Below are 57,671 nucleotides of genomic sequence, written 5' to 3'. Positions count from 1 at the left end.
GTCGACGGCGCCGCGTATAGATTGCGAGCGGTCGTTCAGCATTTCCAGCGACGCCCCCGCTGGTAGCGACTGGCGGAAGGACGGCAGCATCGCCTTCACCTTGTCGACCACGGCCACCGTATTCGCGTCCGGCTGACGCTGGACGGCGAGGATGATCGCGCGCGAGCCGTCATGCCAGCTTGCGGTCTGAGTGTTCGCGACCGAATCGATGACCTTGGTCACGTCGCCGAGCCGAACGATCTTGCCACCCGCGCTCTTTATGATCAGCTTGGAAAAGGCGGCGGCATTGTCGAGTTGCGTGTCGGCGATGATCGTCATCTGCCGCCCGGTCGACTGGATAGTGCCGAGCGGCGAGTTGTCGTTTGCCGCCGCGACGGCCGCTTTCAGTGCGTTAAGCGAGATGCCGCGGGCGGCGAGCGCGTTCGGATCGATCTCGATGCGGACGGCAAATTGCTGGCTGCCGAAGATCGAGACTTCTGCGACGCCGTCGAGCGTCGACAGCGCCGGCGAGATCACCTGCTGCGCCAGCGCGTCGAGTTTGGTGAGAGGCACGGTATCGCTCTTCAATGCCAGAAGCAGCACTGGCGCATCGGCCGGATTGACTTTGCGGAAGCTTGGCGGCGAGGGCATGTCCTGCGGCAGCGTTCGCAACGTGCGGGTGATGGCTGCCTGGACGTCGGCGGCAGCGGCGTCGATATCGCGGCTAAGTTCGAACTGGATGGAGATCGAGGTGGAACCGAGGGCGTTCGTCGTCGAGATGCTGTCGATTCCCGCGATCGTGTTGAACTGCTTGATGAGCGGCGTCGCGACCGACGTCGCCATCGTCTCGGGGGAAGCGCCCGGCAAGGTGGCGGAGACGTTGATCACCGGAAAATCGGTCCGCGGCAGCGCCGCGACCGGGAGCACCGTATAAGCAAAGAAGCCTGCCGCCACGAGTGCCAGGGACATCAGCAGCGTGGCGACCGGGCGGCGAATGCAGAATTCGGAGATGGACATGACCGTTTTCCGTCTCTTGCCGGCGAAGCCTCGCTTCGACCGAGCCTTAAATCTCTGAAGCGGGCGGGGACGCCGCGGAGCCGCCTCCCCCATCCCGCTCCTGCCAATTCACCGCTTCCCGGCGATCCGCGCCTTGTCCCCGGCCTTCAGATTGTTCTGGCCTTCCGTCACCACCGTGTCGCCGGCCGCAAGACCGGAACTGATCGCAGCCTCCTGCCCGTCATTGGCCGCGACGACGACCGGGCGAACCTCGATGGTGTCTTCGGGGGTGATGCGGTAGACGAAGTCGCCTTTCTGGCTGGCCTGGATCGCAACGGCGGGAACGACCGTGGCCTGCGGCAGGGTCTCTTGCTCGATATCGACCTCGAGATATTGCCCGGGCCACAGCTTCTGGTCGCCATTGCCGAATTTGGCGCGCATCATCACCGTCCCCGTTGCCGTATCGACGGCGGAATCGATGAAGTCGAGCACGCCCGCGCCGATGACCTCGCCGCTACCGCTGAGCCGCGCCTTGACCTGCGGCGGGGAACCGGCATCGAGCCGCGCCTTGAAACTCTGCAGATATTCCTCCGGCAAATGGAAGGCGACTTCGATCGGATCGACGGAGGTGATGGTGACGAGGCTTGTCGGCGAGCCGCTGCCGGAAGTGCCGACGAGATCGCCGACCGTCACCTGGACGGCACCGAGCCGGCCGTTTATAGGGGCGCGGATGCTCGTATAGCTGAGCGCCACCTTGTCTGCCTCGACGGTCGCCTGGTCGGCGTCGACGGTCGCCTTGGCGGATTGCTGCGCGGCAAGCGCCGTATCATAGGCCTGCTGCGTGCCGCTCCTGTCGTCGCGCAGCGTTCGTGCCCGATCGAGTTCTATTCCGGCATCGGTCAAGAGGGCGGTGTCCTTCGCCAATATGGCTTGGTCACGGTCGCGCGCAGCCTTCAGGGCGCGGTCGTCGAGCGAAAACAGCAGATCGCCCGCCTTGACAACCTGTCCGTCCGTGACGTGGATCTCGGTGATTTGGCTCGAGACCCGCGCGTTTACCGTCACGGTCTCCGGAGCCTCGACATTGGCGAAGGTGCTGACGACGACGGGAAAGGCTTCCGTCTTGGCCTCGGCAACCTCGACAGCCGTTGCAGCACCTAGGGAGCCGCCGGCCCCTTTGCCCGCCGCGCCGTTGGGCCCGGCGGAGGGCTCGTCACTCGCATTGGCATGGACTTTCGACAGCGCAAATGCCGGCATTTTCGAAACGACCGGCGACACGACGACCCCCGCTAAGGTGCATCCAAGAGCGACTATGGCTGCGACAAACCCTCTATACATTACATGCACTCCGCTTTTCCGCGAGTGAGACGCGAGGCGAACATCTTCGCCGCTCTCGAGGAGCACCCGCCCATGGATTTGGAAACACGCGCCGATCCCGCAAAGCTGTGGACACCGCTCCATCCCAGAAGAACCGCGTGGTGCAGCCCGCATGTGGGGCGGGCTGCGCCTCCTGGAGTCCCTTCAATCCAGAACAACTAACGAGCGCCCTAGTTCGGCCCGTCATGAATGAGCTGGCCACTCGCTCACGCCTGGTCGAGTGGCAAGGCGATGAAATGGGTGGTACCGCCCGACTGAACGCGCACAAGCGCAGCAGACTTGCCTTCCTTGCGAAGCGACATCAGGTCGTGGCGGAAATCATTGGCACTTGACACTGCCTTGCCGCCGACGTCGAGAATGATGTCGCCGGCGGAGAGACCATGTTGTGCGGCCTCGCCATTCGGATCGACGGCGACGATGACCATGCCTTTCTGGCCGGGACCAGCGACCTTGCTTGCCGGAGCAATCAGAACACCAAGATTCTGCTCGCTCGGCGGTACGCTGCGGCTGTCGTTTGCTGCGACAACCTGGGGAGCACGCTCGGCGGGCATCGTTCCGAGGGTCAGCGAGATGTCCTGCGTCGCGCCATTGCGCAGCACGCTCAAGGTGGCTGAACTGCCCGGCGCCATCCTGGCGATCTGCTGCGCCAGCTCGCGCGGGTCATTGATCGCCGTGCCGTCGACGGCGGTGATGACATCGCCAGGCTTCAGACCAGCCTTCGCGGCCGGGCCATTCGGCTCGGCCTCGTCGACGAGCGCACCCTTGGCCTGCTTCAGGCCGAGACTGTCGGCGATGTCCGGGGTGATCTGCTGTTGCTGGATGCCGAGCCAGCCGCGCGTGACATGACCCTTGTCCTTCAACTCGGCGATCACGGCCTTCACGGTATCGGCAGGAATGTCGAAGCCGATTCCGACCGAGCCGCCGGAGGGCGAGAAGATCGCCGTATTGACGCCGATCACATCGCCATTGACGTCGAAGGCCGGCCCGCCCGAATTGCCTCGGTTGATCGGTGCGTCGATCTGGATGAAGTCATCATAGGGACCGGCGCCGATGTCGCGCCCCTCGGCGGAAACGATGCCGGCCGTCACGGTACCGCCCAGGCCGTAGGGATTGCCGATGGCGATCACCCAGTTGCCGACACGCGGGCGCTTGGCGGCAAAATTGACATGCGGAAAATCGTTGCCCTCCACCTTGATCAAGGCGAGGTCGGTCTTCGGATCGGTGCCGACGACCTTTGCGCTGTAATTCTGCCCGTCATTGGTCGTGACCTCGACCAGTTTCGCATGATCAACGACGTGGTTGTTGGTAATGGCGTAGCCGTTGGCCGAGATGAAGAAGCCGGAGCCCTGGCCGATCATTACCCCGCCACCGCCGCCGCTATCGGGAGAGCCGTCTTGACCCTCGTCGGCGGTCTGTTGCGTTCCGTCGAGCTCCACCCTTACGGAAATGACGGCAGGCTTTACCCGCGCGACAATATCGGCGAAATCGCCCGGCTCGGCCGCGGCCGGCGGTGTCGCCGCCTGCGCAGCAGCGTTCCAGCCGAACGCATTCGGATGCTGCAGCGCGACCGGTTCCATCACGATCGTCGCGAGACTCAGCACGGAGACGGAGGAAAGCGCGGCCAGGGCCGTCGCCAGGCGGCGGGCTCGTGAGTTCTGGGCTTTTTGAGATGTGGTCATAACGTGTTTCCTTCTCGTAAGTCGAAGTGGATGCGACTCCGCTGGACTGAGATCTACAAGGGCCAGAGGCAGCCTCTCAGCTGAAGTCCCTCGGGCCAGTGCGTCTACTCCTGATCCGTTCAACCGCTTCTTGCCGATCACGGTCATCAGGGGCTATGCACACCGCGTGCCAGGTACTAGATGATTGATTTTATTCGATGTTTTCCGACTTTTGAGCGATTAGCAGTGGATATCAACCACTCGATCAGGCTAATCCACCACTCGCGTGGCCTCGGCTCCCCTAAAATCGACAACGACCCGCGTGCCGCGGTCGCTTGCGTCGATCGTGACCACGGCTCCGAGCTTCACCGCCATCGCCTCGATGATGAGTTGTCCAAGCCCTGTGGAACTCTCTGCGGAATGCGATCGGCCTATTCCATCGTCCTCGACGCAAAGGCGAACGCCGCCTCCCGCCGGCGCATGCAGGGCAACGCGAACGGGACCCTCACCGGAAGGATATGCGTGTTTCATCGCATTGATGATCAATTCGGTGACGATAATGCCGACTGCCACGGCATGGTCCGGGTCTATCGCGGCCGGGTCGGCCGCAAGCGAAAGCCAGCCGTTCCCGTCGGGAGCGGAAGCGCCGATGTCTGCGATGAGCGCATGGAGATAGTTGTCGAGCGCGACCGTGCGCACATCGTCGGACGTGTAGAGGCGTTTGTGCACCTGGGCGATGGCAAGCACGCGGCCATAGGCGGAGGCGAGCGCCGCCTTTACATGGGGATCGTGGCTCATGTCGCTTTGCATCAGGAGGAAGGACGAGACGAGTTGTAGGCTGTTGCCGACCCGGTGGTTCACTTCGCGAAGCAGCACGGCTCTCTCGGCCGCAAGCGCCTCGAATCGGTCGCGCGCTGCTCGTACTTCGGCTTCCGCTTCCTCCTTCTCGCGCCGCAGCTTCGCTTGAGCCAGGGCGCCCTCGATCGCTACCCGTAACAGCGCGAGAAATTCGCCACCGACATCTTTGATGACGTAGTCTGCCGCGCCTGCCTTCAGTGCCGCAATCGCCACCCGACCCTCCTCCGAGCCGGTCACATAGACCACCGGCGGCGCATCGGGATCAGCGCGGATGGAAGCGAGCGTTTGAAGCCCATCCTGGCCCGGCATGTAATGGTCGAGCGCCACGACATCGATGTCGCCCGCGCGTAAGCTGTGAAGCCCCTCCTCCCCTGTGTTTGCAAGCCGGACAATGTAGCCGTGCCGCTCGAACTCCTTACTGACCAGGCGCCGAAGGGCAGGATCGTCGTCTATGTAAAGGAGCCGGATCAGCGTCATCAAGAATTCTCCGCCACTTGGATGACAGAGAAAAAGAGCCCCAATTGCCGTATGGAATGGGCGAAGCTTTCATATTCGACCGGCTTGGTGATGTAGACGTTGCAGCCAAGATCATAGCATCGCTTGATCTCATCTTGATCGTCCGTCGTCGTCAATATCACCACCGGCGAGCGCTTCAGATGCTCGTCTGCCTTGATGCGTTTCAAGATGTCGACGCCCGTCATGTCAGGCAGGTTGAGGTCGAGCAGTATCAGCAGTGCCCGGCCGGCATGCGGGTTACCCGCTTCATCCCCGCCGAACAGATAGGCAATCGCGCTCGTGCCGTCGCGGAACGCGACAATCTCGTTGCGTACACCGGCCCGCCTGATGTTTTTCTCGATGAGGCGCGCGTGGCCCTCATCATCCTCGATCATGACGATCGTGACGTGCGTGGTCATGGGTTTTTCTCCGGCAAAGCACCCGCCCTGCGGCGCGGCAGCGTCACCGTGAAGGTGCTGCCGCGGCCAGGATCGGAACGGACGGTAATGGCGCCGCCGAGGCGACGGACAAGAGTGCGTACATATGTGAGGCCAATCCCCTCCCCAGGACGGTCCTGAGGGCCCGAGCGTCGGAATATCTCGAAGATACGTTCTCGATCCTTGGCATCGATGCCCCGTCCGTTGTCATGCACTTCGTAGACGACATCCGACGTCGTCGCTCGACCGGTCACCCGAATCCGGCCGGGCGTGTCGTCGCGCAGGTACTTCAAGGCGTTCTCCAGGAGATTGGCGAAAACCTGCTCGAGAGCAAGGCGGTCGCCGATGCAGGGCGGCAGGGGCTCGATGGTGATTGAGGCACTGGCCTCCTGGGCCTGATAGCTAAAGCCGTCGGCCGCCGATCGGGCCAGTTCCCTCATGTCGATCAGTTCCAGGCGGAGCTCGCGGCGGCCCTCGCGGGTGAGCTTGAGAATGGCCTTGATCAGCCGATCCATGCGCGCGATCGAGTTCTTGATGAAGCCAAGCGCTTCATCAAATTCCTGCGCAAGCCGCTCATCCGGTTCCGGGTCGACTTCGAGGCGTGCCCTGAGCAGGGAAATGCGTCCGAAGAGCTCCTTGCGCAGCACTTCCAGCTCACCCGTAAAGCCCATGATGTTGACGAGCGGCGAGCGCAGGTCGTGACTGATGATATGGGCAAAGTGCTGGATTTCCTCGTTGGCTTCCCGTAGTTCGGCAGTGCGTTTCGCCACCGTGACTTCCAGGGACTCGTTTGCCTCTTCCAGCGCTCTCTGGGCGGTCTTCAGCCGGCTCGTCGAGTGACGCACCAGGGCCACCGACGTCGCCGCCAGGGCGATGATGAGCGATGCGCCGAAAAGGCTGGCGACCAGGAGCAAGTGCGCAGTGCTCTGCGAAGCGCCGATCACCTGTGACAGCAACTGCTGTTCGTGCCGGACAAGCTGCGCGATATTTATCCTAATATCATCAGCTCGCGACTGCACCAGCGCGTCACTTCCAACAGAGGGGGAACGGTCAATATCGCCGTCTTCCCGTTTGGCAACGGCCTCTTCGAGAAGAGCGAGCTCCGCCGTCACGGCCGCGTCGAGCTTTGCGACGAGCGGCAGGCGGCCCTCTTCGCCGACGGTACCAGATAGGGCCGCCTTGGCTTCAGCCAGCGCATTTTTTACGGCCTCCACGTCGGCGAGAAAGGCCTCCCGATAGCGCTCGGCTCCGGTGAGCAACAATCCGAGCTGATCGCTTTCGGCCCGCCAGACCTGCCCTTGCAGGTTAAGAAGTTTTTCCTTGGCATTGAGCGTCCAGATCACCTGCTTGGAATCGCCGCGCGCCTGGGCGACCAGCCATACGGACGTTCCGCTGATCATCACGAGAATCGCAAACCCGAGCGCCAGAAGAGAGGGCTGGCTGGCGGCGAGGAAACGCGAAAGCCTCGACATCAAGTTGGCACCCGCCCGGGCATTAGGCACAGCAAACATGTTCGTAACCGGCTCCACGATCAGGGCGATACAACGGGGTCTCTTTCCAGCCAGCCGCTATCCCCGCCTATATTATTATCCTGCGCCCTTCCGAATTCGACTCCTTTCGCCTCCACACCGAAGCCGGCCAGCAGCGCGACAGCCACGGCGACGACGCCGACGACGGCTGCAAGGGCGAAAGCATAGTCACCGTTATAGCGCTCGGCGAGCCCCGCCTGCAGGGTGGCATTGGCGGAGGCGAGGAGGTTGCCCAGTTGGTAAGTGAAACCCGGAAACGTGCCGCGGATGTCATCGGGCGAGAGTTCATTGAGATGCGCGGGAATGATGCCCCATGCGCCCTGGACGGCGAACTGCATGAGGAAGGCGCCGGCCGCCAGCAGCAGCGGAGCGGATGAGTACACCCAGAGCGGAATAACGGGAATGGCAAGCAGGGCTGCGAGCACGATGGCGCGCCGGCGGCCGATCCTCTCCGACAGGAGACCGAAGGTGATGCCGCCGAAGATCGCGCCGCCATTGTAGACAACTGCGATCGTTCCAACGGTGGTAGTCGAGAACTTTTGCTGCACCTCGAGGAAAGTTGGGTAGAGATCCTGCGTGCCGTGGCTAAAGAAGTTGAAGGCTGTCATCAGGAGGACCGTATAGATCGTCAACCCCGCATGCCGCCGCAATATGCGCCAGAATGCGCTCCGACCGGGCTTTTGGCGGCGCGCCAGGAAGACGGGCGATTCGTCGATGTTCGAGCGGACATAGAACACGACGAGTGCAGGCAGCGCGCCGATCATGAACATACCCCGCCAGCCAACCAGCGGGAAAAGCAGGAAGAAGGCGAGAGAGGCGAGGAGATAGCCGGCAGGGTAGCCGGCCTGCAGGAGCCCGGAAACGAGGCCACGCGTCTTCGGCGGGATCGTCTCCATCGTCAGCGACGCTCCGACGCCCCATTCGCCCCCCATCGCGATGCCATAGAGCGCTCGCAGGATGATGAGAACGGTCAAGCTCGGCGCGAAACCGGACGCGAATTCGAGCGCCGAATAGAGGAGGATATTGACCATCAGTGTCGGCCGGCGGCCAAAGCGGTCGGCGGCGTAGCCGAAGATGAGCGCTCCCAAGGGACGCATGGCGAGCGTAAGCGTAAGAGCGATGGTGACGCGTGCAATGTCGGTCCCGAACTCCTCAGCCACATACTTCATGACAAAGACAAGGATGAAGAAGTCGAACGCATCGAGCGTCCAGCCAAGAAAACTCGCGACGATGACGGTGCGCTGCGGCGAGGTCAGTGAGCGCAGATCCGATAGCATGGGCATGTCTTCCTCCTGTCCCTGGACGGTTAGTTGCGGCACCGACTTGATACGGCGGCGCTCGAGATCATGCGGTGCAGACCCGGCGCGTGGGTTTTTCTGGGGCGGCGCGCGCATCCGCGTCGCCGCCCCGGATGCTGATCACCAATCAAAGAACGGGCCAACAGCGAGGATCGGGGCTTTCGATCCGCTCTTCCAGGGAAACCGGCGTCTGCGGGGCCTTCGCTGTTTGAGTGAATCGGTCGGCGTGGATCGCCTGCTGGTTCGCTGCTGGGCCACGTCAACCAGTTTGGTGGTTTTCAACCAGTCCTGTAAGGGTTAGCGTGAGCGAGCCATAGCCAGGATGAAAATCGAGGTCCAATGAGTGACGAGCTTCTGATCATCGAGGACGACGCTATGCTCGGCATCGACCTCAAACGACATTTCGAGCGCGTGGGCTGGAGGACACGCCTCGTGCGCAGCCTCGAGGAAGCGGGCTCTTTCGTCTTCGGGTCCGGCTATGAAGGGCTCGTCGTGCTGTCGGATCTGCACTTGCCCGACGGCAACGCGCTTGACCTGTTGGAGCGCGCCCGCGGCGAGGGCGATGGCCGGGAATGGATCTTTCTCACTGGTTTCGGCGAGGCGCCGGATGCCGAGCGAGCGAAAAATCTCGGCGCCTTCGACTTTCTGACCAAACCGATGGATCGCGAGCGGCTCGAGCGCATCGTTGGCGCAGCGCGGCGCGGCGCACGGGCCCAGAGGCGGATCGCCGACGAAGCAGCGCAGCAGCGCAATCGCTATAGCCCGGCGGCTTTCATCGGTCGCAGCAAGGATGCCGCGCGCGTACGCGATACGCTGGAAAGGCTGTGCCAGATCCCACTCAGCAGTATCATCATCTCAGGAGAGACCGGCACCGGCAAAGGCCTTGCGGCGCGAATCCTGCATCACAGCGGTACGCGCGCCGACGGCCCGCTCGTTGAAGTTAACTGCGCGGCCATGCCGCGCGACCTCGTGGAGTCCGAACTTTTCGGCCATGAGGCCGGTGCCTTTACCGGAGCGAAGAGCAGCCATCGCGGCTTCATGGAACAGGCGAGTGAAGGCACGCTGTTTCTCGACGAGATCGGTGACCTCAATCTTGATCTTCAGGCAAAGCTCCTGAAGGCGCTCGAGGACAAGGCGATCCGCCGAGTCGGCGGCGAGCGGATGATACCGGTCGACGTGCATGTCGTGGCAGCGAGCAATCGAAATCTACCGGAACTCGTGGCCGAAAAGGCATTTCGGGCAGATCTCTATCACCGGCTCAGCGTCTTTCAGCTCGATCTGCCGCCATTGCGGGCCCGCAAGGCGGACATCGACGAGATCGTCGATGGTTTCATTCGTGAGTTCAACGCGATTGCCGGCAAGCGGGTTAAACGCGTTCCTGAATCCGTGCGTACGCTCCTTGCCGCATACGACTGGCCCGGAAACGTCCGCGAACTGCGCAATGTGGTGGAGCGGTCGGTGCTTCTTTCCACAGGCGAAGAGCTGCCGGGCGAATGGCTGCAGATTGCGCCGGGCGGTGCCTTGGCGAGCATAATGACTTCAAGCGACGTCATCTCGCTTCCTTTGGACGGTTCGATGACATTCGATGCCATGGAGAAGTTGATCGTGGAGTCGGCCCTGCAGCGCGAAGGCCAAAACGTCATGGGGGCAGCGCGCAGGCTCGGTCTCACGCGCGAAACGCTGCGCTACCGCATGGCTCGCTATGGCCTGCGGCGGCAGAACACGACGCGCTGAGAGCGAACGCAAGCCACCGATGAGTGGTGGTTATCCACCTTCCACTCTACGGTCCCGCTCCAATAGCTTAACCCAGACAAAAGCTTAGCCCACTGGCGCGGCACTTGCTTGCATCGCTGCGGTGGACCGCTGCGGTTGCCCGCGCGCGATAGCCGTTGAATGGAGGCAAATCGGTGCCGGCCATTCCAACAGAACACTCGCCCCAATATCAGGAGCCTTCGATGCGTTTGAGTCAACTTCACTACCTCCCTCTTCCTGCGCCCCTTTTTTCCGTCCTGGCGCTGTCGTTCCTTGTTCTGGTGGCGCTGATTCAGCTCGGAGTGTTGCAATATGCGTATACACGCCTCGGAATCAGCGCCCACGCTGCGCTGCTCCTTCTCCTGGGGTCACTTCTCGGCAGCTACCTCAATCTTCCTCTGGCGGAATTGCCTGGTCAGGAAGTCCTCTCCGGCCGGGTGGTGGATTACTTCGGTATGCGTTACGTCGTGCCAGTCGTCGTCGATTGGCCTGGGACCATCATCGCGGTGAATGTCGGCGGGGCGCTGATCCCGATATTAATGTCGATCTATCTGCTTTCGAAAAATGGGCTGTGGGGCCGCGGCTTGCTGGCAACCGCCTTCGTCGCCGGGGTCTGCCACTGGCTCGCTACACCGGTGCCCGGTCTCGGCATTGCGTTGCCGGTGTTCGTTCCCGCGATCAGCACCGGCCTCGTGGCTCTGCTGCTTTCCCGACAATATGCGGCGCCGCTTGCTTACGTCGGCGGCAGCCTCGGCAGCCTCGCCGGGGCGGACCTGCTCAATCTCGGAAATCTGCAAGGTCTGGGCGCCCCCGTCGCCTCGATAGGTGGCGCCGGAACATTCGACGGGATCTTCGTTACTGCGATCCTTGCCGTGCTCATCGCGAGCCTCTCTCGCGGTTTGCGCGGCTCGCAGACGAACCGGCTGTCCTCAGCCGCGACAATGCCCGAAGCGCCTGCACACGGGCCCTCCGAGGCGGGTCGTGGTCACCCATGACGTGGGCGCAATCCCCCAATCATGACGGGCGCAGGCGCCTGAGTGAGGGCGAACGCTCGTGGAATCAATGAGTTGCCGTGCTGGCACGTGGCTTGCTTTGCCTTGATGAGGCCCTACTGCCGACAGGAGCGATCATGCGAGCTTCAGACATCCGGAAACTCAACCGCCAAAAGAACGGATACGGCCCGGCCGCACTCGTCCTTCAGGGCGGAGGCGCTCTTGGCGCATACCAGGCCGGCGTCTATCAAATCCTCTCGGAGCACGGCTGCGAGCCCGATTGGGTCTGCGGCGTCTCGATCGGCACGATCAATGCGGCGTTCATTGCCGGCAATGAACCCAAGGATCGTCTGCCTCGCCTGAAGGCGTTCTGGGAGCGCACCACCTGCGCCTTTACCTGGCCCGCCCCGGCATGGGACACGACTGCGCGCCGGTTCTTCAACGCGGTCAGCAGCGGTGCATCGGTACTCGCCGGGCAACCCGGCTTGTTCCAGCCGCGCCTGCCTCCCGCAGCATGGCTGCAACGACGCTCCCCGGATGTCGTCAGCGTCTATGACACGAGCGCGTTGCGCGAAACGTTGGAGGAGCTCGTGGACTTCGGTCGCATCAACGCCGGCAGGACTCGCCTTTCTCTGGGCGCGGTCAGCGTCAGCACGGGCAATGGCATCTACTTCGACAGTGCCGAGCGCGCGATCACCGCCGATCATGTGATGGCCAGCGGAGCGCTTCACCCCGGCTTCCCTGCCATCTGTATCGACGGCGAGTTCTATTGGGATGGCGGCCTGATCTCCAACACCCCTCTCGTCCATGTTCTCGACGAGGGGCCTAAGCGGGATACGCTCGTGTTCCAGGTGGACCTCTTCGATGCGCGCGGAGAATTGCCCGGCGACGCTATCGAGGTCGAGGAACGTCGAAAGCACATTGCGTTCTCAAGTCGAACGCGGTTCAGCACCGATCATTTCCAGGAGTTGCATAGGCTGAGGCGAGCGGTCGTCAAACCGTTCGAGCAATTGCCGTTGCACGCAAGACAGGATGCAGAGGTGCAGCGGCTCCGAGACCTTGGCATGCCTCATGCGGTTTCGATCGTGCACCTGATCTCTCGGAGCAGGAATTTTGAATGCATGGCGATAGATTGCGAGTTTTCGCTCTGGATCGAGCCGGCGGCCGAAGAAGACGGTGTTCGGATCTTCGACCTCGCTGGAAAGGGCGCCGACTGACACGGCTTGAGGAGTGCATGCCGTGTCAAAGTGCTCTCCTGCCGCGATTGACATCGCTACTTCGAAGCGCGGAGATGAGAATGCAAAACAAGACCATCGCCGAACTGGCGGACCGCTGGCTGGACGAGGATCCCGGCGACCTCAGCGAACTTGAGCAAAGGGTGCTGCGAAGCGCCCTCGAAAAGCGCGCGGTTTCTACCGACCGCAACGAGGCCTATGACAGGGAGCTGACATTTGGCGAACGCGTGGCCGACGAAATCGCCCGGGTAGGTGGCTCGTGGACGTTCATCTTCGCCGCCTTCGCATTTCTGTTGCTGTGGACCGTCGGAAACAGCCTGCTGCTCGGGCGTGACCAGTTCGATCCCTATCCTTACATTCTGCTCAACCTCGTACTGTCGATGCTCGCAGCACTTCAGGCGCCGGTGATCATGATGTCGCAGAACCGACAGGCAGCGCGCGACCGCCTGGATGCCGCACACGATTATCAGGTCAATCTCAAGGCCGAGATCGAGATTTTGGCGCTGCACGACAAACTCGATGAACTGCGCCGTAAAGAGATCCTGCAGATACGCGACCAACTAGCTGAACTGGCGAGCCACCTGCAGCGCATCGAGGAAGGTGCGGCTGCGGAAAGCCGGCCGGAATAGCGAGTATGGGAGACCTCTATTGAGCACAGAAGGAGAGCATCCATCGTCTTGTCGCCCGGTAATCGCTGCTCACCGTGGCGCTGTTCAAACCATCCAATCTGACGCATGCATGAAGACGCATGCGTGAAAATGCACGACATAGCTTACAGTCTTGCACTGCACGATATAAAATTCTCTATGGAGAATTGAATTTTATTAACCTCGAATATATCGCCAGTAGTTCTATGCACACTGTTCGAATATCACCCATACGCGGTGGAGTATACTACGAACATTTCGTCGAGATGGTGGCAGACAATATTAATTATTATTAAGATGACTATCGACATAGCGGGACGTATTATCATTTTGAGGCTGAATACTACTAGCGACGAAAGTCGCGACACGCAGTATGAGACAGCCCGACTGGAAGCTCATGCTTCCCCAATTTTAGGAGACGTTAAAATGCGCTCGTTTATCAAGACATCCGCAATGGCAGTAATCGCCCTGTCACTGGCCGCAGGCGGCGCTTTCGCAGCCGAACATCACGGGCACGAGGACCGCAGCATTTCCTCGAGCGGCCCCTACGATGGCGACTATTATCAAGGTATTCTCGGCGACGACGGCGCCGCGACGCCTGCCCAACCTGTGTACCGACCCACAGCTTCTGTGATGCCGAACCGATCTCACGCGCGGCTGCAAAAGGATGTACATCGGCTCGAGTGGGACCTTGCACGGTCCGGCTGAAGCCGAAGCGCCGAGGCGGATACCGCCCGCGAAGCTGGGCTGTTCGTGAAAACAGTGCAGCGCCTACAGAACACCGCCGCAGCTAAACTGCGGCGGTGTTTTTCGGAATGAGCGGCTACGGTGCTGCGGCAAAGAATGTCCGCACCCCCACCGAGGCTGCGTCGAAACGCCTGCTGTCGTGTGATCTTGGCAAAGATGAATGACGTCGATCCGCTTGCCTGGCTCACCCAGACCCCCGAGCGCATTGCCAACGGCTGGCCGAGCTCAGAAATCGACGCGCTGATGCCGTGGCTACCACCAGCTCGTTCAGAAACCTGGTCACTGATCAGCTCGCCGCGCCTTGGTGGCTCGTCCGCGGGTGCCTCCGCAGCGCAGACCATCCTGCAATCATCTTCCAACCGAATGCAGAGAGGAGGGCGTTGTTAGGGTTCGATTGCCCCGCTTGGCAACTGCCTTCCATCGCCACCCTGCTGAAACCCTGCTTGAACTGTGTCCGTGCGTTTCGATCTCGCAGCCTCTCCGGGGCTCAAACTTGGAGCAGAAATCGCGTCCTGTTGCTTCGCGACACCCACCAACCATTTGTGAAATCTCTGCCCGAACGGCTTTTCAAGGGTGGTCCTGTCCCAAGCCAGGTAATAGCTTTCGGGCAAGCGCATGCGGATGTCGAACGGGACGATCAGCGTGCCCGCGGCAACCTCCTCCTGAACCATCGAAAGCTGCGCAAGCACGAAACCTCTCCCGTTTGCGGCCGCATCGATGGCGCTGCTCGATAGCGTGAAGGAGAGACCGGAGAAGGTCTGATGCCCGTCGGCTGAGATCAGCTTCGCCCAATCCTGCCATTGCGGCGAAGCCTTGTAGTCGGCCTCCCATTCCACATTGAGGAGCGGAAACGTCAGGATGTCCTGCGGGCGCTGGGGGACGCGGTTGGAGATCAGCGCAGGCGAACAGGCGGGGACGACCCAGTCGGTGAACAAATGTGCGACGTGCTCATGCACGTGGGAACGTCGACCGTAAGTGATACGGAAATCCACCTCTTCGATGCCGAGCCGCGGTTCTTGCTCCTGGCCGAGAATTCGGACGTTTGAGTCCGGACAGAGGGCTTGCCAATCGAAGATTTTACGGCTGAGCCACCGGCTCGCAACGGATGACAGCGCGCTGAGCACGATTGCGCTCTCGTTCCTGGCACGCGTCAGAACGTTGGCAGCATGGGAGAGCTGCTGAAACCCCTTCGCGACCTCGCGGTAATAAAGCCGTCCCCAGGTCGACAGTTCCACCCGCCGCCCCCGGCGCTCCAGTAGCGTCAATCCAAGACATTGCTCCAGATTGCGCACGAGCTGGCTGACCGCACCAGGAGACACACCGAGGTCCTCCGCAGCCGCGCTAACCGTGCCGCAGCGGCCTATAGCTTCGAAAGCCTGCAGGCCCCGCAGGGATGGATTCGACATGTCACGCACTCTCACTTCGGCGTCCAATTTAGATTTTCTAAAATAGAATGCAGGTACTGGCAACTTGTTGGCATCAAAAAAACTGAGAACATTGCCTTAGCAAAACGCAAGGAGAGCAGGATGTTTCTCAAGAATGCATGGTACGTCGCAGCCTGGGATCATGAAGTTGGCCGCGAGTTGAAACCGGTCACAATGCTCGGCGAGAACATCGTCCTTTACCGCCTGCAGGATGGTCAGCCGGCTGCGTTGGAAGATGCCTGTCCCCATCGCAAGCTTCCGCTTTCGATGGGTCGAATTAAGGGCGACGATGTCGAGTGCGGCTATCACGGCCTGACCTTCGACTGTTCCGGCACCTGCACCCGCGTGCCCGGCGCCGAGCGTATCCCACACGTCGCCAAGGTGCGCTCCTACCCGATTCATGAGCGCTACGGATTGCTCTGGGTCTGGATGGGCGATGCCGCAAAGGCTGACCCGAAGGATATATTCGAGGTGGAGCATTTCGACGATCCCGCCTGGGGCATCAATCGCGGCGAGTCGATGACGCTCAACTGCAACTATCTCTACATGACGGACAATCTGCTCGATCCGTCCCATGTCGCCTGGGTACATCAGTCGTCCTTCGCAAGTTCGGCCTGCGAGGAAACGCCGCTGGAGACGACCGTGAAGGATGATGGCGTGACCGTTTGGCGCTGGATGATCGACTCCGAGCCGGCGCCCTTCTATGCGCCCTTCCTTCAATTCAAGGGCAATACCGACCGTAAGCAGCATTATGAGGTCCGCTACCCAAGCAATGCGATCATCAAGGCCATCTTCGCACCGGCTCATACAGGCGGGGAAGGCCGCGCACTACCGGAAGACACCTTCCTCATGGACAGCTACAACTTCATGACGCCGGTCGATAAGAACCGGACCAAGTACTATTGGTTCCAGATGCGCAATTTCGCGCCCGATGATGCCGAAGTCTCGGTGCGCTTCGCCAAATCCGTGCGTGGGGCCTTCGAGGAGGACCGTGTGGTGCTGGAGGCCGTCCATCACGGCATGGCCAACAAACAGACGCCTAACCTCGACCTGAAGATCGATGTTGGACCGATGCGCTTCCGCCGCAAGCTGGCGCAGATGATCGCCGCCGAGGCGCAAGCTCCTGCCACCGCCGCCGCAGAATAAGGACTGCCCCGGATGAACGACGCCGCGGCTTCGCGCTTCCGCCCATTCGAGGTCGTCTCGAAGGTGCGCGAAAGCGCCACCATCACCTCCTTCCATCTCGCGCCGCTCGATGGCAGCCACTGGCGGTCATTCGAGGCCGGGCAGTTCCTCACGCTACGCGTTCCGGATGGTCAGGGCGGCCATGTTTTGCGCAACTATACCGTCTCATCTTCGCCCCGCGAGGAAGGCATCTACAGGATCACGGTGAAGCGCGAGGCAGCCCCGTCCGACGAGGTGCCACAGGGCCTTAGTTCCTGCTGGCTGCATGACGTGGTCGAGCCCGGCGCCGTCATAGAGATCGACACGCCGCGCGGTGGCTTCAAGCTCGATACGGCCAGCACACGGCCCGTGGTCCTGCTGTCCGGCGGCGTCGGGCTCACACCGACGGTCTCGATGCTGAATGTGCTGGCGCGGGAAAGCGAGCGGCCCGTTTGGTTCATCCATGCCTGTGACAGCGCCGAAGTGCATGCCCTGCGCGGCGAGGTGGAGACGCTCGCCTCGTTGCGTACCGGGATCACCGCCCATTTTTGCTATCGCTTCACCGAGAACTGCGCGCGCTGCCATTCGACGGGCTTCCTGTCCCGCACCACACTGCAGAGCCTTTTGCCGCTCGACGACTACGACGTCTACATGTGCGGCCCGCCACCCTTCATGCAGGCGCTTTACGGCATCCTGACCGAACTTGGCGTGCGCAGGGAACGCATCGCCTATGAATTCTTCGGTCCGGCGAGCCTGCTAACGGCGGAGGACGAGACGACCGCTCTGAAGGCACCGCCCGCGCCGGTGGCGGTCAACGGCCGCGGCGTGCAGATTGTCCTCAAAAAATCGGGGCGCAGCTTTGCCTGGGACGGCAATAGCGATTCCATCCTCGCCTTCCTGGAAGCGCAGGGGATCGAGCCCGCCTTCTCCTGCCGGGCAGGCGTGTGCGGAACCTGCGAGCAAGGCCTCTTCTCCGGCGAGGTCGACTATTTCGAGGACCCGCTCGACGACCTGCCGGCCAACCGGGTGCTGCTGTGCTGTACCCGCCCGAAATCCTCTGTCGTGCTCGATCTCTGACCCAGGCAGCGCCTGATCCCGCATTCATCCAAGGAGGCCTCATGACAAATCCGCTTCACACCGAGCTCCCGCTAAATCCGCATGTTGTCGGTCTGCCGCCTTACAATGCCGGGATGAATATCGCCGCAGCAAGGCAGCGCAGCGGCTTCGAGGATATCGCGGCGCTCGCCAGCAACGAGAACCCGGATGGCTGCTCTCCGAAAGTCGCGGCGGCGCTCGCCGGCCTCAATCCGGCGCGGTATTCCGATCCCGCCTGCACGGCATTGCGCGCTGCACTCGGCGAGAAACTCGGGCTCACTACGGACCGTATCGTCGTCGGCAACGGTTCGGAAGAAATGATCGCGGCCGTTTGCCGGGCGGTCCTGCGGCCCGGCGCCGTCGTCGCCACCGTCTGTCCCGGCTTCGGCCTTCACGAGATAGAAGCACTCGCCAATGGCGCCGTTATCGAGAAGGTCGCGATGCGGGCGAACCTCGATTTCGACATTCCGGAGATCCTCGCCGTGCTCGAACGGGCGCCGACTATCTTCTTCCTGTCCTCTCCCTCCAATCCGGTCGGCCCGGCGCTCGACCGCGACAGCCTCGACCGCATCGTCGCGGCGGTTCGTCCGGAAACGCTTCTGGTGCTGGACGAGGCCTATTTCGAATTTACCGATGACGAGCTGCCGGATGGCCTCGCCGTACTCTCCACCTCGCCCCTGTCCTTCGTGGTGCTGCGCACCTTCTCAAAGGCCTATGGACTGGCGGGGCTGCGGGTCGGCTATGCCGTGACCTCGGATGCACGGCTCGCGCGCGCCATGACCGCCGCCAAGACGCCGTTCAACGTCAATGCCGCGGCACAGGTCGCGGCAGTCGCCGCCCTTCAGGATGAGGCGTGGATGACGGCCTCTGTGACGCGGCTGAAGGCCGAGCGCATGCGTGTGGCCGATGCCATTACCGCAATGGGCCTGACGGCAGCGCGCTCGCAGACGAATTTCCTGTTCCTCGACGTGCGCCGGGACAGCGAGGCGGCGATGGATCACTTCCTATCGGGGGGCATCGTCGTCAAGCCTTGGAAAGAAAAGGGCTTTGAAAGCTTCATCCGCGTGACGATCGGCACGCCGTCCGACAACGACCGTTTTCTCGACGCGCTTCGCGCTTTCGTCATGGGGTGACGCCGGGCGTCCCCTCACCAAACAAAACAGGGACCGGACCACGGCCCACGGCCCACGGCCCACGGGAACGAACAATGAGCGGAAACGCAATTCTGCACACGACAAACCGGGAGCACTGTCGCATGTCCCCTTCGACGCCAACCAGCCTGTTCGCCGGTGACTTTTCCGCGCTCCGCGCCCGCTTTCTGGCCGCCGCGCGGCAGGCAGGCGCCGATCTCGTCGAATATCTGCACCCACTGCACGGACCGAGTGGCGAGCGCCTGGCAACCGACGTCGCCTATCTTGGGCGCAACGACGCGGAAAAGCTGCTTGTCCTGATCTCGGGCACGCATGGGGTGGAAGGCGCCTTCGGCTCGGCCTGCCAAACCGCCTGGCTGACGCAAAATTCGCCGTGGCAACTTCCCGACGACACCGCCGTCCTTGCGATCCATCTCATCAATCCCTGGGGAACGGCCTGGCAGCGCCGGGTCAACGAGGACAATGTCGATCTCAACCGCAATTTTATCGACTGGCAGAAAGGCACGCCGAAAAACGAGCGTTATGCCGCCCTTCACGATGCGCTGGTCTGCCGCGCCTGGGAAGGGCCGGAGCGAGAGCGGGCGCAAGAAGCCTTCAAGGCCGCCAAGCAGCAGCATGGCGGGTATGCCGGCCTCGCCCCGATCATCGAGGCCGGCCAGTACGATTTCCCGGACGGCCTCTTCTATGGCGGCGACGGCCCCGTCTGGTCTAACCGCACGCTCAACGAGATCCTCTCGACCTTCGCGCGGCAGGCCGAACAGATCGTCGTCTTCGACCTGCATACCGGCGCCGGCCCCTATGGCTTTCCTGCCCTGCTGTCGGTCGCCGAAAGCGAGCATGACGGGCTCGACTGGGGACGGCAGATTTTTGGCCCGGCGCTCTCCGTCGTTGTGACCGGCACGAATGCCAAGACGGATACCGGAATCGCCGCGACGGCGACCGGCTATGTTTCGGCCGCCGTGAGAACCGCCGTGCCGAAGGCGCGCGTCCTGCCGCTGGTCGTCGAATGCGGTACGTTGGACGGCGCCACCGTTTCAGACGCGGTGCAGGCGGACAACTGGCTTCACCTGTTCGGCAAGGTCGACTCGCCGCTGGGGGCAAGGATCAAGCAGGCCTTGGTCGCCGCCTTCATCCCCGAGGATGCCGACTGGCAGGGCACCTGCCTCGCGACGGCGCTGCGTCATTTCGACCGCGCCTTTACCGACCTGAAGGCGGTCGGCGGCGCCGGCGAGGAAAAATCCCTGTCCGCTGCTTCCGCCGTCTCCGTCGTGCGGGACGCGGAAGCTTCAACCCCGCGTGCCAGCGAACGGCCGGCGCTGGAAGTGCAGGACATCCGCAAGCGTTTCGGCCCGCTCACTGTGCTCAACGGTGTCAGCCTGACGGCCCAGCCCGGCGAGGTCGTGTCGATGATCGGCTCTTCCGGCTCCGGCAAGAGCACCTTCCTGCGCTGCCTCAACCTGCTGGAACAGCCGAACGACGGCCGCATAGTCATCGACGGTGAGGAAATCCGATTGAGAAGGGCGGCGGACGGCAGCGCCGTTCCAGCGGACATGCGGCAGGTCGAACGCATCCGCTCGCGGGTCGGCATGGTATTCCAGAACTTCAATCTCTGGCCGCACATGACCGTGCTCGAAAACATCGTCGAGGCGCCGCTGCACGTATTGAAAGAAGAGCGGGCGGCAGCCATCGACCACGCTCATGCGCTGCTGAAGAAAGTCGGCCTCTCAGACAAGCACGCCCAATATCCCGGACAGCTTTCAGGCGGCCAGCAGCAGCGTGCCGCGATCGCCCGCACGCTTGCCATGCGCCCCAAGCTCATCCTGCTCGACGAACCGACCTCCGCGCTCGATCCCGAGCTGGTCGGCGAGGTGCTGCGGGTGATCCGGCACCTGGCCGAAGAAGGAAACACGATGATCCTCGTGACGCACGAAATGCAGTTCGCGCGCGAGGTCTCGCACAAGATCCTCTTCCTCCATCAGGGAAAGGTGGAGGAAGAGGGTGCCCCGGCGGAGGTTTTCACCAATCCTCGCTCCGAACGCATGCGCCAGTTCCTGGCCCGGACGTTCTGACAGCCCCGCCCTACCCGCTCAACAACGAAGCTCAACATGGGGAACCAAAACATGAAGCTGAAAAGTCTGTTGCTCGCAACGCTCTTTGCCACCGGCCTCACGACGGCGCAGGCCGCGGAGGGCGAATTATCGATTGGAACGGAAGGCGCCTATCCGCCGTGGAGCATGGCCGATGCCGTCGGCAACGTCACTGGCTTCGATGCCGATGTCGGCAACCTGCTCTGCGCCAAGCTGGAGATGAAGTGCCAGTTCGTCGTGCAGGCCTTTGACGGCCTCATTCCGGCGCTGAAGGCCAAGCGTTTCGACATCATCATTTCGGGCATGTCGATCACCGAGGACCGCAAGAAGGAGATCAACTTCTCCATCGGCTATGCCGAACTGGCCAACATGTTCGTCGTCCCAAGAACATCGTCCCTTGTCGGAATTACCGACCTTAACGACCTTATCAAAGCGCTGGACGGAAAGAAGGTCGGTGTGCAGGCTGGCACGACCCATGCGCACTATCTCGAAAAGAAAGTGCCAGACGCCGATCTAAAAACCTACGACACGCTCGACCAGATGCAGATCGATATTGCCAGCGGCCGTATTGACGCCGCCTTCGCAGATCGATCGGCGCTCGACGATTTCCTGAACAAGCCCGAAGGTAAAGAATTTCAGTTGATCGACCTCAACGTTCCCAGTTCGTCCGATCCGACGTTGGGTGAAGGGATTGGCGTTGGAATCGCCCAGGAAAACACCGAGCTGAAGGCTCGCATCGACAGGGCGCTCTGTGAACTCGTCGCCGATGGCTCCATCGGCAAGGCAAGCCAGACCTGGTTCAAGTCGGACATTTCTCGGCCCTGCCAGCAATAACCAACGGGCGTTCCCGGCAATGCTGCCGGGAACGCCGCATCCGACAGGCATGAAGAGTTTGGGCAGGACCGATGGAACTGGGAATTTGGCAGGTATGGGAGGGCGGCTGGATCGCCGCGATCCTGCGCGGTGCGGCGATCACCATCGCCGTCGGCGTCGCGAGCATGGCCGTCGGCATTGTCATCGGCATTGCCTGCGGCCTGATCAAATGGGCGCGGCTTTTTCCGCTGACGCTGGCGGTGGATTTCTACACGTCGATCGTGCGCGGCGTGCCGGAACTCCTGATCATCTATCTTCTCTTCTTTTCCTCCGTCGAATTCGTGGGGCAGATCGCCGCCGCCTTCGGCTATGAGGGGCTGGCCGGCAACGGCTATGCCTTCATCATTGCCGTCATCGCGATTGCAGCCATATCGGGCGCCTACTCCACGGAAGTCGTTCGCGGCGCGCTTGCCGCCATTCCCGGCGGCCATATCGAGGCAGCGCGGGCGCTCGGCATTCCCGGCAGGCGCATATTCCGCCGGATCATCGCGCCGCAGATGCTGCGGATCGCGGTGCCCGGCATGAGCAATGTCTGGCAGACGACGATCAAGGACACCGCCCTCGTCTCCGTCGTCGGCCTGCAGGAATTGATGCGTGCCGCCTTCGTCGGAGCCGGCTCCACCCGCCATCCCTTCATTTTCTACTTCATTGCGGCTGTCGTCTATCTCGTCATCACGCTGGTAAGCCAGGGTGGCTTCGACCGGATCGAGCGCCTTCTACGTCCGCGTACGAGGAAATAGGCCATGGATCTCGACCTCATCCGGCTCGCCGTTCCGACCCTTGCCAAGGGATTGTGGCTGACCGCTCTCCTGACACTCACCTCAGTTGCCGTCGGTTTCAACCTCGGGCTCGCGCTCGCCGTCATGCGACTTTCGAAAAATCGGTTCGTCAGTGGTTTCGCCAAGGGCTACAGCACCGTGTTCCGGGGAACGCCGCTGCTCGTCCAGCTCTTCCTCTTCTACTACGGCCTCGGCCAGATTTCCTTCGTGCGCGACAATCCTGCCCTCTGGTGGATCATCGGCGACGGCGTCCATTGCGCCGTGATGGCGCTGGCGCTCAACACCGCTGCCTACACCTCGGAAATCCTGCGCGGCGGCCTCATGTCGATTCCGGGCGGCCTGGTCGAGGCCGCGCAGGCTTGCGGCATGTCGCGGCTCCTGTGTTTTCGTCGGATCACCTTTCCGCTCGCCATCAGGCAGGCCTTGCCGGCCTATGGCAACGAACTCGTGCTCGTCGTCAAGGGAACGAGCCTTGCGTCGACCATCACCGTCCTGGAAATCACCGGCCATGCAAAACGCCTGATGAGCCAGACCTATGCGATCCTGGAGGTCTTCGCCATCGCCGGCGTGCTCTACCTCCTGATCAATCTGGTGCTGATTACACTCGTCCGGCTGCTGGAAGTCCGTCTTACGCGCTACCTGCCGCGGTAGCGAAATCCTGGACAGCGAAGAAAAACGGCACCCTTTACGCCGAAACGCCCTGAGCGTCCTGCAATCAGCCTCTCCCTATTTCCCGATGTCATCGACAGGAATTGTCCAATGCACCGCCTGAAACCAGAATTCACCGCCGAAATCCGGACCATCGTCGGTGACGGAAATTTCAGGGAGGGCGAGGCCGTCGCCATGATCGATTACGGCGTGGCGCCGGAAAATCTTGGCGCCGGCGCCGTCGTCCTTCCAAGCACGACCGAGGAGGTTTCCGTCATTATCAAATGCTGCCGCGCCAACAGTGTGCCCCTCGTCACGCATGGCGGGCGAACCGGGCTCGTAGGCGGCGGCCTATCGAAACCGGGCGAACTGGTGCTCTCCACCGCCCGTCTCAATCGCATCCTGCACCTGTGCCCGGTCGAGCGTGTTGCAGTGGTGGAAGCCGGCGTGACGCTGCAGGCGCTGCAAGTGGCGGCCGCGAACCATCGCCTTGAACCGGGGATCGATCTGCCGTCTCGCGGCTCGGCCACCATCGGCGGCATGGCTTCGACCAATGCCGGGGGGATTTCAGCCTTCCGATCCGGCGTCATGCGGCATCGCATTCTGGGACTGGAGGCGGTGCTCGCGGATGGTTCGGTCTATACAGACCTGACCCGGGTCGTGAAAAATGCCGCCGGCTATGATCTGAAGCACCTGTTTGTCGGTGCGGAAGGCACCCTCGGCGTGATAACGCGGATTGCCGTCAAACTCGAACCCCAGCCTTTGACCACCGCTACAGTCCTATTCGGCCTAGCCTCGGTGGATACAGCGCTCCAGACGGTTCGCCGAGGGCTCGAAGCCGAATACGGCCATCTGCGCGCCGCCGAAGCCACCTGGCGCAGCTATTTCCGCTTGACCTCCAGTCACCATCGTTGGTCGGCCCCGGACTACGCCACAAACCACCCAGTCAACCTCCTGATGACGCTTGGCGGCGCGGACGACGCCGCCTTGCAGTCGGAGCTCGCGCGCATCTATGAGGACATGATTGCCGTTCAGCCCGACACCTCGGCCGTGATCGCGTTTTCGGGCGCGCAGGAGGCAGATCTCTGGCGGCTTCGCGAGGACACGGACCTCATCTATCGGCGGCATCCGGGCGCGCCATCTTATGACGTTTCCATTCCCCTCTCACAGATAGCGTCCTATCTCGAACGGTGCCTCGCCGATCTGAAGGCGATCGATGCCGCTTTCGATCCCTATGTCTTCGGCCATCTTGCCGACGGAAACCTCCACATCGTTCTCAACAGCACCGGCAGCGACATTTCGGCCGAAAAGGCGAGCGCTGTCGAGAAGGTGATCTACCGGGATATCGGAGCGCTGGGCGGGTCCTTTTCTGCCGAACATGGGATCGGCGCTAAGCGGGTGGCGCCGCTATCGGCCCTATCCAACCCGGCGAAACTCACCCTGATGCACCGGATAAAAGACACGCTCGACGCACCGGCGCTCCTCAACCCCGGAAAGGTGCTACAGCCAGGCACCGTCTAGATGGCTGCCAATTCGCGGGGGTCATATCTGGGCATCCACCAGTCCTGCACTGCACCATCGGTCAGGACGATCGACGCGGTAACGAGCCTTCCGTCGACAATACCGCGTTGACGACTTCAGGCAGAGATCTACCCATCCCTCGGGCGCGATGTCGGGCTGCCTATTCTCGGTCATGGATGTGCTCATCGATCAGGCCGCGGGGGCGGCACGCACCGCGGCGGTGCTGGCACGCTATTCTCGTCTTCGCGAGCCCGAGCGCACTCAGCCTCGCCCTCGACGTACGCGCTAGCTCCGGGCGCGACTAGCGCTTTATCGAGGCAATATCGCATCGCACAGTTCCGAGTTCTTTCCTCGCGGCTTCGGTTTCGCGTACATTGGAAACGGCCCACGAGCAGTGGGTAGAAATTCCGTTTCTTCAAACCAAAGAGATGCGGCCACCGTCAGTGCGAGACTCACTGATGCGCACGTTATAAAACTTGCGCCGTAGATGTGCCCAACATCCTGCAAACTGGACCGTTTCGTTCAACAGCCCCCCAAGATATGAGGGTTGCTGATACTGTTGGTTGTGTCCTAGGGTCGTCATCTCGGTGTCACAAAGCTTACCGAATCCCAATCAGGACAGCATGGAATTCCCGACCGCCAAGGACAGGAGGCCCCCCCCTTGACTCAGCCGATCAACCTTCAGCGTCTTGCTCGCCAGCAGTTTTTGCGCTCGTCAATCCATTCCGCGGAAAGCAACTTCCAGGCTGCGCTCGGCAGGGCACGAGATCCTCAAGCAACCCAGAACAACAACGGACCGAGGGACACGCAGACGCCGGGCGGCATTATCATCCACAAGATCAAGTGCGGTGATACGGCCATCGAAATCGGCGAAGGGCGCGGCTACAGTCTCGATCAGCTTCAACTCATGAATCCTGATCTGCGGGACAACCCAAACGTGATCGTGGAAGGCGGCACGCTTACAGTGCTCGACCAGAGGCTCTTCAACAATGTGAAAGCTGCCGTCAAAACGACGGACGAAGCCGTCTCGGCGCAGGCTTCCTATGAAGACATGACCACAAACCTGGGCGATGTCCCTCCCCATGTGCGAAAGCTAATGGCGATGGAGGCGCCTTCAGTCCGGGAGACCGCCGCGGAGAAACGGCGCGAGGCTGCGGAATTGCTTACACCCGGCCTGCTGGAGGAAGGGCTCGCAAACGCGCTTGATGAGCGTGCCATGAAAGAAGCACTCGACGCCCACGCGGCCGCGATTGCGCCGGTCGGAGATGGGCACCCGGGGTTCGAAGCGATCATCAAGGAGGCAAAATCCGGTGCGCGTGACCAGATCAATGACATCTTTGGACGGAAGGTCGAGTTCACCGATCAGACCACCGGGAGCAAGAGAACCGCAAATCTGCGTGAGCTGATGGCCGAGGCGGAAGGCACTCCGGCCGCATCGAGGCAGCGGGACGCCTCTGCGCAGTGGCAGAACGTTCAGCATGGCATGGTGGCGCTGATGGACGGCCTTTCCCAAGAAGCTGTCAAAACGAACGGCGGCGCGGGAGCAAATAAAAAACTGATCGAGACCCAGGCGGTGCAGAATGTCGCCCAAATCCTAGCCGCGGCAACACCGAACCGGGAAACGCCCCTGGAAAACGATCCTTATATATCGACCGTCAACGTAGCAGCGGACGAGATCCTTGTCATGCGTTCCGTCGAAGCCGTCAACGATGCCGCAAATGACCTGGATGCCGCTCTCGATTCGCTGGATTCCATCCCCGAGCTGGCAGAGCTCGTTGAACAGACCGAGGGCATCGATCCCGATCTTGCTGTCCAGCGTATCGAGGGATCGCAGTCCGCCGTTAATTCCGCGATATTCGATCTTTTCCGCAGCCAAGTCGACCACGGCATGGGCGCGATTATGGCCGATGACCGCCGGGTTCAGGATGCCGTGACCAAGCTGACGATCCTTGCAGACCGGATGCACACGTCGAAGGGCGAAGAAGCGGTCCAGGAACTCGCCTCATCAATCGCGCGAGTAATCCATTCAACCGGGGAAAAATCCCGCCAGTCATCCGAAAGCCTGGCGATCCAAATCGGGAGCGGCCTGAAACAAGCGATCGCCGATGGCCACAGTCCGGCTCTTGCGCAGGAGGTCGCGCGCCAGCTGATGGATCCAAGCGTCGTTGGTACGGGCAATAAATACGAAAAGGAAGCCTCCAGTATCCTCCGGCAGGCAAGTATGGGGGTCGAAAAGCTGCAGGAGACGGCGGAGTCCACAGGGAAGGAGTTTTACGAAAAGATCGTCTATGTCTCCGAGCTCGGGCGGCAGAATATCGGGGAATCCAGCACGTTTTCCCATGCCGATGGCGTCAACTCGCTGCTGGAGTCGGAAAAATCCCTGGTCGAAAAGACCGACCACTATGGCGAGGCGATCGTCCTGACCCTGGCGTCGACGCAGGAGTTGCCTCCCGAATTACAGGGACTGGAGGGTGCCCGCCATCTACAGGATGCGCGCAACTCTCTGAAGAATGAGGTAGATCAGGAGATCGTGGCCGGCAAAGGAAAAGATGCCGCAATTAATTCCATCCCGCTATTGACCCAATCGAGCCCGAGTGCGGCCCTGGCATCTCAGCGTGTTGCGCGGGACGCCGCCCTGGACAGGATGAAGGATGTGCCCGCGGAAGATCTCGACCAGTTGGTCGAGGAACTCGGAAAATTGCCGACGGATGATCCCTATGCGGAAATGGCGACGCAGCTCCAGTCACTGGAGGATCCGAAGGCCGTTCTCTATGAGAATCCGGCTCTTACTCTTGCGCTGCTCGACCGTTTCAGCACTGGGGATCAAGCCCAGCCGGAAGTGCGTCCCGCTCCGAACGCCGGCTTCCTCTCACGTACCGGACGCGACGTTTTGCTGGAGGTTTTCAAATTCCAGACCCAGGGTGGCGGCGGACTCATCCCGGGCATTTCTCCCATACAGCCCTCGGCCGATACGCGTTTTGACGCCATGGATCGGCGTCTCGATGCCCTGCAAAACCGCCTGAGCGCGCAGAGTGGCACCGCTGGGCGCCTATCGGGGCTGACTGGCGTTGCCCGGAACCTATGGCTCAAGACCTATCCAATACAGACGATCGAGGCCCGCACCGGGCTCAATGCCCATACTGCCTCCATACCCTTCGTCAACACCGGCTCTGCCTTGCTCAACCTATGGGGAACGGCAACTCTCACTCGGTCCGATGTGCCAATGGATCAGGCCTGGGGATGGTATTTCGCCGGCGGCGCCGCAAAGGATCTGGCCCTTGCCGTCGATGGCACCCGCGGGCTGATAACCGGCCGGGCCGGTTTCTCGCAGATTGCGGGATTGCGCGGCTGGGAATGGTTGCCCCGCATCTATAATGGCGCGGGCGTTGCTCTCTCGGTGCTGCAGGTCGGCCATGAACTGAGCAAGGGCGACCTGCCGATGGCGGCCGCCTGGCTTCCCGGCACGGCGGCCAGCATCTATGCGGCAATGCCTGGTGCCGTTGCAGCCGGACCAGTCGTGACCATCGGCTTCCTACTGACGGCCGGGCTGGTCACCGGCATCAGCCAGTATCGTCACGTCCAGGATGCAAATCGCCTCGAAGGCCCGCTCGGCGCCTATCTCAAGGGTGCCGCGCCAGGTGTTGAAAAGCCCGAAAGTCTCGCCAATTGCGATGAAAATGGCGTTCCTTATCTGGCGCTAAACCCAACGCTCGCCAAAGCGCAGGGTGTCTCTCCGAGCCAGATGATCGACTATCTCTATGAGCTCGATGTCGATGAACGCGACAAAATGATTGATTACGCCCTGCAGGTGAAGCCGAACGATGATGGAGAGTTTCCACTAAAGAACGATCCGGACGAAAAAGCCGCAGGGCAAACTCCATGGATGCCTCAGGGACGCGGCGTTTATATTCCACCTGGCAGCCAGTACCCGGCAGCGCGCGATACCCGCATCCAACGTCATCAGATCGCTTCGGTCGAAGATTTTCAACGCTGGGCCCGCGAGTACGACTACACGCTGCCCACCGGTTGATTGGCCGATTGGCTTGGCATCAGCCCCGCTGCTGCCCGAAGACCCGCACCTGTTGCCAGCCCACGGCAGCAGGCGGACCGCCGCATGGGTCCAGCCGTCTACGCCTGCGCCGATAATCTCATCGGCGCAGGGCGTGCCCTAGCCAGCGCATTACGCCGTCGGAACGGCAATTCCGAGTTCCGCCAGGACAATGTCGATTTGCGCCGCCGACGAGGGAGCAGCATTGCCGTCTCTGATCTTCTGCGCGGTGCTCGGGAGATAGACTTCTCCGCTCACATATCCTGCGTTCAGGCGTTCCGGGTCGGTATAGGCTTCGTCCGAGACTGCGGTCGCAGCCAGTTTCATTGCATTGCCCCCAAACGCATCGAGCGTGTGGTGAAGATTGTCCCGCAACGCCTCGAGCTTGTCATCCGGAATGGCCTTCAACCAATCCACGAAGCGTTGGCGGTCAGATGGCTGGTCCAACTGGTAGCCCTTCAGTTCCGCATATCTGGTGAGAATCGGGACCGGGCTGTGGCCGTCGCCGCTCTGATCCACGAGGACGCGAGCGGTCTCCTCGTCAACGCCGGAACGCGTGAGGAAGCGCATAGAGGTGTCGTTCATATATTTGTTCGAATCTCGTGTATCGGCGACGATCATCTGGCCGATTACCGCGCCGCCGACGATGATAAGACCGGCCGGGCCGAACATCGTGCCGGTCCCTAGCGCGGCCATGATCGTTCCGCCGGCCGCGGCCGCCGAGAGGCCGCCCATTAAAGGGTCCCCCGCTTTGAAATAGTCGACCGCCATCCACGCATCGAAGCCGCCGCTAATTGCGCCGAGGAACTTGACTGCCGGCCTGCTGCTGCTTCCGAAGTGCTTGACGGCAGCGGACTCGGCGTCGAGTTGATCCATCCCGCCCAGGATCTCGACCGCGCGCTGGCCGAGTCCAGCGGCATCGATGACGACTTTCAGATTGTTGCGGAGCGTAGGGTTGTTCTGCGCTGCGGTCGCCGAATTGGCGAGGCTCGCTCCCGTAGCCGCCAGGCCGATCACACGCAGCATCTGGCCGGAACCGCTCGTGTTCGCGAAGGACCGAACCCCGCTTGAGCTCTTGAGATTATTGAGGTCTTCGTTAAGCCTGGCCATCTTCGCCCGGGATTGCTCGACCGCCTCGCCCGGCTCCGGCAGGGATTTGCCCACGGCGTCGATCGCCCGGTCCATGTCGGCTTTGGGAATGCCGAGCATGTGTTCAAGCTTGCTATCTTTGAGCGCTTCCAAGCTCGCCCTCGCCTTACCGATCGCAGTAGGATCGCCCGATTGCAACTCTGTGAAGGACGGCAGAACCTTGTGTCGGATGATCTGGGTCGTCGCCTCCTCCGCGAGCTTGCGGCCGCGATCGGTCAAGCGAGCCTGGTAGCCCATCAGATTGAGTACGGCCGGACTGTCGAGCAGCGCCGGATTTTTTTTCATCGCGATCTCGACGGCCATCGCGGTCTTTTCGTCTGATAGGATCTTGCCGATTTCGTCATTGACGGCCTGCTGCTGCGAGTCGAGTTCCGGTGGAAGGTTGCCGAGCGCTGTCAGTTGCAATAACAGCTTTTCGGCACTCGCCGCGATGTTGCCCTCAAGGCGCTGCTCGGTGGCTGCCCATTGGGCGCCCTTTTCTGTCTTGTAGTCTTCGATGGCCTTGGTGAGTTGCTCGGCGGTCATGGTCTTGCCGTGGTTTGAGACCAGCCACTGCAGTTCTTGCATATGCGCCGAATAGGCGATCACGTCCTGGTTGACCATGCCCGACGCGTATTGCTGCACATTGGGAGCAATGTTCTGGACGACGAAATTGGGAGCGACGCCGGCGCTCTCAGCGGCGACGGCAATCGGATAGTCGAGACGCGAACCCCTGCTGATGGCCATGGGCATGACGTTCGGATGATATCCGCCGAGGGCGGCGAAGCGCTGGACGAGCTGATCGGCGCCCGGACTGCCCGCAATGCGGTCGATGATCGCCATCAAGTTTGCCTGGCCGTTCATGCCGATCAGATCGCCACCGATCTTCTCCTGCCTCCTGGCATTCGCCGCTTCGATTGTCGGCATGGCGGCGGATACGAGCTCGACTGCCAGTTCCGGGGCGGTTCCTGCGGTCAGCCGCTCGAGATTCATCATCGTGGTCGCAGCATCGCCCTGGTCGCTGAGGCTTCGGTCCGGCTGGTAGTCGGCCAGCGGCTTCGATGCCCAGTTTGCGGCCTTGTCGATCAGCGATTTCGCATCTTCGGATCGAAGCAGAACGCGCCGGACCTCCGGCGTTGCCGAGCCGTAGGCGGAAGACACGGCACGGAATGCTTCGCCGGGCGCACCGGCGTCGTTCGCGCCATCAATAATGCTGCGCGCCCTGCCTTCGACCTCGACACCGGCATGCGTCGAGTGACGCAACGTGATGTTGAGCGCTTTCGCGGTATTCTCGATTGCGCTCTGAGCAGGGGCGGCATCCTGCCAGTCACGATCGTACAGGCGTTGCAGCGTCTCTACCCGTTGTGCCTCCGGCAGCCGTTCTACAAAGCGTTTCACGTCCTTGGCGATCTCGCCGGTTTGCGCTTGGTAATCGACCTGCGGGTCGTCGGAGTATTGGACCTGATTGCCGCGTTCGTAAATTTCGTCAGCCAAGACGGATTCCTCATCCGTCTTCAGGCCGCGCTCCTCGATCGCGGCCTTGACGGCAGTGCCGGCGGGTCCCGCATCTGCCCAGTCGCTGCCCGCCAGCCGCAAGGCGGCCGATTGCCGGTTTGACGCGGGCAAGCTTTCTAGATAGCTGCCGATATCGCGCTGCATGCTCTTGCCTTCGGCGCTGTAGTCTATCTTCGACGGATCGTCAGCATAGGCGAGTTTGTTTCCCCGCTCGTAGAGATCGTTAATGAAGGCGACTTCACCTTCCGGAACGCCTTGGCCATTCACGGGGCCTCGCGCGACGATCTCCGGTGAGCTCAGCGGCACGATCATCACTTCATTCGGGTCGATGCTCGCCGCCTGTCCCGTGAGCTTGATCCGGTTGGTGGCGAGCAGGTCGTCAAGGCTCACATGGTTTTCCTTGGCAATCTCCCAAAGACTATCCCCCTTCTCGACGACGATGGCTCTTTCCTTGAGCGGATCGATCGCGTTCGGGCCACCCGCCTGGGCCCGCTCGCGTACCGCGGCATTGATCTGCTCTATGAAGAAGCGTCGCTGTTCCTCCGACATCGCAGTCGCCCGGCCGCCCGCCGCGTTGTAACGGTTCCGGCCATCGATATCGATCCGATAGGACATGAGTCCTCCTTGAGGTGAGGTGCGTCGAAGATGCCGTTTCCGGGAGAGCCGGCGGACGGGTAAGCTCCTCAAGACGCGAATATGTCAGTTGCGCGTAAGCGCGGTGCGCAGGCACTATGCTGCGCTTGCTTAATGGATTGATGACAGGAGTCGTGTTTTTTCGAGGCCGTCGCTCTTTCGACAGGTCTAATTCGGCGCCCCGGCAAGGCCGCGCAGCAGCTGCGGAGCGACCTTAAGGATCGCGAGCTCCTCCTCCATATATCGCAGGAGGTAGGTCAGGTAGAGGACGATCAGGATCGCGAAGATCAGGTTTTTGACCGCGAGCGACAAATCGAATACGTGCAGTTGCGGCGACATTCGCGACAGGTAGGCAAGCATCAGATCGGCGATCAGCAGCGCCAGGACGATTGGTGCGATCAGCAGAACGCCGATTTGCATGATGCGATCAAGAATGGCGAGAACAGCCATTGCGGATTCGGAACCGAGCGTCGGCCGAAAACTGGTCACAGGCCAAATTTCGTAGCTTTTATAGAAGGTATCGGCGAGCAGGGAAAAGCCCCCCGACTTGAAGAAGACGGCGACCAGCGCCAGCACGAAAAACGTACCAGCAATGCTGGTCTCCGTCGCCTGCAGCGGGTCCACGAGTTGCGCCGATGTCGAGCCTCGCTGCAAATCGACGAGATCGCCAGCGACCTCGGCAGCCCAGAACGGAATGCCGAGGACGACGCCGAGGACGATCCCGATGATAATCTCCTTCATCAAAAGGCCGGCTACCGTGATGGTCGTGAGGCCTGGCATGTCGATCAGCGTCGTCGTGAAGCTCGGCACCAGCGGCAGAGCTATTGCGATGGCTACGCCCGAGCGAATAAGTCCTGTCAGGCCAAGACGCACAAAAGCTGGCGTGATCACGATCATTCCCAGTGCTCGGGCCATAGCAATGGCTGCCCCTGCGAGCACCGGATAGATGGCGTCGAACATCGTTGATGTGGCGACGAGAGAATCCACGCGCCACCTACCGCGTCAGGGCGGGAAAGATATCGAGCGTGTTGCTCGCGAAGTTTGCCACCTGAACCGCGAGCGCCGGTCCGAGTACGATCAAGGCCAACATGACGGCGACGAGTTTGACGGCCTGGGGCAGCGTCTGGTCCTGAATCTGCGTCAAAGCCTGCAACAGGCCCACAGTGACCCCGATGACAATGGCGATCGCAAGTGCGGGCGCGGAGGCGAGCAGCACCATCAAGAGCGCTTTCTGCATTTGAGCGAGGAAGGCGGTTTGATCCATTGTCTCTATCCGTAGCTCAGTATCAAGCCGTGCATCAGCCGCGACCAGCCGTTGACGGCGACGAAGAGGAATATCTTCAACGGAATTGAAATGAGTGTCGGAGACACCATCATCATGCCCATCGCCATCAGCACGGTCGAGACGATGAGATCGATGACCAAGAACGGCAGATAGAGCAGGAAACCGATTTCAAAGGCGCGTGTCAGCTCCGAACTGACGAACGCCGGCACGAGGATTAAGAGGCTGTCGGTCTTCACCTGGGCCCGGGCCTCCTCCGACCAGATTCGCTCGGTCGCCTGCATGAAAAACTGGCGCTCGTTTTCGTCGGTATAGCGTTTGAGATGCGCCTGCAGCGGCGCGCGCAGCGAGTCCGCTGCCCGCATCATGCTATCCATCGATTGCACGTCGACCGGCTCGCTGGAGAGCGTACGGTACATCTCGCCGACCAGCGGCGTCGTCACATACACCGTAAGGATCAACGCGACGCCATAGAGCACGAGATTGGGAGGCGACTGCTGGATGCCAAGCGCGTTGCGGATCAGGAAGAGGACGATCGAGATTTTCAGGAATCCCGTCATCGTCACCACGGCGAGCGGAATGAGGCCGATCGTCGATACAATGATGATGATCGGTATGAGATTGGTCGTCTCACCCATCGTTCGAGAGCCGTACGATGCGCACACCGAGACCTTCGCCGACCCTGATTAGTTCGCCCTTCCCGACCAACCGGCCGTTCGCAATGATATTGACTGGGCTGGAAAGGCTCGGACTTGCATGAAGCACCGTCCCCTCCCCCATCTTGACGATTTCCTTGAGGGGAAACTCGGCCCGTCCGATCTCGAATACCAGTTGTACCGGCAGGTCCGTGAGCGGTTGGGGCTCTTCAAACGACGCGTCCTGTTTTGCCATGAAGGAATGTTCCCAGCTTGTTTTTAGATTTCGCCAGCCAGACGTCAGTATGTAACCTGCATCGCTGCGGGCCAGCGAGGCGATCATGTGATTTGCAACGAGGGCAAAGGGTTCCGTGTGAGGCTGCTCACACATGACGACGTCGCCGACCTGCAGACTTTTGAATTCGCCGGCGCTTAGCTGCTGCGTCCCGGCGCAGAGCCGGATTGGTTGAACCAGTTCCTCTGTAAACCTGTTTAGAGCGTTTGTGGGGCGATCAAACGCCCTACCGATCTTGAGCGCCGCCCCGGTGCTAAGCTGCAGCTCGGCGTAATGAGGCAAGCCGCCGGACTCGATCATCCATGAAAGCTTAATCGGATTGTCCGTCGGCATTTCAAGCGAACCGAGCCTCACCGGTTCACCGACAAGGTTCTCCAACGTTTCCAGGTGATGGGAGAGGGTTTCTTCAAGGAGAATATTACGCTGGGCAGGCGTCAGGGTCGCGATTTTCGCACGAAGCCCGAGCGCTGCTGCGAGCTCGTCTAGAGCAACCGCGGGGATCATAAGGCGGCCGGCGGACGCACCGATGAAAAAGGCGACCTCTACCGGCTCCGTCAAAGGTCGCCTGTCCTCCGCTGGCTGGACGGACACGTTCATGGCCGATACCGAGAGCCGAAAGGCTACACGGATCCTTGTCAACATGTTGAACGCCTCGACATGCGCGGCGGCAATCTCCGGCACCCAGGAAGGATCCTCCGCGAGGGAGCGAACCTCCGCGCCCCGGGCGTGGCTTTCTGCAGTCATCCTCATCCGGTCACCTGGAGCGCTTGCGGCTGTTTGGGCGAACTGCATCTTCTTCATCGACCTCGCTAAAGACGTCTGCTCGCTTGGCGTCCAGGCGGTGCTTTTCCTCCGCTATCAACGAAATGCGGCCATGCAGCTTCTGTTTGCGCCGATACTCGGCGGCAAGTTCTTGCTTCCGTCTTGCCTCGCGCAATTCACTCTCTCGAGCCGCGTGAATTTCCCCTTCCAACTGTCGGGCGCGGTGATCCAAGGCGCTCAGCGCACCGCGGTAATTCTCGAGATCGCGCTGATCGAGCGGGCCGGCGGCGAGTTGGGAATACAGAGCCTCCTCCTGCCGTCTGCGCTCCGCCTCATGCGTAAAGCTCTCGTATTTCGCTGCCTCGACGGCACGGGTAGCCTGCCGGTGGCGCCCATGCTGGAGCTCCGCCGCGGCTTCCGCACGCCGCATCCTTAATGCGCGTAATTCGACGAGTCGGCGCAAATCGACTTTCCGGGTCACGATGCGATCCTCTTCAGCAGCTCCTCGGTGGTGTCCAACGACGAGAACTCGTTGTTGTCCTGTCTGAGAAAGGCTTCAATTGCCTCGCGCTTTACGATCGCTTCATCCGACAGCGCATCGAGACCGCGCTCGTACTCCCCCACCCGCAGCAACAGCTCGATCTCCTCGTAGCGGGCAAGCAGCGCACGAATGTGAGCGGCATGTTCCCGGTGCGCCGTGCCTGCGACGCTTTCCATCAAACGACTACGGCTCTTCAGCACGTCGATCGCGGGAAAGAAGTTGCGCTCGGCCAAACTGGAACTCAGCATGATATGGCCATCGAGAATGGCTTTCGTTTCCTCGGCGACAGGGTCCAGCGTCCCGTCACCCTCGGTCAGGACCGTGTAGAGAGCCGTGATGGTACCGCCTCGCCCCGGCCCTGCCCTCTCCAACAGTCGCGGTAAGGCGGCAAAAAGAGAGGGCGGATAGCCTCGGCGGGTTGGCGGCTCGCCTGCCGCAAGTCCGATCTCCCGCTGCGCCCGGGCAAATCGGGTGACACTGTCCATCAGAAGCAGGACGTCTTGACCTTGGTCGCGAAAATACTCGGCTATCGCGGTCGCGCAGTAGGCTGCTTTCACACGCTCGATCGCCGGGCGATCGGAAGTCGCAACCACCACGACCGAACGCTTGCGGCCCTCCTCGCCGAGCTGCCGCTCGATGAACTCTCGCACTTCGCGGCCGCGTTCGCCCACAAGACCGATTACCACGACGTCCGCTTTCGTGCCGCGAACAATGGCAGACAGGAGCGAGGACTTTCCAACGCCCGGCTCTCCGAAGATACCGACGCGTTGGCCGCGAGCTACGGTGAGCAATCCGTCGATGGCCCGGATGCCGAGTTGCAGAGGATGGGTGATGAGATCGCGCTGCAGCGCGTTGGGCGGCGGTCGATGTGTTGGGTAGTAGGTCCCTGTAACAAGCGGTACGGTACGATCCTCGGCCAAGTCGAGGACTTCTCCCAAAGGGTTGAGTACCCGGCCGAGGAGGCCCTCGCCAACGGGAATCTGCAACGTCTTGCCGGTGGCGATGACTTCCGCTCGCGTAGACATGCCCTCAAGATCACCGATCGGCGTCAGCACTGCCTCCTCGTCTTCAAAGCCGACGACCTCTGCTGGCACGGTTGTGCCGGAGACCGGATCTCGGAGATAGCAAAGCTCACCAATGCGGACCATCGGGGCGGTCGCATGGACGATGATCCCCGTGATCCTACGGACGCGTCCGTGAACCGGTCGCGTGTCGGACGTCAGCGCCCGCCGGCGCAGGCGCCGAATGAGCTCGCCAGGATCCGACAGCGCCTGCTCGATCATGCGACAGAGCCTGAAGTATCTGCTTGAGCACCGAGCAAGGCATCGCGAATGACGGAAAGTTGCGCGTCGAGTCCGGCATCGACGACAGCCACGGCATTGGCGAGAACGCACTTGCTGCCATCGATTCGGGGGTCCGCGAGAACCGAGATCTGGAGGGCGGCATTCTTGTTGTGCTGCTCGATGATTTCAGTGACCCGCTCGACAAGGACGGGGGAGACGGTGATCGTCACCTCGCGCTCATGCTGGAAGGATTGCAGCGCCTGCCGTGCCAGGCTGGCGACCAGCTCCGCCTGATCGAAATGGCCAAGCAGTTTCTCGACGATCGCGAGACTGAGTTCGGCGATCTGCCGGTCAAGCCCAGCGACATAGGTGTTGACGTCGGCAGTCGTTTTAATCAGGAGGGCGGCGGCCTGGCGCTCTCCCTCAGATCTGCCCTCTTCGTAACCCTCTTTTCTGCTCGCTTCCACGACCTGGCGCACCTGCGCGAGCTGCTGATGCGCTTCGGATTTTGCAGCCTGTAGAAATGCGAATCCTTCGAGCCAATGATCGCCTTCTGCCTTGCGGAGGATCTTTGCCGTGGGCCTGCTGGGGAGTTCTTTCATTGACCCTCCCTGCCGGCGAGGTGGGTATCGGTGTCTTCTTGGCGCTGGAGACGCCGGATAATCGCCGCGCCCCTGGCCCGATCCGCCGCTTCGGCGTGGTGAATGCCGTGGTCGTCCACCTCGTCCGTCAAGCGCAGCCACGCCGCCAAGGCATCAGGGAGGGACGTTTTCCAGCCGGCCCAGCATCTGCGGCCGTCTAGTTCAATCGCCTGCACCAAGGCATCAAGGTCCCCAGGAGGCTCCAATCCGGCGGCGAGGTCGCGATTGTCTACGCCGATACGGAATGCACGCTCCCCAATGCGCTCCTTCATCAAGGCGACTTCGCGACTGCGAATTTCGCCGGCAAGTACATGGCCCCAGAAAACCGCTCCGGCGAGATAACTGTGCTGTCCCACAGCTGACGGCGCCAGTGCCAGGAGCTTGAGGTCGTCTTCTTCTGGGGAGGGACAGGAGCCGACATCCGGAAGGTCGAATTTCTCCATTAGCAGGCGGCAAAGCATCCTTTGCACCCGATCAGACTGCTGCAGCCTGACCGCTGCCTCGAAAGTGATCGCCTCACCGAAGGCGGTGACGATATGGCGCGGATGGATGAGGCGAGCCGGGGCGCCACGGAAGGCCTCCCATATGTTCTTCGCTTCGGCGCCCGTTGCGCCGTTTACCGCTGAGCGCTCCGTCACTTTGCCGGACCATATGGCTGCAGAGGATAGACTTTCCGTCGCCTGCTTTGCTTTTGCCACGCCAGATAGCCGAGGCTTACCATCGCAGCGAGCAGAGCACCTGCCAGGCAGCCAAAGATGAGTTTGGCCTTGGCGACGCTCGCGGGCAGCATCCACATGCCGAGGAAGGAGATGAGTTCCGCGCCCGTGGCGGGCTCGCTCGTCCGCTGGCTCGCTACTGGCACCACTGAGACTTTCTCGTAGCTCAGTCCCGATATGCTGTTGGCAACGAGAGTCTTGATCCGCGGGATAAGCGGGTTCACGTCAAGATTGGCTTCGTGACGGATGAAAACCGAGGCTGAGGCGGGAATCGCGTTGCGCTGCAATGGATCATTGTCCGGTAGTACAACGTGAACGCGCGCCGCCAGCACGCCATCGATCTCCGAGACGGTCCGGGAGAGCTCCTCGCTCAGCGCATAGATCATCTGCGCTCGCTCCTGCACGGGCGAGGCTACAAGCCCCTCCTGCTTGAAGACGGTGCCGAGCGTTGCGAATCTCTCCTTCGGCAAGCCCGCCGCGTTGAGCAAGGCGACAGCCTGAGAGAATTGATCCTCGTCTACAGTGACCGTCAGCTTACCGTCCTTCTGGAGGATGCGGTTGGCGGCTATGCCTTTCGATAGAAGCGTGGCGACCATCTCGTTCGCCTCCCGCTCGTCCAGATTGGTGTAAAGATCGACGCTGCAGGCCTGCAGCGTCAGAACCATGAGCGCGAGAGTCAGCGCGCGCGTGATCGTTGAGGGCCGCCAGAAAATATTCATTGACCTTTGACGAGTGTCATCGTCGCGCTGGTGAATTGCGTCGGGCCGCGAACGACCATCTGCGTTTCGATTGCGTGATCGAATATTTTGCCCAGTGCTTCCACCAGCCGCCCCGCCTCGCTGTCCGATGTGCGCGCGAGATTTGCCTCGGCGGCTGTCAAGTTGGGCGCGAACGACTGTGACACCGCCTGTTGACCCGGATTTGCAAAAAGCTCCGTACCGCTGGCGAATTTCCCGGCACGCTCCACGAACCCCTTCAGGTTGTCGGCGATCGTTCGGCCGAGATCCACCGGGCTCGCCCCGTGGGGCAAGGTCATGACGTTCATCGCCGCATGCTCGAACAGGTCCTGGGAAGTGACGAAGTTGGAGTCCTGAACGGCAGGCGCTGTTGCGAGCGTCGTATTCTCAACTGGTGGGACAACCGTCATGGTTGCGTCTCCTGTTGCTAGAGCGACTATTCCTCGTCAGACAAGGCTTCGTTGAGGATTTCCTGAGCGATCTTCATCATCTCCTGTCCGATCAGTTGACTACCCCCTGCCGCGACCGCTTGCTGCAGCGCCTCTTCAAATTGCGCCTGTGAGGGGTTCGCATTCTGTGTCTGAACGGGTACCTGACTTGTCGCGGATATCGATCCGGTCATCTTTTGCCCTCCTGCTGAGTGTCGCTGGTCTGGGAATTGGTCGCTTGACGACCGTCCTCGACGAGGTCGGCCTCTACCTCCTTGTGCTGACCGCCGCGAAATATACGAACGCGTGGGTCGTCCACCTGGGCTCTCGGTGGCGGCTGTACCGATGAAACGACCTGCTTCACCATCGCAATGAATGCAGGTGGACCGGAGACGCGAAGCGCTGGCGCATTGGCTGTCGCCCGAATTGAGAACCGGTCGTCCATGAGGTCCAGCCGCTCGATCTCGTGTATGACCGAACGGCCATCTGCCCTGCCAGTATCGATGATCTGTGTGGAGAACTCGTCACTGGCATTGATGTGCAATATCGACCCATCGAAATACCAGGTCAGTCCGTTCGCCTGCGTCAGCCTGTCGAGGAAGTCCTTGGCCGTTTCCGCACGGATCTCACCGCGAACCTGACCGCGGATCCTCTCGGACACAACGACTGGAATGGAAAGATTGCGACCGAACTCTATGAGTGCGTCGCGAACGTCCTGGTTGATCAGGACATAGCTGTAGCCGCTGTTGTACCACGGCGGAGCGCCCGCAAACGTCGGGGTCGAGATCGCTAATATAGAGACAGCAAACATACAGAAGCTCCTCGCAAGCATGACGTTCTTCATGTCAAACGTTCCGACTGTCCGCCTCAAGTCGGCGAAAGCTATAACAGTATGTTCGGTCGCGCAACTCGCAGTTGGGATAAAAAACAAGCAGCTACGAGCGCTAAGCAAGAAGAGAGTAAAAAACCGTGAATTTATACTGGTATTCTGATTTCATGACAATTACATGACATTTGCTGTGAGCGCCTAATCACTGAATTCACGAAGAATTACACACTGAAATATTATGTGATGCCCTTGCAAATTGTCATTTTCCCGCTTCAACTTTAACCATTGCTGGCCCCGATGCAGGGGTAGTCGACTCGATAAGACCTCTCAGCCGGCTTCCGGGCATTGCTCCGGAGCCGGCCGATTTATCAAGGAGAAGACAATGGCAGTTTCCGGTGTAGGCGGTACGCAAACTTCGGACAATTCAATCAAGACAATGACGGAAGCCTTTGACAAGGCTATCGAAAAGTCTGCTGAGATCACCAAGGTCACGACCGAAAAGAAGGTGGCCCTCGACGCAGCGAAGCAGCGTCCGAACGGCTAAGCGCTAAGCTAAGGGGCGGCTCGCCGCCGCCCCTTTTCATCTCCGTTGCATTAGACTTGGAATTGTCGGGCCCCCCCAAGGGTGAGGTCGTTGTCTAGATTGGCGAGGTGAGCGTTCGATGGCATCCAGTTTGGTCTTGAAGAATGCTGCTACGGATTTGACGCTGGATATTCTCAAAGGTGTCCACAGCGGCGTTTCCTTGCCCTTGGCACAGGGCTCTTATTTGATCGGCTCAGCTGCGGATTGTGATCTCATGTTGAGCGACCACGACGTCAGTGATCGCCATATGCGACTGCAGTTTGCCGGGTCCGAGGTAATGATCGAGGCAATCGGAGCCGATGTCGTCGTCGATGAAACGACTGTTCCCGTCGGCCATGGTCTCCAGGTCAAAACGCCTGTGATGGTTTCGCTTGGCAGCGCGCGCCTGAGCCTTTCGGAACCGGGGCGGACTCAATCGGGCAGCAGGACGCAGCGGCCCATGCGCTTAAAGTGGATTGCGGGTGGTACGGCGGCGGCCTTCTCGCTCCTCACCATCGCCGCCGTCCAGGCCGGAGTGGCTGACGTCGACAGATCCCCTTCCATCACGAGCTTCAGTCCAGAAACTGTGACGACCGGCGGCGTACCTCCCCAACCGCTCTCCGCGGAGGATGTGTCGTCAGCCCTTTCGGTAAAGCTCCTGGAGGCTGGCCTGCGTGGTCTTCGGGTGCAGACGGACGGAGCCCGGTTCTCCGTTTCCGGCGCGGTCGACGACGAAAGCCGCGAAGCGTGGAACGGCGTCCAGAGCTGGTTCGATCGGACCTATGGCGACCGCTACGTTCTCACGAGCGAGGTCGGCGAGGCCGTTCCGAAAACCTCCCCGAAATTCAATCTGCAAGCCGTTTGGTTCGGCGAAACACCCTATGCGATCAGCGCCGATGGTACACGCCTCTACAAGGGCGCCGCACTCGAGGATGGCTGGTACATCAAGGATATCCGCGACGGCAGCCTGACGGCAGGGCGGCAGGGGGAAGAATTCACGGTTCGCTTCTGACAACATGGGGACGAGGACGACGCAATGAGCTTGGAGGTTCGCCGACACGACAATCGCAACCGCGCTCAGCCGGGCACGGTTTCAGTGCGGCCTGATGCGGCTGTCGAGGCGCAGTCGCAGGCGTTCGACGCCAGGCTCCTGCAATCAGTCCGCCAGGCGAGGCAGAAGACGGCGCAGGAAAGTGGCTCCCGTGCGAGCGCGGCAGGGGGACGGGCAAGGCTCTCGAGTGCCAGCCTTTTCGATCTATTACGCTCTCAGGAGATACTGAACTATGTCGTCGAGGAAGTCGTGCCGGGTCTGAACCTCGATGAGGATATCGCGAAGCTCACGGCCTCGATGCTGAACGAAGAAATCGAAAGCAGGCGCGATCTTCAGCGCCGGCTCATGCAGGCGCAAAACAGTTGACGCAGCAACGCGCCGACAGTGTCGAATTTCTCCATGCGCTGGGTTCGCTGTATTGTCGCGGCGGACACCATGAGCGCGGCCTGGTCTTCCTGTTGCTTGCCGCAAGAATGGCTCCGGAAGATGCCTCGATACTGCATGCCCTGGCCGAAGCTTTCATCGCTACGGATGCGGCGACGCGCGCAATCGCCGCTATCGATCGCATCGATGAAATTTCCGGCAAGGCCGATCCGGATCTTTCACGCTTGAGAAGCAAGGCACATTGGCTGCGTGGGCGGGAAGACGAGGCGCGCGCTGCGTTCAAAGACTATCTTCAGGCCAGGGTGGCGACATGAGCGCGATCGCCACCGTCAACCAGTTCGCCAGAGCCGCCGCTCGACGGTCGGACATCGTTGTTGCGGCACTGGTGATGCTCGCGATCACGATGATGATCATCCCGATGCCGACCTATTTGGTAGATGCGCTGATCGGATTCAACTTCTTCTACAGCCTGCTGATCCTCATCGGCGCGTTCTATGTGTCTCGCCCCGTGCAGTTCTCGTCTCTGCCATCGATCATTCTGCTCGGGACGCTCTTTCGCCTCTCTCTTTCGATCACCACGACGCGTCTCATCCTGACCGAGGCCGATGCAGGGCAGATCGTCTCGGCCTTTGGAGACTTCGTTGTCGGCGGCGACGTGCTCGTCGGGCTCATCGTCTTCCTGATCATCACCGTCGCCCAGTTCGTGGTGATCACCAAGGGTGCCGAGCGCGTTGCCGAGGTCGGAGCGCGCTTTGCCCTCGACGCCATGCCGGGCAAGCAGATGAGCATCGACAATGAAGCGCGCAGCGGCGAGATCGACCAGCAGGAAGCCCGCCAGAAGCGCGATGAGCTCGAGCGGGAGAGCCAGTTCTACGGCGCCATGGACGGCGCCATGAAATTTGTCAAGGGAGATGCGGTCGCAGGCCTCATCATCATCGCGATCAATCTCATCGGAGGCCTCACCATCGGATCTTTACAACGAGGCCTGACGGTCGGCGAAGCGGCACATACCTATTCACTGCTGACCGTCGGCGATGGCCTGATAGCACAGATCCCGGCGTTAATGATGGCGGTGGCCGCCGGCGCGGTGGTCACGCGCGTACCGTCCGGCCGCAGCCCACAGGACTTGAGCTCGGAAATCCTCGGCCAACTCGGCGCGAGTGATCGCGCACTGGCGCTCGCGGCGGCCATCCTCTTCGGATTTGGCCTTGTTCCGGGTTTCCCGTTGCTCGTCTTCTGGTCTCTCGCCGCCGCGGCCGGCCTCCTCGCCTATGCCGCACATCGCCGAAGCGCTGACGAGGATGCATTAGGGTCAGCATCGATGCCGCGTGAGCCGCCCCGGCCGATGTCCTCCGGCGGGACCGTCGTCGACCATATTGCAGGGACCTTACCCACCAATTCCGGCGAGCTCGGTGGAGTCGCACACAGGATCACCGTGTCGCTGGGGGAGGAACTTGCCCAGGCGATTCCGCCCGACTTGTTCGCCGAACGAACCGAAGCGTCCGCTGCAGCGATCCTCGAGGATCTCGGCATTCGTGTTCCGGCGATCGGCCTCCTAATGGATACTCGGCAGGAACGGACCGGGCTTCGTGTCGCTTTCGAAGGCGTTCCAGTCCTCGAGACCGGGCTGCCGCTCTATCATGTCATGGTTTGGGACGAAACGGTCGACCTCGACATCATGTCGGTGCCCTATGTTACCCAACCGGACCTCCTGGGACTGAGGCTCGTCTGGGTCGAGAAAACCCGTGCGGCGGCTTTGGACGCTGCCGGGGTCGGCTACTGCGAGGCGGACGACGTCATCATCACGCTTCTTGAACGCGTGCTGCGCCGCTACGCGCCGGAGTTCATCGACGCACAGGAGGTGCGTGCCATGCTCAGCCGATTAAACGAGGCCTATGGCGATCTGATCCGAGAGGTTCTGGAGGCTGTTTCAGCGCAGAAGCTTGCTGACGTGCTGCGCAGATTACTCGAGGAAGACGTTCCGATCACCAACATGCGGATCATTCTCCAAGCCGTTGCCGAGCGCGGCGCGCAGATACAGGGCGTACAGGCGCTGACCGACAGCGTGCGGGTGAGCCTCAGCCGACAAATCTGCTTCCGTCTCGCCGACAGCAACAGGATCATTTGCGCCTATCTTTTCACGCGGCCTCTCGAGGACGAGATAAGAACTGCGGTCGAGAAGAATAACGGGCCGATTGGTGGCATTCCGGAGCGGTTGGCGGCCCCGATCCTGGAAGAACTGAAAATGCGACAGGAGAAATCTGATTCTCAGCTCCGCACCGCGATCCTTACATCGATCGATATCCGGCGCCACGTCCGAAATCTTCTGGCGCGCCACGATTTGAACGTGGCGGTTCTTTGCTACCAGGAGATCTCCGCGGAATTCAGCGTCCAGTGCCTTGGCTATATCGCGCTCCCGGTGACCGGGGTGGCGGAGCTCCCAGGCGCGCGCCAATGACCTCGGTGGGGACGCTCACGAGACTTAGTTGAGTTTTGCCGGCGCGGGGTCGCCGGTGAGGGGAACAATAGGAAATGGAATGCTGAGCTTGCGATGTTTTCGCGCGATTGCCGCAGGGAAAATAATCTCGTTCATCCTGATGTTGATGCTTTCCTCCCTTCTCGTAGGGACGGCCAATGCGCAGGTAAAGGTCGATGCCATTAACGGTCAGGTGCTTGAGCTCACTGTGGGGGCAGGTCAGATCCTGCGTTTCGACGAACCGGTTGAGTCGGTTTTTCTCGCGGATACGGCAATCGCCGACGTGCGCGTCGTCTCGCCGGGCGTAGTCTATATCTATGCAACGAAAATCGGTGACACTAATCTGATTGCCCTGAGCGCCGACCAGAGCACACGCGGCACCGTGCAGGTGCGCGTCAGCGGCAATCCGCGCGCTGCGGAGCAATCGGCGCTGGCGCTGCAGCCGACAACTAAGGTCGACATAAGTCTGTTCGGCGGTCAGTATGTCGGCACCGGGCAGACCCGCAACGTCGGCGAAGCGATGGACATGGAAAATGTCCTCCAGAGCTACTCCACTCCGGACAAGCAGGCGCTCAACAACACGACGATTGCCGGAACCAATCAGGTCAATATTCGCGTACGCTTTGCGGAAGTCGCCCGAAACGAACTGACGCGCTTCGGCATCGATTGGAGTGCCTTCGTCAACAGCGGGTCCTTCTCCTTCGGCATCATCCGGACCGGCGGCGCCAGCAACGAGGACGACACCGGCATCGCGATCGGCGCCAGGGGCGATCATGTGAACGTTAACGTGCTGCTGGACGCGCTGCAGGCGAACGGCATATTGACGATTCTGGCGGAGCCGAACATCACCGCCGTCACTGGTCAGACCGCCAGCTTCCTCGCCGGCGGTGAAATTCCGGTACCGGTGCCGGTCGGCGACGATCAGATCGGTATAGAATACAAGCAGTTCGGCGTCTCGCTCCAGTTCACGCCGACGCTCCTCCCGAACAACCGAATCGCGCTGCAGGTGCGCCCGGAGGTCAGCAGCGTTTCTCAGGACAGTGTAGTTTCAATCGGCGGACTTGTGGTGCCGTCTCTCAGGATACGCCGGGCCGACACGACAGTCGAGGTCGGAACCGGCCAGACCTTTGCAATTGCGGGTCTATTCCAGCGACAGGAATCGCAGACGCTGAACAAAACCCCTGTCGTCGGCGACGTCCCGATCCTCGGAGAGCTGTTCAAGTCCAAGCGGTTCCAGCGCAATGAGACTGAACTTGTCATCCTGATTACGCCGTATCTGGTCTCGCCCACCTCCGAACGAAAGATGAAAACGCCGCTGGACAGCCCCTCCGGGGCGATCACGTCCCCGCGCAGCAAGACCAAGCCCGTCGTCAACAAAGGATACGGCTTCTATGTGGAATGATCGTCCGGCAGGGGATGGTGCGGTGAAGGTCCGGCTGGTGCTAGTGGTGGTCCTATCGCTCAGCGCAGGCGCCTGCAGTGGTTCACACCCACAGCCGTACTCTCCCAACTACAGCTCTATTTCGATGCGCGGGGCACCGGCAAAGGCGGGCATCATGCACAAGGGCTATGACGTGGCGGAGCGCCAGGTTCTGGTACCCGACGCCTGCATCACCCCCGACACGGCCGATCAGCCGCTCTATCTGCCACCCGGCTGCGCCAACAATCTCAATCTGCAGTTCATGGCACAAAACCAGGGGGATCTCATCGAGGGCCGCGAGATGGGTCCGGCGATGGCTGCTCCGGTAGCGCGCGCCGCGAAGAACTATCTTGACGGACACAGCGAGGAGGGCCGCAGGCGCCGCGCGGAGACGAACATTACAGGTGAAGAATGACCCTAAATTCCTTCCTGCAATTCGGTCGGCATGGGGCGGGCAATAAGAGGAGCATTGCCGCTCTCCTTGCACTGCTCGCACTTTCCTCATGCACGACGACGTCTGCCGAGAACGAGAAGGACGAACCGTCGAGCGGGCAGAAGAAGCTGCTCAGCATTGCGGAGAGCATCGAGGCCAAAGGAGAAAGTGCGACGGCGTTGGCGCTTTACGAGCGCGCTGCTGAAAACGCGCCGGGCGACGTGTCGCTGCGCGTCCGCGTCGGCAATGCACGCCTGAAGGCTGGCGATGTCGAGGGTGCGGAGGAGGCTTTCCGCGCGGCCCTGCAGGTCAATCCCCAGGACGCGGAGGCGCTGCTGGGACTCGGTACCGCGCAGTTGCGCAAAGGCGAAGCCGAGTTGGCCGCGCGCACTCTAATTCCGGCTGCGCAGGCGCTGAACTCAGTCGTCGCCTATAATCGGCTGGGTACCGCCCTCGTCTTCAGCGGTAATGGCGCGGCAGCAGAAGAGGCCTTTTCCAAAGCCCTGTCGCTGCAACCCGCCAATCTGGACACCACAACCAATCTCGCACTCGCCCAAGCACTCTCGAACGACCTGCCACAGGCCGTTATGCATATGGGCAACGTAATCGGATCGCCGCTCGCCCAAAGAAGGCACTTCGTCAATTATCTGATCGTGCTGGCGATGGCCGGAGAGACCGAGAAGGCGCGCGCCTTCGACGTGCCCGACATGTCGGCCAGGCAGAAGAACCAGATCCTGGCGAAAGCTGCGAAATTGCGGTCCATTTCGGATCCTGCGAGGCGCGCTCAGGAGGTAGGCCTCCTGACATCGGCCAAGGACGGCGTGACATGAGCGAGACAAGCGAAGAAAAAGCCCTTCCGGCATCCGAAAAGAAGATCCGGGATGCCCGCAAGAAAGGCCAAGTGCTCCATAGCCCCGACATGGTCTCTGGCATCGTCATTCTCTTTTGCACCCTCTACCTCTTCTATGTCGCTCCGCATCTGCAGGTGAAGATCGACGTCCTGCTGGATGAGGCGTCACATATCTACGAGCGTCCGTTCGCAGATGTCTGGTACCGACTGAGCACCGTCGCCGTCTATGCCCTCTGGACAACAGTGCTGCCCATCCTCGGAATAACGACCGTCGCAATCTTGGCCACCAATGTCGCGATCACCAGGGGATTCGTGTTCTCGGTGAAACCGATCGAACCGGATTTCAGCCGCGTCAATCCGGCGACCGGTTTGAAGCGTCTGACGTCGCTGAAAAGCATCATCGAGTTCGGCAAGGCGCTGTTCAAAATCCTGGCGCTTTCCGTTGCATTTTCCGTTGTCTTCCATGCGGGCCTGAAGGCATTGTTCCAAGCGCCGACATGCGGTTTCATGTGCCTGCACGCGCTGTCCCTCTCCATGCTCAAGACCACCGCCTTCATCGCGATTGCCGCCTTCATGGTCATGGGCACCTTCGACGTCTTTCTCCAACGCTGGCTATTTATGCGCGAGATGCGCATGACGAAGTCCGAGAGCAAACGTGAGCACAAGGATACCGAAGGCGATCCGCTCATAAGGCAGGAGCGCCGCAAACTCGCGGGCCTAGTCGGCGCGACCAAAACCGGTCTTTCCAATGCCGCACTGCTGATCGGGGACGGCGGGTCGGGAGCGGTCGGGATCCGGTATGTCCGCGGCGAAACGCCCGTTCCGCTCATCGCCTGCCGTGCCACCGGCGCGGCCGGGGCAGCGATGCGGGAGCAGGCGAGGAAGAAAGGAATTCCGTTGACGATCGATGTGGCACTCGCCGCCGATCTCGAAAGGACCCCTATCGGGGCGCCGGTTCCAGACCGGCTCTTTCAGCAGGTGGCAAATGCGCTGGTCGCCAACGGTTTGATTTGAACGTCTCAACGTCGATGGAGAGCGTCACATGTCCGATTTGAGAACACCGGCGAGGCGAGTCGTTGTGCCGCTGTTCTTGACGGCACTTTCAGTGGCTTCAGCCAGCCAAGCATATGCGGAGCAGCCTTCGCCTCCGTTGATGGACAAGAAAAACGATCGGGTCTGGATCGAAGACGGTTACATCCAGTTCCTGATGTCGCCGTCCGCCTACCCGCCGCGGCAATACCGCCACAATGGTCGCTACGAAGAGACAGGCGCCTTCGTGCCGAGGCATCGGGTGGCTTACAGGACCGGGGAGGCTCCCGGCACGGTGATCATCGACACGAGCGAATATGCTCTTTACTACGTCGAGCCTGGTGGAACAGCCACTCGCTACAGCGTGGGCGTCGGTCGAGAAGGCTATGGCTGGCGCGGAACCGAGAGGGTGACCGCCAAACGCCCCTGGCCGGATTGGCGCCCGCCGGCGGACATGCGCGCCCGAAGGCCGGACCTGCCGACACATATGGTCGGCGGGCCGGACAATCCGCTCGGCGCGCGGGCCCTCTACCTGGGTAACACTCTCTACCGCATTCATGGTTCGAACGAGCCGGAAAGTGTCGGGCGCTCCTCATCGTCAGGCTGCTTCCGCATGACCAACGAGGACGTCATTGACCTCTACGAAAGGGTGAAGATCGGGGCGAAAGTGGTCGTCCTCTAGATAGTTTGCGCAGCGGTTCCAGATGGAGGCGGCCGTTAGACATCCCACCCCCGTTTTGGATTGAAGAGCCAACCGCTCCTGAAGGCGCTGAAGATTTGCAACCGGTGCAGGAAAAATTGATCTGTTGGTGGGCTTTAAGATGCGTGGAGATGGCGCAAAGTCGTCGCTCAGCCAATCGTCTCCAGTCGGCAGCGTCGCCAACCGGAGAACGCCTGCTGTTGTTGTCGACACGGAGATGTAGTTGGCATCAGGACGCTGAAAATCGCCCTGAATGGTGCTTAGCTGACCCGGCGTGTGGTATTCGTCGGCACCACAGTTCGCGTCGTCCCGGACGCACCACCGAACCACGCCGCGACGGCGCCTATGACCAGCGAGACGAAGCCCAGAAGCTTGAAACAACAGTTGCAGCTGTCGGCGGCTTCGGTCGCCTGCGCGGGCTTTGCGTCAATCCCTTGTGAGCTTAATCCCTCGCCGAGTGCTTGCTTCCTGTCCGCAGTCGAGCCGAGGACAACGCGATCACCGCGAGAGCCAGAGCGGGGCGCTCCCGCCTCGGGAACACCTCCTTCCATGAATGTCCGTCCGCATTTGTGGGCGCCTCTTGTTTGCAGCGCTCTGCTTGTGATATTTCTTACAAATTATGTTAGGCAGAGGCTTGCCGTTCAGCTGGCGCGGAGCTTCGCAGCCCCGGACAGAAAGACTATGGGAAATCGCAAGACAACACGCATCATCGCATTGGCCCACGCCCTATCGGCTCGGCGGGTCCTGCATCTCAAAGACGCAGCCGCTCTGCTCGGCGTTTCGGAAATGACCGTGCGTCGCGACGTCGCCGACAATCCGGAGCTTTTCGGCTATCTCGGCGGCCATATCGTGCCTGCCGCCGACATCGAAGCCGATGCGCCTTACGAGCTCGCGCGCGCAGCCGACAGCCATGCCGCCGCTAAGCGAGAAGCTTGCGTTCATGCCGCCCGGTACATTCGATCGGATGAAACGATCTTCATCGATTGCGGCACGACGCTTGAATATCTTGTCGACTTAATACCAGACAATTATTCAATAACGGCAGTGTGTTATTCTCTGAACGCCGCCGAGCTCCTGAGGCGCAAGCCGAATGTTCGGATCGTCATGCTGGGCGGCGTCTATCACCCTTCGTCGGCTTCGTTCTCCGGCAATTCCGGCCTTGAGACGCTTGATCATCTCGGCATTAATGTGGCGTTTCTTTCGGCGGCCGGGGTCGATCCTGGGAGGGGTGCGACCTGCGTTCATTTCCACGAGGTCCCGGTGAAGCAGAAGGTCATCGCACTAGCGCGTGAAAATCATCTCGTCGTCGATAAGAGCAAGATCGGCAAGTTGAAACCTGCTTTCTTTGCACCGATGGGCGTGTTCCGCTCGGTGATAACAGAGGACGGCGAAACGACGCTATCGGTTGCTTGATATGCGGCTCAAAAACTATGACAATTTATGAAGAGGTGAATGTCTTCGCTTGACAGCCTCCCCACATGATGGAACGATAACAAAAAGTCGATAGAAAAATAACAAACGTCGGTATCGCCAAGGGCGCGCAACGGCGACAGCAGGGAGCTCGAGGGAGAGGTCGGTTGGAAGATCTTGCTGCAAAACGCTCGCCGGTGACGTCAGTTCATCCCGTCGGCACAGGCCATAACTGGCCTCGCAACGAGGGTGTCGAACTCGACCTATCGTGGGTCCTCGATGCGCGCGTCAATTTGTCGGCGGCTGAGCGGCGTGTGGCCACTCTTCCGGGGCGGCGGACCGTCAAGAAGGATGCCCAGGCCGCCTGGCTCCTCAAGGCGGTGACCTGTATCGACCTTACCACCCTCAATGGCGACGACTCGACCGAGCGCGTTAAGCGTCTCTGTGCGAAGGCGCGTCAGCCGGTGCGCCCGGATATTCTCGATGCGCTCGGCATGGGCGATCGCGACATTACGGCCGGGGCGGTCTGCGTCTACCATCGGTTCGTTTCAACAGCGGTCGAGGCGCTCGAGGGCTCCGGTATTTCGGTTGCGGCGGTATCCACCGGATTTCCCGCGGGTCTGGTTCCGCATGATGTGAAGCTAAGGGAAATCGAAGCTTCGGTGGCCGACGGCGCCAGGGAAATCGACATCGTCATCACCCGCGAGCATGTTTTGACCGGCAATTGGCAGGCGCTTTACGAGGAGATGCGCGATTTTCGCGCCGCCTGTGGTAACGCGCATGTCAAAGCGATCCTCGCAACCGGTGACCTTAAAACCCTGCGCAATGTCGCCCGCGCTTCGCTTGTCTGCATGATGGCGGGCGCGGATTTCATCAAGACGTCGACGGGCAAGGAGGGTGTCAACGCGACGCTGCTTGTCACGCTGGTCATGCTGCGGATGATCCGAGCGTATCGGGAACGGACTGGCCTAAAGGTGGGCTATAAGCCGGCGGGCGGCATTTCGGCGGCTAAGGAAGTGTTGAATTACCAGTTTCTGATGAAGGAGGAGCTCGGTCGGGAATGGCTCGAACCGGATCTTTTCCGCGTCGGGGCATCGAGCCTGCTGGCGGATATTGAGCGCCAACTCGAGCATCATGTTAGCGGCGCCTACTCGGCCCTCAATAGACACCCGATAGGATAATCCGATGAGCGTCGCCAGGTTTTTCGACGAAATGTCTTATGGTCCCGCACCCGAGGCCGACGCGGAAGCACGTGCCTGGCTCGCACGCCACAAAGGTATGTTCGGCCATTTCATCAACGGCGCGTTCGTCGCTTCCGCGTCGGGAAAGACGTTCGATAGCTACGAACCCGCCACCGGCGCGCTGCTCGCAAAAATAGCCTTGGGTAACCGCGAGGACGTGAGCGCTGCGGTTGCCTCGGCTCGCAAGGCGCAAGGCGTCTGGGCGAAGCTCCCCGGTCATGCCCGTGCGCGCCATCTCTATGCGCTTGCCCGCATGATCCAGCGCCACGCCCGGTTGATCGCTGTCGTCGAAGCCATCGACAACGGAAAGCCGATCCGCGAAACGCGCGACATTGATATTCCCCTCGCTGCCCGCCATTTCTACCATCACGCCGGGTGGGCGCAGCTTCAGGAGGTGGAATTTGCCGACCAGCTGCCGGTTGGAGTCGTCGGACAGGTCATTCCCTGGAACTTCCCTTTCCTGATGCTTGCCTGGAAGGTCGCGCCAGCGCTAGCGCTCGGCAACACGGTCATTCTGAAACCGGCGGAGTTCACACCCCTCACCGCACTTCTCTTCGCCGAACTTGCGGCTGCGGCCGGCCTTCCGCCGGGCGTCCTGAACGTGGTGACGGGCGAGGGCGAAACCGGCGCGCTGATCGTCGAGCATGCGGATATCGACAAGATCGCTTTCACCGGTTCCACGGAGGTCGGTCGCCTGATCCGCGAGAAGACGGCAGGCACGGGCAAATCGCTGACCCTGGAACTCGGGGGCAAATCGCCTTTCATCGTCTTCGAGGACGCCGATATAGACGGAGCGGTTGAAGGTGTAGTGGACGCCGTCTGGTTCAATCAAGGCCAGGTCTGCTGCGCCGGATCGCGTCTGCTCGTCCAGGAGGGCGTTGCACCGCTTTTTCACGAGCGGCTGAAGCTGCGAATGGAGACCCTGCGTGTCGGCCATCCCTTGGACAAGGCGATCGATATGGCGGCAATCGTGGCGCCGGTCCAGTTGCAGCGGATCGAGAGCCTCGTTGCCCAAGGCGTAACCGAGGGAGCGGCGCTGCACCAGCCGAAGCTCCAATTGCCAAGAGGCGGCAGTTTCTATCCGCCGACCTTGCTCACCAATGTTCAGCCAACATCCATCGTCGCCACGGAAGAAATCTTCGGTCCGGTGGCGGTGTCCATGACCTTCCGCACGCCGGAAGAGGCCATACAACTGGCCAACCATTCCCGCTACGGCCTTGCCGCAAGCGTCTGGAGCGAAACGATCGGACTGGCGCTGCACGTCGCGGCTAAGCTTGCCGCCGGCGTCGTTTGGGTCAACGCCACCAATCTCTTCGACGCAGCGGCTGGCTTCGGCGGCAAGCGTGAATCCGGCTTCGGCCGCGAAGGTGGGCGTGAGGGTTGCTATGAATATCTGAAGCCGAAGGCGTGGCTCGGCCGCAAGGCGCGCAGTGAGCCGATTCTGCCGATCGCGAAACCGGCGGCGCTTGATTTTGCCATGCCGGCGCTGGATCGGACCGCCAAACTTTTCATCGGCGGCAAACAGGTGCGGCCCGACGGGAATTATTCGCGACCCGTTCTGTCGACCAAGGGCAAGGTCATCGGCGAAGTCGGCGAGGGCAACCGCAAGGACATCCGAAACGCTGTCGTCGCCGCTCGAAGCGCATCGGCCTGGTCCTCGGCGACGGCGCATAATCGCGCGCAGATCCTTTTTTATCTCGCGGAAAACCTGAGCGGCCGCGCGGCCGAGTTTGCCGAACGCATTGGGACGATGACGGGCGCTTCGGCGTCGAATGCGAGAACCGAAGTCGAGGCCTCGATCGCGCGTCTCTTCACTTACGGTGCCTGGGCGGACAAATACGAGGGCGTCGTACATCAGCCGCCGTTACGGGGGGTCGCTCTGGCGATGCCGGAGCCGCAGGGCGTCGTAGGGGTCATCTGCCCACCGGAGGCGCCGCTGCTCGGCTTCATCAGCCTGGTGGCGCCGCTCATTGCGGTCGGCAATCGCGTGGTCGCCGTGCCAAGTGAACAGCATCCGCTCGCCGCCACCGATTTCTATTCCGTTATCGAGACGTCGGACGTGCCAGGCGGCGTAATCAATATCGTTACGGGATCGGCAATCGAGCTCTCGAAGACGCTCGCCGCTCACAACGACGTGGACGCGCTCTGGGCTTTCGGCACAGCGGAACTCTCGACGCTGGTCGAGAAGCTTTCTGCTGGCAATCTGAAACGCACTTTCGTCGATTACGGCAGGGCGCTCGACTGGATGGATCGTGCGGCGGCCGAGGGTCAGCCGTTCCTGCGCCGCGCCGTCGACGTCAAGAACATCTGGATCCCCTACGGAGAATAGGGGATCCCACTCCTTCTTCCTGGTGGAGGAGCCCGGCGAAGGAGGGAGCAGAGACAACTTGGAGACATAGCCGCGGATGCGCCACCTGACGTCATTGCGCCGCCGACAGCCGCACATAGTACTTTGGAGGAGGACAGGTATGCTCAAGAATATCGACCCGGCCCTGAATGCGGACGTCCTGCACGCGCTTCGATCCATGGGGCATGCGGATACGCTGGTGATCTCCGACACCAACTTCCCCTCGGACGCGATCGCGCGGCAGACCCAACTTGGCAAATTGCTGCGCATAGATAACGTTTCGGCCGCTCGTGCCGTAAAGGCAATCCTCTCAGTGATGCCACTCGACGCACCCTTGCAGCCCTCAGCCGGGCGCATGGAAATTATGGGAGCGCCAGACGAGATTCCGCCCGTGCAGCGCGAGGTCCAGGAAGAGATCGATCGCGCCCAGGGCGAGCCGACACCCATGTACGGCATTGAGCGCTTCGCCTTCTACGAAGAGGCAAAGAAGGCCTATTGCGTTATCACCACGGGTGAAGCGCGTTTTTATGGCTGCTTTCTTTTCACCAAAGGGGTCATCCCGCCGGAATCGGCCTGACACATTCTATTGACTGCTTTTGAGGGGAGGCTAGACATGAAAACTGGTGTTTCGATCCTCGGGATCTTCGTGGCCGACACGGCTTATCTGGCGCCGCGTATGCCGCGGATCGGTGAAACGATCACCGGGAGCGGATTTTCCGTCGGCCCGGGCGGCAAGGGTTCGAACCAGGCCGTGGCGGCGGCGCGCGCCGGCAGCCGGGTTTCGTTCATCTCCAGGCTCGGACGCGACACGTTCGGTGAGATGGCACTCAAGACCTATGCCGAGGTCGGCGTGACGCCCAAGATCTTTCAAATGGACGACATACCGACCGGTGCAGCCTTCATCTACGTCAACGACCAGAACGGCGAAAATGCTATCATCGTCTACCCGGGTGCCGCTGGCTCGATCGATATCAGCGACGTTGAGGGTGCGCGCGAGACGATCGAAAGTTCGCGCGTTTTCGTAACCCAGCTCGAGCAGCCGGCGGCAGCCGCCGAACGAGCGCTTGAACTCGCGCGTGCCGCCGGCGTCACGACGGTATTCAACCCTGCTCCAGCGGAGCCTTTCTCGGAAAGCATTTACCCGCTTTGCGACTATATCGTTCCGAATGAGACGGAGGCGGCAGCAATTGTCGGCTTTGCATTGCCGACGCTTGAAGACGCGCGCCGCGCCGGTGACGTGCTCTTGAAGAAAGGTGTGAGGACGGCGCTGATCACGCTTGGCGAGCGCGGGGCGCTCTACCACACGGATGGGCAGTCGGTTCTGGTGCCCGCCATTGCAAGCGGGCCGGTGATCGATACGACCGGGGCCGGTGATGCTTTCGTCGGCGGTTTTTCGGCTGCGCTGGCGCGGGGGCTGACGCCCGTGGATGCGGTGCGCTTTGGTTGCGCCACCGCCGGCATATCCGTCACACGCCGCGGCACTGCGCCGGCGATGCCGAATCTTGCCGAAATCGAGGCTCTTCTCGAGAAGGGGGCGGCAGCGTGACACGCAACGACCCGATCAAGCACTTCTTTATCTGGCCGGCGCTGATTATCGTTCTGCTGATTTCGATTTTTCCGTTGATCTATTCGCTTACGACGAGCTTCATGAGCATGCGGCTCGTGCCGCCGATGCCACCGCGTTTTGTCGGCTTCGGTAACTATGCCGATCTGCTGCAGAACCCGCGTTTCTGGCATGTGGCGACGACAACGACATTGATCGCTTTCATTTCAGTCGGGCTGCAATATGTCATAGGGCTTTCCGTTGCCCTTGCTCTCAATTCGCGCGTGCCAGGCGAAGGGATTTTCCGCGTCGGTTTCCTGCTACCGATGCTCGTTGCGCCCGTTGCCGTAGCGCTCGTCGCTCGCCAGATACTCAACCCAACAATGGGACCCTTGAACGAGTTTATGAGCCTTATCGGTTTTCCGAATCTTCCGTTCCTCACTCAGACGCGTTGGGCATTGGGTTCGATCATAGTGGTGGAGGTCTGGCAATGGACGCCCTTCGTCATCTTGATGCTGCTTGCCGGCCTTCAAACTTTGCCCGACGATGTCTACGAGGCGGCCGCCCTTGAGAACGCAACGCCCTGGCAGCAGTTCCGCGACATTACCTTTCCAATGTTGCTGCCGATCTCGGTGGCGGTCGCCTTTATCCGGCTGATCGAAAGCTACAAAATCATGGACACGGTCTTCGTGATGACCGGAGGAGGTCCCGGTATCTCGACCGAGACGCTCACGCTGTTTGCCTATCAGGAGGGATTCAAGAAGTTCAATCTCGGCTACACGTCGGCGCTGTCCTTCCTCTTTTTGACGTTCATTACAGTCATCGGGCTCGTCTACCTCGCCATTCTTAAGCCGTATCTGGAGAAGCACAAATGAGTGTGCGCACCCTGAAGGGAACCCGCCGTTGGCTGGCACTTGGCGGATGTCTTCTCTGGCTGGCCTTCACCTTGTTTCCGCTCTATTGGGTAGCGATCACCTCGTTCAAAACGCCAATTGCCGTCGTCGGTGGTCCGACCTACTTACCATTTGGCGATTTCGAACCGACCCTGACGGCTTGGAACGAGTTGCTGTCCGGCCAGCGCGGGCAGTTCTACAATACCTTCATTGCATCGCTGATCGTCAGTTTGTCGGCGGCGGTGCTTGCGACCGGCATTGGTGCCATGGCAGCCTATGCACTCGTCCGCTTCACGTTCCGCTTCCGCCTCCTGTCGGCGTTGATCTTTATCGTCATTGCCTTTGGCGGCTTTCTGTTGGGGCGCAACGTGCTCGGTTTCGGCCAGGGGATTTCTCTGATTTGTGCCTTCGTCGCGGCGCTCGCGCTTGCGGTGATCTCAGGCCGTTTTCGTCTGCCGGGACCTGAGCTTGGCAACAACGACATCGTCTTCTGGTTCGTCAGCCAGCGCATGTTTCCGCCAATTGTTGCGGCCTTTGCGCTCTATCTTATGTATACGGAAGTGGGAAAGCTCGGTTTCAAGCTCGTCGATAGCTATATCGGCCTAACCTTTGCCTATATCGCCTTCTCGCTGCCGATCGTCGTCTGGTTGATGCGCGACTTCTTCGAGGCCCTGCCTGTCGAAGTGGAAGAGGCTGCAATGGTCGATAATGTACCAACGTGGCGGATCTTTTTTGGCATCGTTCTGCCGATGTCGAAACCAGGGCTCATCGCAACCTTTATGATTACGCTCGCCTTCGTGTGGAATGAGTTCCTCTTCGCGCTCTTTCTGACCAGCTCGAAATGGCAGACGTTGCCGATCCTCGTCGCCGGCCAGAACAGCCAGCGCGGCGACGAATGGTGGTCGATCTCTGCCGCCGCTCTGGTGGCAATCATCCCGATGGTTGTGATGGCAGGACTCTTGAGCAGGCTGATGCGGTCAGGCCTGCTTCTCGGTGCGATTAAATGACTGCGTGTCTCTTTTAGCAAGGTTCATTCAGAGGGAGGAAAGAATGAGAAAGCTACTACTCACATCGACTGCCGCCGGGCTCCTGGCCGCTGGCGGCGCAGGAACGGCCTTTG

Annotated in this window: 52 protein-coding genes and 4 pseudogenes (2 of these 56 running past the window's edge); 34 read left to right on the top strand and 22 right to left on the bottom strand. The window is 61.0% G+C overall.

The features are described from left to right. The 7 genes and pseudogenes from BHD07_RS12490 to BHD07_RS12460 all read right to left on the bottom strand — a co-directional run. Positions 1-996, bottom strand: the beginning of a protein-coding gene (locus BHD07_RS12490; RefSeq protein WP_338280449.1) for an efflux RND transporter permease subunit. 2,151 nt of this gene lie to the left of the window's left edge; the window shows 996 of its 3,147 coding nt (coding positions 1-996); the start codon lies at positions 994-996; the stop codon falls past the left edge of the window. Between the two features lie 108 nt (positions 997-1,104). Continuing rightward, positions 1,105-2,310 carry an efflux RND transporter periplasmic adaptor subunit gene (locus BHD07_RS12485; RefSeq protein ID WP_338280447.1) on the bottom strand — a complete coding sequence of 402 codons (1,206 nt, stop codon included), beginning with the start codon at positions 2,308-2,310 and terminating at the stop codon, positions 1,105-1,107. Positions 2,311-2,555: 245 nt separating this feature from the next. Then, positions 2,556-4,028, bottom strand: coding sequence for a trypsin-like peptidase domain-containing protein (locus tag BHD07_RS12480; RefSeq protein WP_338280445.1), 1,473 nt, complete (start codon positions 4,026-4,028; stop codon positions 2,556-2,558). A gap of 249 nt (positions 4,029-4,277) precedes the next feature. After that, complete coding sequence (locus BHD07_RS12475) at positions 4,278-5,342, bottom strand: sensor histidine kinase (RefSeq protein ID WP_338280443.1); 1,065 nt, start codon at positions 5,340-5,342, stop codon at positions 4,278-4,280. After that, entirely contained in the window at positions 5,342-5,779 is a 438-nt protein-coding gene (locus tag BHD07_RS12470) for a response regulator (RefSeq protein WP_338280442.1), read from the bottom strand. Before BHD07_RS12470 ends, BHD07_RS12475 begins: the two co-directional genes overlap by 1 nt. Further along, positions 5,742-7,272, bottom strand: a pseudogene (locus BHD07_RS12465) (sensor histidine kinase). Before BHD07_RS12465 ends, BHD07_RS12470 begins: the two are co-directional and overlap by 38 nt. 56 nt (positions 7,273-7,328) lie before the next feature. Continuing rightward, complete coding sequence (locus BHD07_RS12460) at positions 7,329-8,609, bottom strand: MFS transporter (protein WP_338280440.1); 1,281 nt, start codon at positions 8,607-8,609, stop codon at positions 7,329-7,331. Between the two features lie 354 nt (positions 8,610-8,963). Here BHD07_RS12460 and BHD07_RS12455 point away from each other — a divergent pair, with 354 nt between their 5' ends. The 6 genes and pseudogenes from BHD07_RS12455 to BHD07_RS12430 all read left to right on the top strand — a co-directional run. Continuing rightward, positions 8,964-10,358, top strand: coding sequence for a sigma-54-dependent transcriptional regulator (locus BHD07_RS12455; RefSeq protein WP_338280438.1), 1,395 nt, complete (start codon positions 8,964-8,966; stop codon positions 10,356-10,358). Between the two features lie 221 nt (positions 10,359-10,579). After that, positions 10,580-11,371, top strand: a complete 792-nt coding sequence (locus tag BHD07_RS12450) for a DUF1614 domain-containing protein (protein WP_338280935.1) — start codon at positions 10,580-10,582, stop codon at positions 11,369-11,371. 134 nt (positions 11,372-11,505) lie between these two features. Continuing rightward, on the top strand, positions 11,506-12,585 hold the full coding sequence (locus BHD07_RS12445; protein ID WP_338280437.1) for a patatin-like phospholipase family protein: 1,080 nt from the start codon (positions 11,506-11,508) through the stop codon (positions 12,583-12,585). 80 nt (positions 12,586-12,665) lie between these two features. After that, entirely contained in the window at positions 12,666-13,232 is a 567-nt protein-coding gene (locus tag BHD07_RS12440; protein ID WP_338280435.1) for a DUF1003 domain-containing protein, read from the top strand. A gap of 444 nt (positions 13,233-13,676) precedes the next feature. Continuing rightward, positions 13,677-13,958, top strand: a complete 282-nt coding sequence (locus tag BHD07_RS12435; RefSeq protein ID WP_338280433.1) for a hypothetical protein — start codon at positions 13,677-13,679, stop codon at positions 13,956-13,958. A gap of 189 nt (positions 13,959-14,147) precedes the next feature. Then, positions 14,148-14,249, top strand: a pseudogene (locus tag BHD07_RS12430) (transposase domain-containing protein); the annotation flags it as partial. A 131-nt stretch (positions 14,250-14,380) separates the two neighbouring features. On the opposite strand, the gene BHD07_RS12425 reads toward BHD07_RS12430, so the two are convergent. Further along, complete coding sequence (locus BHD07_RS12425) at positions 14,381-15,403, bottom strand: LysR substrate-binding domain-containing protein (RefSeq protein ID WP_338280431.1); 1,023 nt, start codon at positions 15,401-15,403, stop codon at positions 14,381-14,383. Between the two features lie 120 nt (positions 15,404-15,523). On the opposite strand from BHD07_RS12425, the gene BHD07_RS12420 reads away from it, so the two are divergent. From BHD07_RS12420 to BHD07_RS12385, 8 genes are all read left to right on the top strand, one after another. Next, positions 15,524-16,567: an aromatic ring-hydroxylating dioxygenase subunit alpha gene (locus BHD07_RS12420; RefSeq protein WP_338280430.1), complete on the top strand. Its 1,044-nt coding sequence runs from the start codon at positions 15,524-15,526 to the stop codon at positions 16,565-16,567. A gap of 12 nt (positions 16,568-16,579) precedes the next feature. Beyond that, positions 16,580-17,662 (top strand): FAD-binding oxidoreductase, encoded by a 1,083-nt coding sequence (locus tag BHD07_RS12415; protein ID WP_338280428.1) that lies wholly within the window; start codon positions 16,580-16,582, stop codon positions 17,660-17,662. A 41-nt stretch (positions 17,663-17,703) separates the two neighbouring features. Continuing rightward, positions 17,704-18,813 (top strand): histidinol-phosphate transaminase, encoded by a 1,110-nt coding sequence (gene hisC / locus BHD07_RS12410; RefSeq protein WP_338280427.1) that lies wholly within the window; start codon positions 17,704-17,706, stop codon positions 18,811-18,813. A gap of 122 nt (positions 18,814-18,935) precedes the next feature. Further along, complete coding sequence (locus BHD07_RS12405) at positions 18,936-20,900, top strand: DUF2817 domain-containing protein (RefSeq protein ID WP_338280425.1); 1,965 nt, start codon at positions 18,936-18,938, stop codon at positions 20,898-20,900. Positions 20,901-20,951: 51 nt separating this feature from the next. After that, positions 20,952-21,752 carry a transporter substrate-binding domain-containing protein gene (locus BHD07_RS12400; protein ID WP_338280423.1) on the top strand — a complete coding sequence of 267 codons (801 nt, stop codon included), beginning with the start codon at positions 20,952-20,954 and terminating at the stop codon, positions 21,750-21,752. 71 nt (positions 21,753-21,823) lie between these two features. Continuing rightward, on the top strand, positions 21,824-22,531 hold the full coding sequence (locus BHD07_RS12395) for an ABC transporter permease (RefSeq protein ID WP_338280421.1): 708 nt from the start codon (positions 21,824-21,826) through the stop codon (positions 22,529-22,531). Between the two features lie 3 nt (positions 22,532-22,534). Beyond that, entirely contained in the window at positions 22,535-23,221 is a 687-nt protein-coding gene (locus BHD07_RS12390; protein ID WP_324765051.1) for an ABC transporter permease, read from the top strand. 108 nt (positions 23,222-23,329) lie between these two features. Further along, a complete protein-coding gene (locus tag BHD07_RS12385) occupies positions 23,330-24,739 on the top strand; it encodes an FAD-binding oxidoreductase (protein WP_338280418.1) in 1,410 nt (469 codons plus the stop codon). A gap of 23 nt (positions 24,740-24,762) precedes the next feature. Here BHD07_RS12385 and BHD07_RS31905 read toward each other — a convergent pair. Next, positions 24,763-24,919 (bottom strand): annotated as a pseudogene (locus BHD07_RS31905) (ABC transporter substrate-binding protein); the annotation flags it as partial. Between the two features lie 481 nt (positions 24,920-25,400). Here BHD07_RS31905 and BHD07_RS12380 point away from each other — a divergent pair. Then, positions 25,401-28,769, top strand: coding sequence for a hypothetical protein (locus BHD07_RS12380; RefSeq protein WP_338280416.1), 3,369 nt, complete (start codon positions 25,401-25,403; stop codon positions 28,767-28,769). Positions 28,770-28,919: 150 nt separating this feature from the next. On the opposite strand, the gene BHD07_RS12375 is transcribed toward BHD07_RS12380, so the two are convergent. The 13 genes from BHD07_RS12375 to BHD07_RS12315 all read right to left on the bottom strand — a co-directional run bounded on the left by BHD07_RS12375 (position 28,920) and on the right by BHD07_RS12315 (position 40,194). Further along, positions 28,920-32,045 carry a LysM peptidoglycan-binding domain-containing protein gene (locus BHD07_RS12375; protein WP_338280414.1) on the bottom strand — a complete coding sequence of 1,042 codons (3,126 nt, stop codon included), beginning with the start codon at positions 32,043-32,045 and terminating at the stop codon, positions 28,920-28,922. A 186-nt stretch (positions 32,046-32,231) separates the two neighbouring features. Then, entirely contained in the window at positions 32,232-33,050 is an 819-nt protein-coding gene (gene sctT / locus BHD07_RS12370) for a type III secretion system export apparatus subunit SctT (RefSeq protein WP_338280412.1), read from the bottom strand. Positions 33,051-33,057: 7 nt separating this feature from the next. After that, the gene (gene sctS, locus BHD07_RS12365) at positions 33,058-33,327 is read right to left on the bottom strand and encodes a type III secretion system export apparatus subunit SctS (RefSeq protein ID WP_015242590.1); all 270 of its coding nucleotides are present in this window, start codon (positions 33,325-33,327) and stop codon (positions 33,058-33,060) included. A 5-nt stretch (positions 33,328-33,332) separates the two neighbouring features. Beyond that, on the bottom strand, positions 33,333-33,983 hold the full coding sequence (sctR, locus tag BHD07_RS12360) for a type III secretion system export apparatus subunit SctR (RefSeq protein WP_324765046.1): 651 nt from the start codon (positions 33,981-33,983) through the stop codon (positions 33,333-33,335). After that, positions 33,976-35,076 carry a type III secretion system cytoplasmic ring protein SctQ gene (sctQ, locus tag BHD07_RS12355; RefSeq protein ID WP_338280408.1) on the bottom strand — a complete coding sequence of 367 codons (1,101 nt, stop codon included), beginning with the start codon at positions 35,074-35,076 and terminating at the stop codon, positions 33,976-33,978. The genes sctR and sctQ overlap by 8 nt, the downstream gene beginning before the upstream one ends. After that, entirely contained in the window at positions 35,030-35,518 is a 489-nt protein-coding gene (sctO, locus tag BHD07_RS12350; protein ID WP_338280406.1) for a type III secretion system stalk subunit SctO, read from the bottom strand. The genes sctQ and sctO overlap by 47 nt, the downstream gene beginning before the upstream one ends. After that, on the bottom strand, positions 35,515-36,861 hold the full coding sequence (locus BHD07_RS12345; protein ID WP_338280405.1) for a FliI/YscN family ATPase: 1,347 nt from the start codon (positions 36,859-36,861) through the stop codon (positions 35,515-35,517). Before BHD07_RS12345 ends, sctO begins: the two co-directional genes overlap by 4 nt. Further along, complete coding sequence (gene sctL / locus BHD07_RS12340) at positions 36,858-37,463, bottom strand: type III secretion system stator protein SctL (RefSeq protein WP_338280403.1); 606 nt, start codon at positions 37,461-37,463, stop codon at positions 36,858-36,860. The genes BHD07_RS12345 and sctL overlap by 4 nt, the downstream gene beginning before the upstream one ends. Continuing rightward, complete coding sequence (locus tag BHD07_RS12335) at positions 37,460-38,140, bottom strand: type III secretion protein (protein ID WP_338280400.1); 681 nt, start codon at positions 38,138-38,140, stop codon at positions 37,460-37,462. Before BHD07_RS12335 ends, sctL begins: the two co-directional genes overlap by 4 nt. Beyond that, complete coding sequence (gene sctJ / locus BHD07_RS12330) at positions 38,137-38,937, bottom strand: type III secretion system inner membrane ring lipoprotein SctJ (protein WP_338280398.1); 801 nt, start codon at positions 38,935-38,937, stop codon at positions 38,137-38,139. Before sctJ ends, BHD07_RS12335 begins: the two co-directional genes overlap by 4 nt. Further along, complete coding sequence (locus BHD07_RS12325; protein WP_338280396.1) at positions 38,934-39,365, bottom strand: hypothetical protein; 432 nt, start codon at positions 39,363-39,365, stop codon at positions 38,934-38,936. Before BHD07_RS12325 ends, sctJ begins: the two co-directional genes overlap by 4 nt. A 26-nt stretch (positions 39,366-39,391) precedes the next feature. Continuing rightward, positions 39,392-39,577 (bottom strand): hypothetical protein, encoded by a 186-nt coding sequence (locus BHD07_RS12320; protein WP_338280394.1) that lies wholly within the window; start codon positions 39,575-39,577, stop codon positions 39,392-39,394. Continuing rightward, positions 39,574-40,194 carry a type III secretion protein gene (locus BHD07_RS12315; protein ID WP_338280392.1) on the bottom strand — a complete coding sequence of 207 codons (621 nt, stop codon included), beginning with the start codon at positions 40,192-40,194 and terminating at the stop codon, positions 39,574-39,576. Before BHD07_RS12315 ends, BHD07_RS12320 begins: the two co-directional genes overlap by 4 nt. A 400-nt stretch (positions 40,195-40,594) precedes the next feature. Here BHD07_RS12315 and BHD07_RS12310 point away from each other — a divergent pair, with 400 nt between their 5' ends. From BHD07_RS12310 to BHD07_RS12220, 19 genes and pseudogenes are all read left to right on the top strand, one after another. Then, complete coding sequence (locus tag BHD07_RS12310; RefSeq protein ID WP_338280390.1) at positions 40,595-40,756, top strand: hypothetical protein; 162 nt, start codon at positions 40,595-40,597, stop codon at positions 40,754-40,756. Between the two features lie 118 nt (positions 40,757-40,874). Beyond that, positions 40,875-41,135, top strand: a pseudogene (locus tag BHD07_RS12305) (FHA domain-containing protein); the annotation flags it as partial. Between the two features lie 99 nt (positions 41,136-41,234). Then, positions 41,235-41,786: a SctD/MshK family protein gene (locus BHD07_RS12300; protein WP_338280933.1), complete on the top strand. Its 552-nt coding sequence runs from the start codon at positions 41,235-41,237 to the stop codon at positions 41,784-41,786. A gap of 24 nt (positions 41,787-41,810) precedes the next feature. Beyond that, complete coding sequence (locus tag BHD07_RS12295; RefSeq protein ID WP_338280388.1) at positions 41,811-42,191, top strand: hypothetical protein; 381 nt, start codon at positions 41,811-41,813, stop codon at positions 42,189-42,191. Then, positions 42,188-42,523, top strand: coding sequence for a type III secretion protein (locus tag BHD07_RS12290; protein ID WP_338280387.1), 336 nt, complete (start codon positions 42,188-42,190; stop codon positions 42,521-42,523). The genes BHD07_RS12295 and BHD07_RS12290 overlap by 4 nt, the downstream gene beginning before the upstream one ends. Further along, positions 42,520-44,667, top strand: a complete 2,148-nt coding sequence (gene sctV, locus BHD07_RS12285; RefSeq protein WP_338280385.1) for a type III secretion system export apparatus subunit SctV — start codon at positions 42,520-42,522, stop codon at positions 44,665-44,667. Before BHD07_RS12290 ends, sctV begins: the two co-directional genes overlap by 4 nt. A 79-nt stretch (positions 44,668-44,746) precedes the next feature. Then, the gene (locus tag BHD07_RS12280; RefSeq protein ID WP_324765033.1) at positions 44,747-46,087 is read left to right on the top strand and encodes a type II and III secretion system protein family protein; all 1,341 of its coding nucleotides are present in this window, start codon (positions 44,747-44,749) and stop codon (positions 46,085-46,087) included. Further along, positions 46,077-46,520, top strand: a complete 444-nt coding sequence (locus tag BHD07_RS12275) for a hypothetical protein (RefSeq protein WP_338280382.1) — start codon at positions 46,077-46,079, stop codon at positions 46,518-46,520. Before BHD07_RS12280 ends, BHD07_RS12275 begins: the two co-directional genes overlap by 11 nt. Next, positions 46,517-47,368 carry a tetratricopeptide repeat protein gene (locus tag BHD07_RS12270; protein WP_338280380.1) on the top strand — a complete coding sequence of 284 codons (852 nt, stop codon included), beginning with the start codon at positions 46,517-46,519 and terminating at the stop codon, positions 47,366-47,368. The genes BHD07_RS12275 and BHD07_RS12270 overlap by 4 nt, the downstream gene beginning before the upstream one ends. Beyond that, complete coding sequence (locus tag BHD07_RS12265) at positions 47,365-48,402, top strand: EscU/YscU/HrcU family type III secretion system export apparatus switch protein (RefSeq protein WP_338280379.1); 1,038 nt, start codon at positions 47,365-47,367, stop codon at positions 48,400-48,402. The genes BHD07_RS12270 and BHD07_RS12265 overlap by 4 nt, the downstream gene beginning before the upstream one ends. A gap of 28 nt (positions 48,403-48,430) precedes the next feature. After that, positions 48,431-49,099 (top strand): L,D-transpeptidase, encoded by a 669-nt coding sequence (locus BHD07_RS12260; RefSeq protein ID WP_338280377.1) that lies wholly within the window; start codon positions 48,431-48,433, stop codon positions 49,097-49,099. A gap of 699 nt (positions 49,100-49,798) precedes the next feature. After that, entirely contained in the window at positions 49,799-50,530 is a 732-nt protein-coding gene (locus tag BHD07_RS12255; RefSeq protein WP_338280931.1) for a DeoR family transcriptional regulator, read from the top strand. 164 nt (positions 50,531-50,694) lie between these two features. Continuing rightward, positions 50,695-51,708, top strand: a complete 1,014-nt coding sequence (gene deoC / locus BHD07_RS12250) for a deoxyribose-phosphate aldolase (RefSeq protein WP_338280375.1) — start codon at positions 50,695-50,697, stop codon at positions 51,706-51,708. Positions 51,709-51,712: 4 nt separating this feature from the next. Further along, complete coding sequence (locus BHD07_RS12245) at positions 51,713-54,097, top strand: aldehyde dehydrogenase family protein (RefSeq protein WP_338280374.1); 2,385 nt, start codon at positions 51,713-51,715, stop codon at positions 54,095-54,097. Between the two features lie 139 nt (positions 54,098-54,236). Beyond that, positions 54,237-54,692: an RbsD/FucU family protein gene (locus tag BHD07_RS12240; RefSeq protein ID WP_338280372.1), complete on the top strand. Its 456-nt coding sequence runs from the start codon at positions 54,237-54,239 to the stop codon at positions 54,690-54,692. Between the two features lie 36 nt (positions 54,693-54,728). After that, positions 54,729-55,661 (top strand): ribokinase, encoded by a 933-nt coding sequence (gene rbsK, locus BHD07_RS12235; RefSeq protein ID WP_338280370.1) that lies wholly within the window; start codon positions 54,729-54,731, stop codon positions 55,659-55,661. After that, positions 55,658-56,533: a carbohydrate ABC transporter permease gene (locus BHD07_RS12230; RefSeq protein WP_338280368.1), complete on the top strand. Its 876-nt coding sequence runs from the start codon at positions 55,658-55,660 to the stop codon at positions 56,531-56,533. Before rbsK ends, BHD07_RS12230 begins: the two co-directional genes overlap by 4 nt. Then, entirely contained in the window at positions 56,530-57,558 is a 1,029-nt protein-coding gene (locus tag BHD07_RS12225) for a carbohydrate ABC transporter permease (protein WP_338280366.1), read from the top strand. The genes BHD07_RS12230 and BHD07_RS12225 overlap by 4 nt, the downstream gene beginning before the upstream one ends. A 43-nt stretch (positions 57,559-57,601) precedes the next feature. Further along, positions 57,602-57,671: the beginning of an extracellular solute-binding protein gene (locus BHD07_RS12220; RefSeq protein WP_338280364.1), read on the top strand. 1,385 nt of this gene lie beyond the right edge of the window; 70 of the gene's 1,455 nt are visible here — the first part of the coding sequence; it begins with the start codon at positions 57,602-57,604; the stop codon falls past the right edge of the window.

It is taken from the genome of Sinorhizobium sp. KGO-5 (assembly GCF_036245905.1).
Classification (GTDB): Bacteria; Pseudomonadota; Alphaproteobacteria; order Rhizobiales; family Rhizobiaceae; genus Sinorhizobium; species Sinorhizobium meliloti_A.
Note: the sequence above shows the minus strand (reverse complement) of the source record. Positions and strands in the feature narration are given on the sequence as shown.

Coding starts and splice junctions, on each gene's coding strand:
- BHD07_RS12390 (WP_324765051.1), top strand. CDS start 22,535: ATGGATCTCGACCTCATCCGGCTCGCCGTTCCGACCCTTGCCAAGGGA.
- BHD07_RS12470 (WP_338280442.1), bottom strand. CDS start 5,779: ATGACCACGCACGTCACGATCGTCATGATCGAGGATGATGAGGGCCAC.
- BHD07_RS12385 (WP_338280418.1), top strand. CDS start 23,330: ATGCACCGCCTGAAACCAGAATTCACCGCCGAAATCCGGACCATCGTC.
- BHD07_RS12240 (WP_338280372.1), top strand. CDS start 54,237: ATGCTCAAGAATATCGACCCGGCCCTGAATGCGGACGTCCTGCACGCG.
- BHD07_RS12395 (WP_338280421.1), top strand. CDS start 21,824: ATGGAACTGGGAATTTGGCAGGTATGGGAGGGCGGCTGGATCGCCGCG.
- BHD07_RS12315 (WP_338280392.1), bottom strand. CDS start 40,194: ATGTTTGCTGTCTCTATATTAGCGATCTCGACCCCGACGTTTGCGGGC.
- BHD07_RS12475 (WP_338280443.1), bottom strand. CDS start 5,342: ATGACGCTGATCCGGCTCCTTTACATAGACGACGATCCTGCCCTTCGG.
- hisC (WP_338280427.1), top strand. CDS start 17,704: ATGACAAATCCGCTTCACACCGAGCTCCCGCTAAATCCGCATGTTGTC.
- BHD07_RS12345 (WP_338280405.1), bottom strand. CDS start 36,861: ATGATCGAGCAGGCGCTGTCGGATCCTGGCGAGCTCATTCGGCGCCTG.
- BHD07_RS12415 (WP_338280428.1), top strand. CDS start 16,580: ATGAACGACGCCGCGGCTTCGCGCTTCCGCCCATTCGAGGTCGTCTCG.
- BHD07_RS12225 (WP_338280366.1), top strand. CDS start 56,530: ATGAGTGTGCGCACCCTGAAGGGAACCCGCCGTTGGCTGGCACTTGGC.
- sctQ (WP_338280408.1), bottom strand. CDS start 35,076: ATGAAGAAGATGCAGTTCGCCCAAACAGCCGCAAGCGCTCCAGGTGAC.
- BHD07_RS12325 (WP_338280396.1), bottom strand. CDS start 39,365: ATGACGGTTGTCCCACCAGTTGAGAATACGACGCTCGCAACAGCGCCT.
- BHD07_RS12480 (WP_338280445.1), bottom strand. CDS start 4,028: ATGACCACATCTCAAAAAGCCCAGAACTCACGAGCCCGCCGCCTGGCG.
- BHD07_RS12425 (WP_338280431.1), bottom strand. CDS start 15,403: ATGTCGAATCCATCCCTGCGGGGCCTGCAGGCTTTCGAAGCTATAGGC.
- BHD07_RS12440 (WP_338280435.1), top strand. CDS start 12,666: ATGCAAAACAAGACCATCGCCGAACTGGCGGACCGCTGGCTGGACGAG.
- BHD07_RS12245 (WP_338280374.1), top strand. CDS start 51,713: ATGAGCGTCGCCAGGTTTTTCGACGAAATGTCTTATGGTCCCGCACCC.
- BHD07_RS12300 (WP_338280933.1), top strand. CDS start 41,235: ATGCGCTTAAAGTGGATTGCGGGTGGTACGGCGGCGGCCTTCTCGCTC.
- BHD07_RS12280 (WP_324765033.1), top strand. CDS start 44,747: ATGCTGAGCTTGCGATGTTTTCGCGCGATTGCCGCAGGGAAAATAATC.
- BHD07_RS12265 (WP_338280379.1), top strand. CDS start 47,365: ATGAGCGAGACAAGCGAAGAAAAAGCCCTTCCGGCATCCGAAAAGAAG.
- BHD07_RS12260 (WP_338280377.1), top strand. CDS start 48,431: ATGTCCGATTTGAGAACACCGGCGAGGCGAGTCGTTGTGCCGCTGTTC.
- BHD07_RS12445 (WP_338280437.1), top strand. CDS start 11,506: ATGCGAGCTTCAGACATCCGGAAACTCAACCGCCAAAAGAACGGATAC.
- BHD07_RS12255 (WP_338280931.1), top strand. CDS start 49,799: ATGGGAAATCGCAAGACAACACGCATCATCGCATTGGCCCACGCCCTA.
- BHD07_RS12485 (WP_338280447.1), bottom strand. CDS start 2,310: ATGTATAGAGGGTTTGTCGCAGCCATAGTCGCTCTTGGATGCACCTTA.
- sctR (WP_324765046.1), bottom strand. CDS start 33,983: ATGGGTGAGACGACCAATCTCATACCGATCATCATCATTGTATCGACG.
- sctJ (WP_338280398.1), bottom strand. CDS start 38,937: ATGAATATTTTCTGGCGGCCCTCAACGATCACGCGCGCGCTGACTCTC.
- BHD07_RS12420 (WP_338280430.1), top strand. CDS start 15,524: ATGTTTCTCAAGAATGCATGGTACGTCGCAGCCTGGGATCATGAAGTT.
- BHD07_RS12310 (WP_338280390.1), top strand. CDS start 40,595: ATGGCAGTTTCCGGTGTAGGCGGTACGCAAACTTCGGACAATTCAATC.
- BHD07_RS12320 (WP_338280394.1), bottom strand. CDS start 39,577: ATGACCGGATCGATATCCGCGACAAGTCAGGTACCCGTTCAGACACAG.
- sctL (WP_338280403.1), bottom strand. CDS start 37,463: ATGAAAGAACTCCCCAGCAGGCCCACGGCAAAGATCCTCCGCAAGGCA.
- BHD07_RS12275 (WP_338280382.1), top strand. CDS start 46,077: ATGTGGAATGATCGTCCGGCAGGGGATGGTGCGGTGAAGGTCCGGCTG.
- BHD07_RS12270 (WP_338280380.1), top strand. CDS start 46,517: ATGACCCTAAATTCCTTCCTGCAATTCGGTCGGCATGGGGCGGGCAAT.
- BHD07_RS12375 (WP_338280414.1), bottom strand. CDS start 32,045: ATGTCCTATCGGATCGATATCGATGGCCGGAACCGTTACAACGCGGCG.
- sctS (WP_015242590.1), bottom strand. CDS start 33,327: ATGGATCAAACCGCCTTCCTCGCTCAAATGCAGAAAGCGCTCTTGATG.
- rbsK (WP_338280370.1), top strand. CDS start 54,729: ATGAAAACTGGTGTTTCGATCCTCGGGATCTTCGTGGCCGACACGGCT.
- sctV (WP_338280385.1), top strand. CDS start 42,520: ATGAGCGCGATCGCCACCGTCAACCAGTTCGCCAGAGCCGCCGCTCGA.
- BHD07_RS12400 (WP_338280423.1), top strand. CDS start 20,952: ATGAAGCTGAAAAGTCTGTTGCTCGCAACGCTCTTTGCCACCGGCCTC.
- BHD07_RS12460 (WP_338280440.1), bottom strand. CDS start 8,609: ATGCCCATGCTATCGGATCTGCGCTCACTGACCTCGCCGCAGCGCACC.
- BHD07_RS12295 (WP_338280388.1), top strand. CDS start 41,811: ATGAGCTTGGAGGTTCGCCGACACGACAATCGCAACCGCGCTCAGCCG.
- BHD07_RS12455 (WP_338280438.1), top strand. CDS start 8,964: ATGAGTGACGAGCTTCTGATCATCGAGGACGACGCTATGCTCGGCATC.
- BHD07_RS12450 (WP_338280935.1), top strand. CDS start 10,580: ATGCGTTTGAGTCAACTTCACTACCTCCCTCTTCCTGCGCCCCTTTTT.
- BHD07_RS12405 (WP_338280425.1), top strand. CDS start 18,936: ATGTCCCCTTCGACGCCAACCAGCCTGTTCGCCGGTGACTTTTCCGCG.
- BHD07_RS12435 (WP_338280433.1), top strand. CDS start 13,677: ATGCGCTCGTTTATCAAGACATCCGCAATGGCAGTAATCGCCCTGTCA.